This is a genomic window from Cloacibacillus sp., assembly GCA_036655895.1.
Lineage (GTDB): Bacteria > Synergistota > Synergistia > Synergistales > Synergistaceae > JAVVPF01.
The window spans coordinates 1-55887 of the sequence record JAVVPF010000021.1 but is presented as its reverse complement, the minus strand read 5'-3'; the positions used below and the strand labels follow the sequence as shown (position 1 = coordinate 55887).

Sequence of the window (55887 nt, the reverse complement as noted above, 5' to 3'; positions counted from 1 at the left end):
TAAAAGGTTCCAACGAGGGGGGCTTGCTTATATATGGAGGATAGGCGGTGGGTATTAGAAAAATATCAAAGCTCTTTTATTCACTTTGACGCGGCGCTTTCTTTTTTTGATGGAGATTTGATGGAAAAGTAGGAAAATAAGAAATGTACAACAGTTTGCATCTTTTGTTTTATAATGTAAGCGATTTCTAAGATTCGTCATAGGTTTTGCCGGGGGGCTTAATCAATGAAGGGAGAAATAACGATGAATATTGTACTGAACGGTAAGGATCTGACGCTTGACACTCTTATAGAGATAACGAGAAAGGGCGCTTCTGTTTCTGCATGCGCCGCCGCTATGGAGGATGTCAAAAAATCACGCGCTCTGGTGGAGAAGCTTGTCGCGGGCGGACGTCCGATGTACGGCATCAACACCGGCTTTGGAAAATTCTCTGACGTGGCTATCGCCGAAGATGAGATAAACCTTCTTCAGATAAAGCTCATTCTGGCCGACGCAGCCGGCGTGGGCGATCCTCTGCCGACCGACGTCGTGCGCGGGATGCTCGTCATGCGCGCCAACTCGCTGCTGAACGGTTTCTCGGGAGTGCGCCCCGTCGTCATAGAGACGATGCTTGCTATGCTCAACGAAGGCGTGCATCCAGTCATCCCCGAAAAAGGCTCCGTCGGTTCAAGCGGCGACCTCTGCCCGCTCTCCCACATGGTGCTCCCGATGCTCGGCCTCGGCGAGGCCGAATATAAAGGAGAGGTGCTTGAAGGCGCGGAAGCGATGAAGCGCGCTGGCATCCCAGTCATTGAACTGCGCGCGAAAGAGGGCCTCGCGCTCATTAACGGCACGCAGTGCATGACCTCAGTCGCGGCGCACGCGCTCTATGACGCGCAGGTGCTGAAAAAATCGGCGGACATCATTGGCGCTCTCACGGCGGAATCGCTGCGCGGCATCATCAACGCCTACGACCACCGCATTCAGGCCGTCCGCAAACATTCCGGACAGAGCGACGTTGCTGAAAATATGCTGACGCTCCTCGATGGCAGCGAATATATGACACAACAGGGCGAGCTTCGTATGCAGGACTCCTATTCGGTGCGCTGCATTCCGCAGATACACGGCGCGAGCCGCCTTGCGATAGATTACGTCGCCTCCGTGGTCGACAACGAGATAAACGCCGTTACGGACAACCCCATCGTCCTCGTGGACACAGGCGACGTCTTCTCCGGCGGAAACTTCCACGGGCAGCCGATGGCGATAGCCGCGGACACGCTCGGCATCGCGATATCGGAGCTGGGAAATATCTCCGAACGCCGCGTCGCCAAACTGATAGACCCTGCGCTCAACCACGGACTGCCGGCCTTCCTCGTGAAGCACGGCGGGATAAACTGCGGCTTCATGATCCCGCAGTATGTGGCGGCGGCGCTCGTTTCCGAAAACAAGGTGCTTGCTCATCCGTCAAGCGTCGACTCCATCCCGACGTCGGCCGGTCAGGAAGACCACGTCAGCATGGGAACTATCGGCGCGCGCAAGGCGGCCCAGATACTTGGGAACGTGCGCATGGTGCTTGCGATAGAGCTTATGTGCGCGGCGCAGGCGCTCGACCTTCAGGAAAAGAGAAAGCTCGGCAAGGGCACAGCGGCGGCCTACAAAGTCATCCGCGACGCGGTAGACTTCATGGAAGAGGACAGAGTCTTCTACAAGGATCAGAAAAAAGCGGCTCAGCTCATCGCCGACGAAACGCTGCTTAGCGCGGTGGAAGCGGCGACTGGCGCGCTCAAATAATAAAAAACTAAAGCGGCGCAAGTCGTTTCGCGCGGGCGGCCCGCTAAAGGGCCGCCCGCTTTTGTTGTTGTTAGAGTATTTTCTAAATGGCATATATCGTTTAAAATATAAGTCAGGCAATAATGTAATTTAAAGCGAAGCATAGAAGCATGTCTTTGAAATAAGGTCTAATAATTGTATTAAACTGTATAAGAGGGTGGAAAAATGGATCTTAAAATCAAAGTGATAGGAGCTCCATCAATAGAGATAGACGGACAACAGCTTCACCTCCCTCTTAAAAAAGCTGAGGCCATCGTTTACTATCTCGCGGTGGAGGGGAAGGCGGGAAGAGAAAAGCTTGCCTCCATATTCTGGGGGGCGAAGGACGAAAACTCCGCCTACAACAACTTCCGCAACGCCCTCTACCTCTTAAAGCAGTATTTCCCACAGGACTGCATAAGTTCCGACAGAAGAAACGTCTCCATGACCGGCGCCGCCTGCGACATGGACGTCATAGACAAGATAGCCGACGTGAACGAGGAGTTGCCGTGCGGCGTAGCGGACGAGCTTCTGCGCGGCTTCGACATACCGGAATGTCCAGACTTCGGCAACTGGCTGCTTTACGCGAAATCAATGTATAAGCGGCGTCTGTGCGAAAAATTAAAGGCGCGCATAACCGCCTGTTATGACGCGCAGAACGAAGACGATCTCGAAAGCTCGCTTGAGCTGCTTGTGACGGTCGATCCGTACGACGAAGACTCTACTCTTGAACTGATGGAGCTTTATTTCACGCGCCGGGGCGCGGCCAAGGCAAGCACGCTCTTTCGCGAATACAAAAGAAAACTCGCGGAGGAGCTGGCACTTGCCCCCTCGTCCCGCGCCGAGGACTATTATAAAAGAATGTTTCTGCTGAACGCCTCATCGGAGGCTGGAACCGCGGAAGATTCGCCGGATACCTTCTTTGTCGGCAGAAAAGATGAACAGCGCCTCATCCTCGAAAACCTCGAAAAAGAGGGCGGCAGGACGCAGGTCTTTTTCATAGACGGCGAGGCTGGGATAGGCAAAAGCTCGCTGCTGAACAAAATGACCTCATGCCTTGACCAGCGCACGCACATCACGCTCGCCACAAAATCCTACGAGGCCGGCCTCAACTATCCGTACTCCTCATGGAGCAGCCTCGTATCCCAGACGGCGCTTTTCTGCTCCGATGCGTCAATGGAGGAAAGCGGCGTCAACTTGGCTCTCATGGCCGGAGTCTTCCCAAACTTTCTCGCAAACCGCAGGGTCGTCTACAACGCCGATTCGGTGATACTCTCAGAACGCACCCCGATAATAGTCGGGCGCGCGGTGAGCCGACTCGTCTGCCACGCGGCCGGCGCGCGGCGCCCCGTCGTCGTAATGGAGGACCTGCACTGGTTTGACACAAAATCAGCGGAGATGCTCGAAGTCTTTATAAGCGCCCTCTCAAAGCCGTCCACCATCTTTATCACAAGCCGCCCCGAAAGCAGCGCCTACGCGCTTCGGATACTTACACGGCTGAAGGACGCGGGCGCCATAGATTTTCTGCACATTCCGCTGTCTCCGCTCAACAAAGAAGAAACGCGGTCATTTTGCAGCCGCTTCCTTGATAAAAAACTTCTGGCCTCCAAATCCGAAGATTTTTTCTTCAAAGAATCCGAAGGCATCCCTCTTATGATCGTCGAGATGGTCAAAACGCTGAAGGCCAACTCCGCCGCGGAGCTGTCCGGCGCGGGGCTGGGCGGCGTCATGCTCGCGCGTTTTGGCGAGATCACGGAAAAGCCGCGCGAGTTTTTGCGGATACTTTCCGTATTTAGCGCCGGCGCCTCCATCGCCTCCATCGCGAAAATGATGAACGAGCCCATCTCCGAGATATACGCCGCCGCGGAGGAGCTGCTTGACAAAAAACTTATAAAAGAGATACAGAGCATAGAAACCGGAGCCTGCGTCACATTCAGCCACGCTAAAGTGCGCGAATGCGTTTACGGAGCCATTCCCGGCTTCAAACTCTGCGAATACCATAAAAAAGCTGCGGAACTGCTCAACCGGCAGTACTCCCCGCGCAAATGGGACCCGGCGCTCAGCTCCATGCTCTCATACCACTACACAAAGGCCGGGATGCCCGAAATGGTGCTTGCGCAGCATCTGCGCGAAATGATATTCGATATCACGCTCAATCACGACCTATTCCCGCTCGTCCAGGACGACGTGCTCTACTCCTGCTCGCACCCGTATCACGACAGGCGCGACACAGAAAAAAAGATGGAAGAGATGAACGGCCTGCTCTCTGAGATACGCTCCTCGATAAACGCCTACAACAAAGAAGAAGTCTTGAAAATGGAGACGGCCTACCTAGAGCTTTGCGGCGGCTATCTCATCTGCTGGGGAGAATATGAAAAGGCGCGGATATTCTTAAACCGCGCGCAGAAGATGGCCAAAGAACATTCTTTCAGCAGCATCTACATACACGTCCTCTCGCACATGGGGCACTTCTTCCTTCAAACGGACAACGCCGAGATGCTGATGCGCAACGCCCGTGAAATGCTGCGCGCGGCAAAAGACGACGAACGCGAAAAATACATGGGCATAGCTCTTCGGTACATAGGCGTCGCCTTTCAAATCAAAGGCGATTATGAAAAATCTGAAAAAGTGCTTCGCCGTTCAATGGAGATATTTGAAGAACAGGCGATATTGGGCAAGCGCTACACGCTGAGCATCCTGGCCGCGGAATGCTACATCGGCGAGAACTATCAATGGCAGGGCAATTTCAAAGAGGCCGTCAAACATTTTGACCGCTGTATCAAAACATGCGAAGAAAGCGGGCTCTTCTGGGGATGCAGCCACTTCCACGCGCACCTCGCCGACGTGGCGCTCGATCTTGGCGACATGGAGATGTTCTATAAAAATATCTACAGAGGCGCTGAGATATTTGAAAAATGTCAGGGAGGCCGCTGCGGCTCGATACTCTACAGCCTAAAATCAATAGCGGATGGCCTGCAAGGGCGCTATGAAGAGGCCTACCGTTCGCTTGAGATAGGCGAGCTGCTCTCAGAGCCGATAAGAAAACATTCGTGGATAGCGGCGCACGCGATGGCAAAAGCCTGCCTCGCCAAAATGTTTGAAGAAGGCGCGCTTCCCCCGGAGTTTTGCAATATATTAAAGCGCACGGCAAAAGAATACGCGAGAGAGGCCGTCGCCATTTACACCAAGATGTCCGTCCCGCACCGCGTGAATACGCTTTGCGAAAAATTCGGGCTTACGGAAGACAAAACGGAATAGTTTTTTAGACAGACGCTATCATACAGCCATCAGGCGGCGGCTTTTCGTCATTTTTCGTGACGCGAAAGCCGCCGCCTTCATACCATTAAATTATCATCAAAAACAGCGCCTCTTTCATCAAATGGCCGCCTCCGCCGTCTTTTAACGGTGACGATTCTTTGACAGGGGCCGTTTATTATATAAACATCAACTTACAAATACGTGTTACGGCACTTAATAACAAAAAGGAGATGTTTTTTATGGCAGGCAACGCAGAAATTCTTTATGAGGTAAAGGCGCAGCGCGGAAACACATTGAGGTGCAAAGGGTGGCGTCAGGAGACGATCCTCCGTATGCTCGAAAACAACATGGAGAACGCGGAGCATCCTGAAAAGCTGATCATCTACGGCGGAAACGGCAAATGCGCGCGTAACTGGGAATCCTATCACGCAATCGTAAAGAGCCTCAAAGAACTCGAAGACGACGAGACGCTTGTCGTACAGTCCGGTATGCCCGTCGCCGTATTCAAAACGCACAAATACGCTCCCGTCGTTGTAATGGCTACGACAAACTTCATGCGTCCCTCATGGGAGACATTCTATGACCTCGAAGCGAAGAACCTCACAATATTCGCCCAGTACACAGCGGCTCCGTGGGAATACATCGGCACCCAGGGCGTTATCGAAGGAACATTTGAAACACTGGCCGCAGTAGGCATCAAGCACTACAACGGCAGCATGGAAAACCGCATCCTCCTCACGGCGGGCGCGGGCGGCATGGGCGGCAACCAGACATGGGGAATGAAGATGCACGGCGGAGTCGCGATCGTAGTCGATGCTGACATCGAGACCCTCGAGCGCCGCGTTGAAAAAGATTACCTCGACGAAATAGTCGGCTCGCTTGACGAAGCCATCGAAAAAGCGAAGGCGCATGTAGCCTCCAAGACACCGCGCTCATTCGGCGTAGTCGGCAACGCTGCGGACTGCTTCGAGCACGCCTATGAGATCGGATTCATGCCCGACGTCCTCACCGAGATGTGCCCCTGCCACGACCCCGTGTCCTACATCCCGTCAGGCTACACCCCCGACCAGGCGCGCGAACTCCGCAACGCCGACATGGACAAATACCTTGTTCTCGCCCGCGAGACAATGAAGCGCCAGCTCGCCGTAATGCTCAAGTACCTTGACAAGGGCGTGCCCGTGTTTGAATACGGCACCAGCATCCGCAAGGAATGCCGCGACGCCGGATTCCCCGAGGCGGAAGCGATGAGACTGCCCGCGTTCGTAGCCGACTACATCCGCCCGCTCTTCTGCGAAGGCCGCGGACCCTTCCGCTGGACCTGCATCTCCGGCGAAGCGTCAGACCTTAAGAGGACGGACGAACTTGCAATGGAACTCTTCGGAGACGACCCCGTGGTCGGCCGCTGGATCCCGCTCGCAAGCAAACATCTTCCCATCGAAGCGCTCCCCGCTCGTATCTGCTACATGGGCTTCGGTCAGAGAAAGAAGTTTGCGCTTGCGGTCAACGACCTGATCAAGAAGGGCGAGATAAAGGGCCCCGTGGCCTTCTCACGCGACAACCTTGACTCCGGCTCGATCGTCAACCCCACATTTGAATCAGAAAGAATGCCCGACGGCGGCGACCTCATCTCCGACTGGCCGATGCTCAACGGTCTTCTCAACGCCTGCGGCATGTGCGACCTTATCGCGATACAGGCCAACTACTCAATGGGTGAAGCGGTACACACAGGGGTGACCCAGATAGCGGACGGCACAGCGGACGCCGACGTGCGCCTCGAAGTAGCCATGACGGTCGACTCAGGGATCGGCGTAATCCGCCACGCTCAGGCCGGATACACGTCAGCGAAAGACGTAGCGAATGGCAAAGGCAAGCTCACCCCTGAAGGCATCAAAGTTCCTCTCTGGTGGGAGCCCGCCGAGAAAGTGACCTTCGGCCCCGACGGAAGCGACAAGCTGTAAGCTGAAAAAATTTCACGCGACCGACAGTTTCCATAAGCGAAAACTTGCGAAAGCCGAGGCTTAAGGAAAATATATAAGACAGACCTCAAAGCGTGGGAGCCATATTTACCGGCCCCACGCTTTGCGTCAATTTCGGAAGGCGATAACATGGAAAAAGCAACGCTGATAATAGAAAACGCGGCGCAGCTCCTCACCTGCGCAAAAGACGCGCCCGACTCCATAGGGCTCGTAGCGGGCGGCGCGGTCGCCGTCTGCGGTGAAAAAATACTTGCCGCGGGCACAAAAGAAGAGGTCATGAAATACGCGGCCCCTGAGACGAAGAAAATAGACGCCTCAGGCCGCGTCGTGATGCCCGGCTTCGTAGACTGCCACACCCACGCCGTGTTCGGAGGAACGCGCGTTGAAGAATATTGCGCCCGCATAGAGACGGACGACCTCGAAGAGCTGGCGCGCCGCGGCGTCCCGATGGGGATAATGGTGACGCTCTCAGCAACACGCGGGCTGCCGACGGAGGTGCTCTACGAACAGTCCGCAAGCCGCGTGCGCCGCATGATACTAGCCGGCACGACGACGCTTGAAAGCAAGAGCGGCTACAGCCTGAACGTCGAAGGCGAGCTTCGCCAGCTCAAAATAAATAAAATGCTGGCCGAAACGCTGCCGATAGACATCTCCTCCACCTTCCTGGGCGCTCACGGCTGGGCCCCCGACATGACGAAACAGTCGTACATGGAGATGCTCATCGGCGAAATGATCCCCGAAGCTGGCAAAAGCGGGCTTGCCGAGGCGTGCGACATCTGGTGCGACGAAGGCCATTATGAGCGTGACGACTGCGAAAAAATACTTGCCGCGGGACGCGCCGCCGGAATGGAGCCAAAAATACACGCCGGCGCCTACTCCTACGTAGGCGGAGAAGACCTTGCCGCCGATATGAAAATGTGGTCGGCCGACCATCTCAACTACACGCCGAAGGCGGCGCTTGAAAAACTGGCCCGCGCCGGAGTGACTGGTGTAGTGCTTCCCGGCATAGACTTTGCCGTCAACCACACGTTGTTCTTTGACCCGCGCCCCATGTACGAGGCCGGCCTTGAACTTGGGATGGCTACAAACTGCTGCCCCGGCTGCTGGTGCACCTCGATGCCCTTCATCATAAGCCTCGCCTGCCGCCAACACCACATGACGCCCGCACGAGCGCTGCGCGCCGCCACCTACGGAAGCGCCTGCGCCTTAAAACGCGACGAAAAAATCGGCTCGCTTGAAGCGGGCAAACAGGCCGACATAATAATCCTCGACCTGCCCACATACGAAGACGTCGCCTACCGCCTTGGAGAAAATCCGGTGTCGGCCGTCATAAGACACGGCAAAATCAGCGTCGAAAACGGCGTCATCGCCGAATAACTATTTGGAGGTAAAGATATGTTTTACGAAGTGCTTGAAAAAATAATGGACAGCAGGGATTTCACAGTTGGCGGCGGTTCCGCCTCAGCCGTGGCGGGAGCTATGGCCTCCGGCCTCATAGGAATGGTGGCGCGCCTCTCAACTGGCAAAGAATACGGCCTCACCGACGAGAGATACCTTGAAATAGCGGATACCCTGGACAAGTACGTCGTGGAATTTAAAGAAGGCGCGGTGGCGGACACGCAGTCATTCCTCGGGATAAAGGCGGCTTTCGCGCTGCCCAAATCAACGGACGAGGAAAAGGCCGCGCGCCGCGCCGCCGTCGAAAAGGCCGCGATACAGGCCGCGAGAGTCCCGCTTGAAAACGGACGCAGAGCGCTCAAAGTCTTTGAGATAGCCAAAGAGATGGAAGGCCGCTGCAACGGCGCCGCCGCCTCGGACATGGACGCCGGCGTCATGCTTGCGAAAATGGCCGTTGCCGACACGGCGCTCAACGTCGAGGCGAACCTTTCTCTCATAAAGACGCCCGAAATCAACGCGGAACTTGCGGAAGCCGCGCGTCAGCTCAAAGCGTCCGTCAACTAAGTCGATCAAACAATCAGAAAGGAAGATAAAAAAATGGCAAAGATACTGCTGTGTGAACTGAACGTAAGCGAAGGAAGAGACGAAGCGAAGATACAGAGGATAACAGAGGCGCTCACCTCGACGCCGAACATCACGGTAATGGACATTGACTCCGACGCGGACCACAACCGCTCCGTCTATACGTGGATAGGCGAGCCGGAGGACGTGCTCGCTGGCGCCATGAACATCACAAAACAGGCCGTAGCCGAGGTAGACATGAGCCAGCATCATGGAAGCCACCCGCGTCAGGGCGCTGTCGACGTCGTGCCGTTCGTGCCCGTCCGCAACGTAGAAAAAGAAGAAGCGCTTGAGATAGCGCGCCGCTACGGAAAATTCCTGGGCGGCCTGGGCGTTCCCGTCTACTACTATGAAGACGCTGCGACAAAGCCGTCGCGCCAGAACCTTGTCGACATCAGAAAAGGCCAGTACGAGGCGCTTAGTGAAAAAATGCAGAACGAAGAGTGGCGTCCCGACGAAGGCCCCTTCGCCTTCGTGCCGAAATCAGGCGTCACCGTCACAGGCGTTCGCTTCCCGCTTGTCGCATACAACGTCAACCTGCGCACCGACGACCTGGAGATAGCGAAGGCGATAGCGAAACGTATGCGTTTTTCCACGGGCGGGCTGCGTTACTGCCGCGCCATCGGACTTGCGCTTGAAGAGCGCGGCATGGTGCAGGTCTCGATGAACCTTACAAACTTTGAAAAAACGCCCATCCCAGTGGTCTACGACCTCATCAAATCCCTCGCCGACAGTTACGGCGTGGGCATCGCCGACGCGGAGCTTGTAGGCCCCCTGCCGCTCGCCGCGCTCGAAGAGGTCATCCGCCACTCTCTGCGCGTCCGCAAATTCGACATGAACCAGATAATAGAGACGCACCTGCTGGGATAACTCCTATTCCCCGCGGCGTCAAACTACCGTCGAAACGGACGGCCCTGATAGCCCTATACAATATTTAGAATATTGCTATCGGGCGCTCCAATGGTATAAAATACAAGAATATCAACAGGTGGCTGTGGGTTTGAACCCACAGTCACCAGTCATAAAAAATAAAATAACAGGAGTTGGTTTAAATGGCTTTTCTGAGTGATATTGAAATCGCGCAGCAGGCGCAGATGCAGCCCATTGTCGAGGTCGCCAAAAAACTGGACGTCTCGGAAGATGATCTTGAACTTTACGGAAAATATAAAGCGAAGGTATCCTTTGGCCTCTGGGACAAAGTAAAGGATAACGAAGACGGCAAGCTGATACTTGTCACCGCAATCACCCCGACTCCTGCGGGGGAAGGCAAGACGACGACCTCCGTCGGACTTGCGCAGGCGCTTGCGAAACTTGGCAAAAAATCATGCGTAGCCCTTCGTGAACCCTCGCTCGGTCCCGTATTCGGAGTAAAAGGCGGAGCCGCCGGCGGCGGATACAGCCAGGTAGTGCCGATGGAAGACATCAACATCCACTTCACGGGCGACTTCCACGCCATCACCTCCGCGCACAACCTTCTCGCGGCGATGCTCGACAACTCCGTGCAGCAGGGCAACCCCCTCAACATAGACACACGCAAGATAGCGTTAAAGCGCGTCCTTGACATGAACGACCGCACACTGCGCGACATCGTCATCGGACTTGGGGGCAAGCCAAACGGCGTGCCCCGCGAAGACGGCTTCGACATCACAGTCGCCTCCGAAGTAATGGCGATACTCTGCCTCTCAAAGGACATCACAGACCTCAAAGAGCGCCTCGCCAACATAATCGTCGCCTACACCTACGACGACAAACCCGTCACAGCGCGCGAACTCGAAGCGCACGGCGCAATGGCGATGCTCCTTAAAGACGCCATCAAGCCGAACCTCGTGCAGACCCTCGAACACGTCCCCGCCTTCATCCACGGCGGCCCCTTCGCGAACATCGCGCACGGATGCAACAGCATCATGGCGACAAAATACGGTCTGAAACTTGCGGATTACTTCGTCACGGAGGCTGGATTCGCCGCCGACCTCGGCGCTGAAAAATTCCTCGACATCAAGTGCCGTCTCGGAGGCCTCAAGCCGAACGCGGTCGTCATAGTAGCCACCATCCGCGCTCTTAAGATGCACGGCGGCGTCGCGAAAGAAGACCTCGGCAAGCTTAACATGGCGGCGCTCGAAGCCGGCATCCCGAACCTCGAAAAGCACGTCGAAAACATGCTCTCCTTCGGTCTGCCCGTAGTTGTCGCGCTCAACGCCTTCCCGACCGACACGGCCGAAGAGCTGAAATTCATCCAGGACAAATGCGCGAAGCTCGGCGTTCCCGTCGTGGAATCCGACATCTGGGCCAAAGGCGGCGAAGGCGGTCTTGAAATGGCGCAGGAAGTCATCAAAGCCTGCGATAAGCCGAACACCTTCCACTATCTCTACGACGAAAACCTCTCCCCGAAAGAAAAAATAGAGACCATCGCCACAAAGATATACGGAGCAGACGGAGTTGCCTTCACAGACAAAGCCGTGAAAGACCTTAAGAAAATCCACGACCTTGGCAAAGACGGCTTGCTCATCTGCATGGCCAAGACGCAGTCCTCCATCTCGGACGACCCGAACAAAAAGGGTCGCCCCACAAACTTCACGCTGACAGTGCGCGAAGTGCGTCTTTCCGCCGGCGCTGGATTCATCATCCCGATAACCGGTTCCATAATGACGATGCCCGGACTGCCGAAACGCCCCGCCGCCTGCAACATAGACGTAGACGCCAGCGGAAAGGTCTCCGGCCTCTTCTAAACCGAAGCGGCGCACAATCAGACAATTAAACAACAAATCAAACGATCAGCAAAAGGCCCGGGAGAAAACTCTCGGGCCTTTTGCCTGCGCCGCTTTCTGCTATGATATAGGCGGCGTTTAAATCAAAATATTAAAGAGGCGAACTCTATGAAATATCGGGAACTTGGCCGCACCGGCCTTATGGTGAGTGAAATAGGGCTGGGCTGCGAAGGCTTTGTCGAAAACGACGGAAAACATCTTAAAGCGTTGGTGGACTGCGCCTTTGAAAATGGAGTCAACTGCCTCGATCTGTACATGCCGCACCCGAAGTACCGCTCGATGCTCGGCGAGGCTCTTTCCGGCAGACGCGATAAATTTATAATACAGGCGCACCTCTGCTCCGTTTGGAAAAACGGTCAGTACGAGCGGACGCGCGAGATAGGCGAAGTGCGCTCCGGCTTCGAAGACCTTCTTGAGCGGCTTGCGCTGGAGAGCGTGGAGATAGGCATGATACATTACGTCGATTCCGTCTCAGACTGGCGCGAGGTGGAAAACGGCCCTGTCATGGAGTACGCAAAAGGGCTAAAGGCGCGGGGGAAGATAAAACATATAGGCGTCAGCAGCCACAACCCCGCCGCCGCGCTTGCGGCGGTAAAGAGCGGGCATATCGAGGTGCTGATGTTCTCCGTCAACCCTTGCTACGACCTTCAGCCGTCAAACGAAAACTGCGAGGCTCTGTGGGCCGACGAAAGTTACGAGCGCCCCCTTGTGAACATGGACAAAGAGCGCGAGGAACTTTATGAATATTGCAGCGCGGCGGGCGTCGGCATCACAGTGATGAAAGCCTTCGGCGGCGGAGACCTGCTTGACGCGGAGCTTTCGCCCGCGGGCGTAGCGCTTTCGCCGCTGCAATGCCTCCACTACGCGCTGACGCGTCCAGCCGTCGCCACCGTAATGTCCGGCGCGCGCAGCGCGGGGCAGCTTATGGAAAGCGTCGCCTACGAAAGCGCCGCCGACGAAGAAAAGGATTACGCCGCAGCCTTTGCCGCGATGCCGAAAATAAGCTGGCGCGGCCACTGCATGTACTGCGGTCACTGCGCGCCGTGCCCCGTTGGCATCGACGTAGCCTCAGTCACGAAGTTCCTGAATCTGGCGAAGGCGCAGAAAGCCGTGCCGGAAACTGTGCGCGAACATTACGCAATCCTCGCGCACAAGGCGGGTGAATGTGTGGAATGCGGCGCCTGCGAAATCCGCTGCCCATTCGCCGTATCCGTCGTGAAAAACATGCGCGCCGCAAAAAGCATCTTCGGAAAGTAAAACACTTAAACATACAGACGGGGGAAATATCTGTGAAAAAACTTGGTTTTGGACTTATGCGCCTTCCGCTCACCGATCCAAACGACGCGGAAAGCATCGACATCGAACAGCTGTGCCGCATGGCCGACACCTTTTTGGAACGCGGCTTCACCTATTTCGACACGGCGTGGATGTACTGCGGATACAAGAGCGAAACGGCGTTGCGCGAGGCCGTCGTCAAACGCCACCCGCGAGATTCTTTTACCGTGGCGACAAAGATGCCGATGTCGATGATAACTACAGAAGAAGAGCAGCGGCGGATATTCGACGAACAGTTAGAAAAATGCGGCGTTGATCATTTCGATTACTACCTGCTCCACAATCTTGGCGTGGAGCGCTTTGAGCTTGCCAAAAAACTGCACAGCTTTGAATTTGTCCTGCAGAAGAAAAAAGAGGGAAAGATAGGCAGCATAGGTTTTTCCTATCATGACGGCGCGAAATTGCTTGACCGGATACTCACCGAGCACCCCGAAATAGAATTCGTGCAGCTCCAGCTCAACTATTTGGACTGGGAAAACGAAAGCATACAGTCGCGGGAATGTTACGAAACGGCGCTAAAGCACAACAAACCTGTGATAGTGATGGAGCCGGTAAAGGGAGGCACGCTCGCCTCAGTTCCAGAGGCCGCGGATAAACTTTTCAAAGAGCGCCGCCCGGATATGTCCGCCTCATCGTGGGCGGTGCGCTACGCCGCAAGCTTTGACAACGTAATGGTGGTGTTGAGCGGCATGTCCGATATGGAGCAGCTCCTTGACAACACCGGCTATATGCGCGACTTTGAGCCGCTTTCGCCGGACGAGCAAAACATCGTGGCGCGCGCCGCCGACATTATCAACGAAGCGGTCGCCGTGCCCTGCACCGCCTGCGGCTACTGCGTCGAAGGCTGCCCGAAAAATATACCTATCCCGCTCTACTTTTCGCTCTATAACGCGGACAAGCGCGCGCTCAACAAGGGCTTCTCCACGCACGGCGTCTACTACGCGAACGAAATTCGTTCAAACGCGAAGGCCTCCGCCTGCATAGAATGCCGCAAATGCGAAAGTATCTGCCCGCAGCACATAGCAATAGCCGACGAATTAAAAAAGGTGGCAAAAGCCTTCGAATAACAAGCGCCTCTCTTCAGCGTCGCGCGATAAGGCGCGAGGCCCGGGAAATGTTCCGGGCCTCGTGTTTTTTATAAAAATTTGTCGGTGCTTCTTACAAGGTGGAAGGCGTATTTTTCCGCAAGGCCGCTGTAGAGCGCGGCGGCCTCCTCCGGGGACTGGATGCTGCTTGTGCAGTCCTCTAGTATGAATATCTCCGGTTTCTGCGGTTCGTTTTCAAGCTCTTCAAATATCTGACGCACAGTTTCGTAGACGCAGTAGTCCTTCGCCTCGCCCGCGATGACGACCCTGCGGCAGCTTTTTATGACGTCAAGCAGCGCGTCGTTGGTGTAGAGTCCGTTTGGGGAGTATTCGGGGCGCACTGCGCCGTAAAATTCCGTCGCTGGCAGCGTGCCCTTGATGATTTTCTTGACGGAGACGCCCTTTACGATTGAAAAAAAGTGCGCCATGTTGGAGAACTGGTTTTCAAGCGCCGCGCCGGTGGTGCCGGCGATGCAGTGATAGGGCCAGATACAGAGGCGCTTTTTGCCGGCGGCGCCCAAAAAACAAGGTAGGCGGCGCTTTCTTTTGGTTCAAAGAGCGGCGTCCAGCGCCCGAGGTCGAGGTCGTCTTTTGTGATGACGGTAAACGGAGCCGGTGCCGCGCCGTCTTCGCCCCGCCACCAGCAGGGATGGAATATCTGCTGCGGTGCGTGCGTGTCCATCGTGACGGCTATCTCGGTTATATTTTCCATGTTGTCATACATGAAGCGCGTCAGCCGCCGCACATCGTCAAGCGCGCCGTTTACTCCGAGCACGCCGCCGTCCATAAAGTCACGCTGCACGTCGACCGCAAGCAGCAGCGTCCGCGCCCCGTTCTCTGGGGCGAGCGCCGTCCTTTCCGCCTCCGCGAGAGAAAACAGCTCTCCAATGCCGACGCTGTTGTCCGCGCGGCCTACGGCGTTTATATCTACGATTTTTTCAAAAGGTGTCTTCATTTAAATGTCCCGCCGATCCGTATTTTGATTTTTGCTATGGCTTTCGCCGTTTGCCCCATTTTATCACTCCGCCGCGCAAATTGCCGGAGGTGCGTGATTTTTTCGTATATCTATGTTTTCAATAGGAGGCCTTTGTGCTACTCTCATGCCCTGAAAGCAAGGTGCGAACGATAATTGATGAAGCATTACAAAAAACAGGGAAATAACAATAAATACTGGAAATATCAGCTGGGCGCGCTCCTCTGCGTTTTGTTGGCGGCACTCTGCTGCGCCGTTTTTTTATTTTTGCGCGAAGCGCCGACGCGGCCCGTGGAAAGTGCCGCGAAGCTGTCGCCCGAGGTGCATGAAAGCCTTTATTCCGAAAACGTCCCTCTGCCGGGCAGCGCCGCCTCTTTGGATATAGCGCCGCCGTCGCCGCCTTTTGCGGTCATGAGTCCGCGCGTCGTCTGCCTCACCTTTGACGACGGCCCCTCTGTGCACACGGCGCGGATACTCGACATACTTAAAAAATATGATGTGCCAGCCACCTTTTTTCTGGTGGGGCAGAATGTGGAGCGCCGCCCGGAGCTTGTGCGCCGCATGAAGGCGGAGGGGCACAAGCTTGCCGTCCACACCTATACGCACGACTACCGCAAGGTCTACGCAAGTGTCGGCAGTTACCTTGACGATTTTTATAAGACGCAGAAGGCCATCTACAGCGCGGCGGGGGAGCGGCCTGTAATTTTCCGGTTTCCCGGCGGCAGCGTCAACAACTGGAACAGAAGGGTGAGGGCGGCGCTTACGGCGAAAATGACAAGCCTGGGCTTTCGCTATTACGACTGGAACGTCTCCGGCGCGGATTCCGCGCCGCGCGTCACTTCGGGCGATATATACGCGAATATCTCAGGCGGCGTCATGAGGCACAAAATAAGCATAGTGCTGATGCACGACACTTCTGAAAAAACTATGGAGGCGCTTGATAGGGTCATCGTGACGCTAAAAGGGGAGGGCGTCGTCTTTAAAAGCATAGACGGCGTCCCTGCGATTTCGTTTCACAGCAGTCCGCGCCGGCATATAGATGCGGCGCGGACTGCTGTGGGAAATTTATAGAGGCGTCTTAGAGCGCCTTTATGATATTTGCGTAAAAACGCGCGGCCTCCGCTATCTTCGACGCCTCGCAGTTTTCGTCACGCATGTGCGCCAGCTTGTATTCGCCGGGGCCGAAGCCTATGGTGGCTATCCCCATTGAGACGGGCGTAACTGCGTTTGTGCCGAAGTCCCAGAAATCGTATTTCTCGGGAGCCGATCCAAAGGCCGCCTCGTATGCGGCGTTTGCCGCCTTAAAGAGCGGAGACTCCTCCGATATTTTCCACGGCATGTGCACAGGCTCGTAGACGAGCGCCGCTCCGCGCCAGCTTGTGTGGCGCAGCGTGCCAGGCTCCCACGTCGCGCGCTTGCCCCGTATCAGTTCTTCCATCTCAGCGCGCACCTTTTCTTCCGTCTCGCCCAGCACAAGGCGGCGGTCAAGATAGATGGAGGCTTCGCTTGGCACGGCGTTCAGCGACGCGCTGACGCAGCTTATGTCGGAGAGCACGATCGTTCCGTGAGGCGCGCCCTCCTCTGTCAGCCGTTTGTTGAGCGCCTCCACGCGGCTTATTATCTCCGCCATCTCATAGACGGCGTTGATGCCTTTTTCCGGCGCGGAGCCGTGAGCGGAGATGCCGTGCGTCGTGACGCGCGCCTGTATCTTCCCCTTGTGCCCCAGCGTTATCACATTGTCCGACGGCTCGCAGATGACGACGAAGTCAGGGCGCAGGTCAAGCTCGCGGTACATCATGCGCAGGTTTTCGCCGTCGCAGTACTCCTCGCAGACGGAGCCGCTGACGCAGACGCGTTTTCCGCGCGTCCAGCCGTTGTCGCGCGCCGCGGCCGCGCCGTAGATGGAGGCGGCAAGTCCGGACTTCATGTCTACTGAGCCGCGCCCGTAGATGCGGCCATCCTTCATTTCGGCGGCAAAGGGCGGAAGCTCCCATTCGTCCGCGTCGGCCGCCTCTACTGTGTCCATGTGGGAATCAAAATGTATGGTCTTTTCCTCCGTCGCCGATAAAGCCCGCGACGTTCCCAGCCGTGTCGATGAGAACTTCGTCATATCCAAGCCGCCGCATTCTCTCCTCAACGGCCCGCGCCACGTCGCCCTCATGGTCCGAATAGCTTTGGAGCTGCACAAGCTCCCGTGTAAACTCGATCACTTCATTGTCGAAATCAAAAGCCGCCGACATAGCATCTATCTCCCCGCAAAAAATTTTTACGTTGCTCTCTCCATTATATTCATAATGGAAAGTAAGGCAAATATTGGCGCCGCGAAAATTTACGGCAATAAAAAAGGCCTCTCAAAGAGCGAGAGGCCGGCGGATGGCGCGTGCCGCGTTATCCCATCCAGTGCAGCAGTCCAAGCGAGAATATAGGAAAGTAGGTAAAGAGCAGCAGGCAGGCCACCATTGCGAGGAAGGAGGGCAGTATGGCCTTTGAAATGTTTTCTATGCTCTCTCCCGAGATGGCGGAGGCTACGAAAAGGTTTATGCCGTAGGGCGGCGAGATGAAGCCGCAGGCGAGGTTGACGGTGATGATAAGCCCAAAATGTATCGGGTCTATGCCTATGCTTTTTACGACAGGCAGCAAGATGGGCGTCAATATGATGACCGCTGCGATGTTGTCCACAAAGCACCCTATGATGAGAAGGAATACGTTGATTATCATAAGCAGCATGAACGGGTTGTCGGCAAATCCCGTGAGCCACTGGGCGATGTGGTACGGTATCTGCGCCATCGTCAGGTAGCTCGCGAAGGCCATTGAGAGGCCTATCATGAACTCCGTAGCTCCGTTGATCAGCCCTGAGAGGCGAAGGCTCTCGTAGAGGGATTTATTGTCAAGTTCCTTGTATATGAACTTTCCGATGAAGACCGAGTAGACGACCGCTACGACCGCCGCCTCCGTCGGAGTGAAGATGCCACCGTAGATGCCGCCGAGAATTATGACCGGCACCATCAGCGCCCATATCGCTTCAGTGAAGGCCTTCCACACCGTTGAGAACTTGGGGCGCGAGGCGAGGCTGACGTAATGTCTTTTTTTAGCTGTGCAGAAACAGACAAACATCAGGGCGAAGCCGATGATGAGGCCGGGAACGATGCCCGCTATGAACATGTCGCCGATGGAGCACTGCGCGACGACGCAGTAAATGACGAACGGTATCGAGGGCGGGATTATTACTCCGATGGTGCCGGCGGCGGCGGTGATGGCCGCCGCGAAGCTCGCGTCATATTTGCGTTCCTTCATGGATGGGATCATGAAAGAGCCGATGGCCGATACGGTCGCCGGCCCGGAGCCTGAGATGGCGGCAAAGAACATGCAGGCAAGCACCGTAACCATCGCAAGGCCGCCCGTGATGAAACCTACGAGGCTTTCCGCCAGGTTCACAAGGCGGCGCGAGATGCCGCCGCTGCACATGAGCGCTCCCGCCAGAATGAAGAACGGAATGGCAAGCAGCGGAAAGGAGTCCAGTCCCGTCACGGATTTCTGAGCCAGCATCAGCATCGGGATGTCGGAGGTGAGCCACATGGCAAGTCCCGTAGCAAGGCCCAGCGTGATCCCAATGGGAATGCTGAGCGCTATCGTTACTATCAATATAGAGAATACGATTACCGCTTCCATCAGCAGATCTCCTCCACGTTGTCAGTTTTTGGTCCGAAGGGTTCGCCCTTCCACAGTTTGTACATCTCTATCAAAAGTCTGAAGCACATAAGCGCGCATCCTACAGGCACCGCGGCGTAGGCCCACGTCATCGGTATCTCCATAGCCGACGAATTTTGTCCGCTCTCCGCGAGGAAAAGAACGAGGTCTGTGCCGAGCCACGCCAGCACGAAGCTGAAAAGAAACCACACGATGAGCACGAAGGCTTCAAAGAAGCGGCGCGCGCTGCCCTTTATCATATTGGCGAACATCTCGACGCGGAAATGGCTGCGTTCCTTCACGGCGTAGCTTGCACCTATCCATGAGAGCCACAGAAAAATATATCTGGCAAGTTCTTCGCTCCACGACAGCGAATTGGAAAAGACGTAGCGCATCACAACCTGTATAAAGACCAGGATGGTCATGATGGCCATGGTCCACACACAGAAATATTCTTCAAAATTGTCGATGAACTTCCACATAGAAACGATTCCTCCCACAAAAGTCATTATTTCTTTCGTTTTCGGTATTCCTTATGTATACAGCTAAATCGTTTAAAGTCTCCTTTCTTCATACCGCTGTTGGATCATGCTTATCAAAAAACATGAAATTGTCAAAGAAGAACTAATTCGTGTCAGTTATTAAGATGCATAATATTCTGAGGTATATCAAAAGTCAAGGTTATAATATATGGGAATTATTGATAATTGCGTAAAATACTTAATAAATCGTTAATAATATGCGAAATAACGACAAGAGTGCGGCTCTTTGCGGCTTGAGGGGATAACGCGGCGAATATGCGGCAAACGGCCTGCTTGCATGAGAAGCAAAGAGGCCGTTTGCCGCAGAGGTATACAGATAAATTGTTTTACGAGATTTTGGCGCCGTCGGTGAGAGATTTTCTGAAGGCTACGAAGTAGAGGCACGCGACAAGCAGCGCGGCGCCCAGAATGTTTCCAAGTGTCACCGGTATGAGGTTGTTCAGGTAGCCGCAGAGATTTATTCCCGCAAGTTTGTCTGCGGGGTAGGAGAGTCTTTCAATGAGCGCGGTGTCGCCCTTCAGCATGATGCCGAGGCCGATGAAGTACATGTTTGCTATGCAGTGTTCAAAGCCCATCGCAACGAAGGCCGATATCGGTACAAGACAGGCGATATATTTTCCGGCCATGTCCGTCGCGCCGAAGGCAAGCCAGACGGCAAGCCCGACGAACCAGTTGCACAATATGCCGCGTACTATCATCTGAGCTATGGGAATCGAAACTTTCGCGGCCGCTATGTTGAGCGCGGTCTCGGCGGCCTTGTCGGAGATACCGCCGCTTTTGTATATGAGCAGCGCAAAAAAGAGGCCGCCCGCCATGTTTGTCAGATAGACTACGCTCCAGTTGCGCAGAAGCCCGCTCCACGAACACCTGTTTGAGAGCACGCCTATTGGCATGAGGCAGTTTCCGGTAAAGAGTTCGCCGCCTGCGCCCACCACGAGCAGCAGCCCAAGCGCGAAGACTATGCCGCCCGCGAGCTTCGAAAGCCCTACTCCCACAAAGGCCGAGGCGTCCTGTGTGACGATCGTCATAAAATAGCCGCCCATGGCTATATAGGCTCCGGCGAGAAATCCCATGACGGACATCACGGAGAGCGGAAGCCTGCTTTTGTTCACCGCGGCGTTGACCGCGCATTCGGCAATTTCTGCCGGCGTTTTGCAGCTCATAAAAAAAATCCCCCTGTTCACATTTATAATGTTAGATTTTAATGTGAAGGCGTCATATTGTCATCAAAAGAAACGCGCGCGGGAGCATATCCGAAGAATATTTCCCGCGCGCGCCTGTTATCGGATCAGGCTGAGCAGCCCCATTGAGAAAATGGGGAAGTAGGTGAAGAGCAGAAGACAGGCGACCATCGCGAAGAACGACGGAAGTATAGCCTTTGAGATAGTTTCGATGCTCTCTCCCGAGATGGCGGAGGCCACGAAGAGGTTTATGCCGTAGGGCGGCGAGATGAAGCCGCAGGCGAGGTTGACGGTGATGATAAGCCCGAAATGTATCGGGTCTATGCCTATGGCCTTCACGACGGGAAGCAGTATCGGCGTAAGGATGATGACGGCGGCAATATTGTCCACGAAGCAGCCTATGATGAGCAGGAAAATATTTATTACCATAAGCAGCATAAAGGGCGTATGCGCAAGGCTCGTCATCCACGATGCGATGTGCGCCGGTATCTGCGCCATTGCAAGGTAGCTTGCGAAGGCCATGGAAAGGCCTATCATGAACTCTGTCGCGCCGTTGATGAGGCCCGTTGTGCGCAGACATTCATAGAGCGTCTTGCCGTCAAGTTCTTTGTATATGAATTTTCCGATGAATACGGAATAGACGACCGCTACGACCGCCGCTTCCGTCGGCGTGAAGATGCCGCCGTAGATGCCGCCAAGGATGATGACGGGAACGAGCAGCGCCCAGAAGGCCTCTTTGAACGATCTCCACACGTCGGCAAGTTTGGGACGCTGCGCGACGCTGACGTAGTGGCGTTTTTTCGCGGTGCAGTAGCAGACGAGCATCAGCGCTATACCTATCATGACGCCGGGCACGATGCCCGCTATGAACATGTCGCCTATCGAGCACTGGGCTACGATGCAGTAGATGACGAATGGTATTGAAGGCGGGATTATTACGCCTATCGTGCCGGCGGCCGCCGTGATGGCCGCGGCAAAGCCTGCGTCGTACTTGCGTTCTTTCATCGAGGGCACCATGAAGGAGCCTATGGCCGATACTGTAGCGGGGCCTGAGCCAGAGATGGCGGCGAAGAACATGCAGGCAAGCACGGTGACCATCGCAAGGCCGCCGGTGATGTAACCTACGAGGCTCTCAGCGAGGTTTACGAGACGGCGCGAGATGCCGCCGTTGCACATGAGCGCTCCCGCCAATATGAAGAAGGGGATGGCGAGTAGCGGGAATGAATCCAGCCCCGTCACTGATTTCTGAGCCAGCATCAGCATCGGTATGTCCGAGGTGAGCCACATGGCGAGGCCGGTGGATATGCCAAGCGTTATGCCTATTGGGATGCTCATAGCGATGGTAACTATGAGCAGAGAGAATAGTATAATAGCTTCCATGCTATATCATCTCCTCTATTTCCTGTTCTTTTGTCTGTTTGGGGCCTAACGGCTCTCCCTTGTAAAGCTTGTACATTTCTACGACGAGCCTTATGCACATAAGCGCGCATCCGACCGGCACGGAGGCGTAGGGCCACGTCATGGGGATGTCCATAGCGGACGACGCCTGCCCCGTATCGTACAGAAAGACGACGAGTTCTGTGCCGAGCCACGTCAGTATAAAGCTGAAAACGAACCAGACTATGAGAACGAAGTATTCAAAATAAACGCGAGCTCTGCCCTTTACCATATTGGCGAACATCTCAACGCGAAAATGGCTGCGCTCTTTTACGGCGTAGCTTGCTCCTATCCACGAAAGCCAGAGAAATATAAAACGCGCCAGCTCCTCGCTCCATGAGAGCGAATTTGAAAATACATACCTCATTACGACCTGAAAAAAGACGAGAACCGTCATTATGGCCATGGTCCAAACGCAAAAATATTCTTCAAAGTTGTCCAAAAATTTTTTAACGGTCATGATGCAAACCTCCCTGTCCGCTTGCTTGTGTTAAAAATGCGCGCCCTCCTGTTGGGATGAGGGCGCGCATTGTCGTCAGAAAAGGTGCTATTTCTGAACCTTTCTTGCGATGTCCATGATTTCCTTGCCGAGATCGCCTTCAAACTGCTTGTAAACAGCCTTCGTCGCCTCTACAAACGGCTTCTTCTCAGCCGCTGTGAGGGAGTTCGCCTTCATGCCGGCCTTGACGACCTTGGCTTTGAAGTTGGCTTCTTCTTTTTCGAGGAGGCTGCGCTGCATCTTGATGGCCTTCACCGCGGACTCCGTCACGAGGTTGCGGAGGTCCTTCGGGAGTTTGTCCATGAACTTCTTGTTGGCGATGAGCACTTCATAGGAGAAGACGTGTCCGGTCTCCGAGACGAATTTCTGGACTTCGTAGAATTTGCCGTCGTCGATCATTGCGTAGGGGTTTTCCTGCGCGTCAACTGTGCCCTGCTGAAGAGCGGTGTAAAGCTCGCCCCAGCTCATGGGCGTGGGGTTTGCGCCGAGCGCCTTGAAGTAGGCTATGTGCATCGGGTTTTCCATTGTGCGGATCTTCAGTCCCTTAAGGTCTGCCGGGGTCTTGACGGGCCTCTTGCTGTTCGTTACGTGGCGGAAGCCGTTTTCCTGGTATCCAAGGATCGTGAAGCCTTTTTTATCGAGATAGGAGTTGAGTTTTTTGCCAAGTTCTCCGTCAACCGCGTCAAAAGCCGCTTTTCTTGTTGTGAAGAGGTACGGCAGGTCAAGTACCTGGACTCTCTTGTCAAAGCCGGCGAGAGCTGAAGTTGAGGGGATGGCCATCTGGATCGTGCCCATCTGCACCGCTTCGGTCAGTTCGCGGTCGCCGCCGAGCTGGGCGTTCGGGTAAAGTTCGACTTTGATCTTTCCCTTTGAGCCTTTGTCTACGTCCTTCGCGAAGACCTTCATCGCCTGCATCGTGGGATGCGTGTCAGAGCCGATGTAGCCTACCTTGATGGTGTACTCAGGCGCCGCGAAGGCCGCGGACGCTGTCATTATTGCCATGAACATAACTGCTGCCAGAAGTTTTTTCATTACAATGTTCCTCCCTGTTTATTAGTTTGATGAGTCAATAAAGCTGCCAACGGGTCTTATGCGCGCTTTCCTCCCTTCCATACGCGGACTTCCTGCGCGTCCGCGTCGACCTCTACATAGTCGCCGTCTTCGATGGCCTCAAAAGGGTCCGCCTCAAGACGGTCTACCATTGTCGAGCCGACTACGACCGCGGATGAAACTATTACCGGTTCTGCTTCTCTTACGATTATGGCCGCCGGAAGGTTGCCCTTTACCCAGAGCTGGTAGAAGCCGTCGACCTGTACGACGGAGCTTCCCTTGCCCGACTGCACCACAAGTATCTTGTGGGCGATGCTTTTGCCCTGGATGGCGTGGTTTCTTTCAATGACGACGCCGGTCTTTGGGTCTGTCAGATAGAAGCACATCGCGTCCTTTGATACGACGGCCTCGCCCGCGCCGCTTCCGCGCACTATCGAACGGCATTTATACGTTTTCATGTTATCCATTAGTCGAGCCTCCCTTTTACTGCTGCCTCTACACATTCCGAAAGCCTGCGGATGGCGAATGGCTGGCCGCGGCGTTCGCGGTAATAGGCGCACTTCGGAGAGTCGGTGACGCCAAGCGCCCCTTCGAACGATTTCCAGCAGGGCTCGTCTATGCAGGTGTCTCCGACCATGCGGACGCCCAGCAGTTCAAGGCGCTGACGCAGGTGTGAACGCTCCGCAAGCTCCACCGCGCCCGACTCGGCGAGTATCCAGAAGGCCGTGCCGTTGTCGCAGTGCCTTCCCGCAAAGAGCCGTTCCACTTCAAGAAGCTGGTCGTAGGTGTAGTGAGGGCATCCAAGCATGACGAGGTTGATCTTGCCGGTCGCCGGCGTCAGAGAATCCTCTTCGGCCTTGAGCTCTTTGTTTGTGATGACGTATTCGGCGGACGGGATCTTCCTGCCTCCGAAGGCGGCTTCGATGGTCGGCGCCTCAGGCGTCACTCCAACCATGTGGTACATAGCTACAGCTCCGCTCGTCGCGGCCTCGGCGCCGAAATAAAGGAAATCTTCGGGACGCGGACGCGGCTTTTCTTTGAATTTAAGGACGGGGTTGCGCGAGCCGGCTATCTTGCCGACGCAGTGGCCCAGTATGCCCCAGTCGTAGCTTTCGCGCAGATCGGCGTCCACTTCCACGAGGAAATCTCCGTGTCTGTTTTCGTCAAGATGGTAGCCGTAGTAGGGCGTCTTGCCGATGACAGCCGCGGCGAGCGCGCTCACCGATGATTCGCGGTTGCTGCGTGCGCCTATGGCGGAGTTGACGTACGGCGTCGCGCTGGACTCTGAGAAGGCGATGTGTTCGCCGAAGAACGGTACGTTTGAGCAGACGCCGGGCGCGCAGTGGTAGGTGAGTTTCGCGCCGATGCGGCGGTAGACGTCGCCTGTGCGCTCTGCGAGTTCAAGTTCTTCCTTCGTCACGTCGAAGAACTTCGTCAGGTAGCGGGTGTCCCAGTAGGGGTTCGTCGTCGGGGGCACCGCGCATACCGCGCCTCCGTTTACGAGCAGTTCGCACCAGTAGGTGTCGCCCTCCTGGCCGCTCAAAGCAACGTGAGCGCGTTTGACGGGGATGAGCTTTTCCGCGTCAAAGGTGAGGCCGAGCGCGTAAAGCAGCTCCATAGCCTTCTGTCTTCCAACGCCTTCGGCTCCGTCGAGTATCCGTTTTTCTTCATCAGTTAAAAACATGTGATACCGCCTTTCTATATTTTATCTCTTTATCACTATGGGCAATGAGATGCCGGCTTTTGGCAGGATGCCTATCGTAGCGCCGGGCCTTTCGGCAAGCGCTACGTCAAGCGCCTCTTGTATTGAATCTACGGGGATATAGTCCATCGCTTTTATTGCTTCGTTGGAAAGGCCGCCGCTCATCATGTAGACCGAAGCGCGTTTTAGCACGCGTCTGCTGCCGAGCGCCACCACCGCGGAGATGGTGTCCGTCTCCATATCGTAAGGGGAGGCCTCTTCTATCGCGGCTTTTATCTCCTCTTCGGAGCTTCCGAGCCAGTGAGCGTAGAGCGGATGATTATGTACAAGCCCCTCCGAACACGGAGCGGCCAGTATTATCACGCCGCCGGGCTTCACGGCGAAATAGGCCGCGGTAAGCCCCTTGATGCCCTGCCAGAAGTCGATGTCGTCAGGCGAGGAGCTTGCCACGACGATGTCGGCCTGTTCTTCTATCTTTACGCTGTAAGAATCCTTTGCCGCGGCCACTCCGGCGCGGTGCGCCTCAATGCAGTCGCCGCAGAAAAAGCCGGTCACTTCGTCGTTATAGTTTTTTACCACGTTGATGATAAAGGCAAGACGCGCCATTCTGCCTACGGCGTCTATTCCCATGCGGCACGGGTTGCCGCTTTCCATGCCAAGAGGAATGTCGGAGCAAAGCCCCGCGCCTCTGTGCGTCGCCTGTGTTGTGACGAAATCGCAGACGCCTGGCTGAACTATCTTCGCGCCTCCCGAAAAACCGGCGTCGCTGTGCGGCACGATGTTGCCGACGCCGACGAGAAGGTCGGCCTCAAGCGCCCTGCGGTTTATGTGGACCGGCAGTTTGTAGCCGGCGACCTCTATTTCGCCGAGATCCTCAATATCTTCGCTCTTCGTGGCGTCGTGCTGGTAGACGCGGAAGCGGCGCACTATCTCCGGGCCGAGCTTTTTTTCCACCTCTTCGTCCGTCATAACGCGGTGCGTTCCGGGTGCGGTCATAAAACTGACATTCGCGTCGGGCACGCCGTGCGCGTTCAAATAGTCGGCTATGATAGGAAGCATTAGGTCAAGGGGCGTGTCGCGCGTGTTGTCTTCTACAAGGAAAAGGATATTTTTTTTGCCGCGCGCAAGTTCCGCGAGCGGCAACGAGGCGATGGGCGCGGCAAGCGCGGCAAGAAGGTCGTTTTTAAAATCCGGCGTCGCAGGCAGGCAGGTCGTCTCTCCGTTAAAGAGGACGGTCCGGCCCTTCGTCTCAAATTCTACGGTCGTTTTTCCGTAGGGGATCGTATATTTCATTGCCCGCCACTCCAATCAAATATTGTTTTTTGCAGTACGCAATCTGTATACAAGACTAAAAACTTTAAATCCACACAACTGATTTTGTATATGCCGTCATGTTAAATCATCTGGATTTTTATAAAAAGATAATAATAGTGTGCACGATAATTGTCAAGACGTAAATCAAAGGGCACTTTCGTTGATTAAAGCGCCGTAAGTATGGACAAAAATCAAAAAATCATTATAGTAGATGTATACAGCATGTACTAAATATGGAGAGTGAATTGCTGCATGGCAAATAAAAACGACAAAGCAGTCTGGATAAAGGCCTATGATTGGATAAAGGACGGCGTGGACGCGGGGCGGCTTAAAATGGGCGAACCTCTGCCTGAAACATGGCTTGCAAATGAAGTTGGTGTGAGCCGCACGCCTGTACGCGAGGCGCTGCGCGTGCTCGAACAGGACGGCTACATAAAGATAGTCCCGCTAAAGGGCGCCTTTGTCTCAGAAATATCTTTGGAAGACGTGCGCGAGATATATGATATAAGAAAGCTGCTTGAGCCGTTCGCCGCTCTCACGGCGGCAAACCGCATACCGGATGCCGTGATCGGCGAGCTTGACGTTCAGTGGGCGGAGCTTTGCGAGCTTGAAAGAAAAGGCCTCCCGCTTGATATGTCGCGTGTGGCGGATCTCGATCTCGCGCTGCATTTCACCATTTCCAAGTACGCCACCAACAAGCGCATCGGCGTTATCTTGGACAATTATCATGTACAGATAAAACGCTTCCAGCGGCTTTCGGTGCAGTCGCTCGCCGATATCAAAAATTCTCTGGAGCAGCATGTGAAGATAATCAACTGTATAAAGGAACGAAATCCCAAGCTGCTCTATCAATGTCTTTACGACCATGTGGTAAACAGCGAAGGTTATATAATGAAGGATTATTTCCTTCGGTAGCGCGCTCTCTCTTTGCGCCGGCCGGATTTCAAGTCGATGCCCCAAGCATATAATAGAACGATAAAGATACAGGGAGGCAGATCATGATGACAACTAAAATGAAATTCCCGAACAAACGTATGGAATCTATCGCAATGGCCGGAGGCATACGCGAGATACTCGGCCGCGCGGACGAACTGGAGGCCGCCGGCAAGAGCATAATCCACATGGAGCTGGGGCGTCCCGACTTCGACTCGCCGCAGTGCGCCAAAGAGGCGGTCAAGCGCGCGCTTGACGCCGGCAACGTACATTACACTAATATGCAGGGCGCGGAGGATCTCCGTAAGGCCGTCGCCGCGAAATACCGCGCGGAAAACAACATGGAGGTAGACGCCGACAAGAACGTCGTCATTACAAACGGCGCGATGGAGGCGCTTACGGCCTCTTTGCTGACGCTGCTTGACCCGGGCGACGAGGTGCTGATCCCAGCGCCGTACTTCTCGGCCTACGCCGACGAGATTGCGCTTACGGGAGCTGTGCTTACGGCAATCCCGACTACGATGGAAAACGGTTTCAGGCTTCGCGCGGCGGATATCGCAGCCTTCGTCTCTCCGAAGACGAAGGTGCTGCTCATAAATTCTCCGAACAACCCAAGCGGCGCGGTGCTCTCACGCGCGGACCTGGAAGAGATAGCGGCGCTTGCCATAGAAAAGGACCTCTGGGTCATCTCCGACGAATGTTATGAAAAGTTCCTCTACGACGGCGAGCATGTGAGCATCGCAAGCCTTCCGGGAATGGCGGAGCGCACTGTGACGGTCTCCGCCGCGTCAAAGACATGGTCGATGACAGGCTGGCGCATCGGATGGATAATAGCGCCGAAGGCTATGTGCCCCTACGTCAATAAGTGCCACCAGAACCTCACCACCTGCGCCAACGCGTTCGCGCAGGCAGGCGTTGCGGTCGCCTTGACCGAGGCCGGCGAGGACGTCAAAAAGATGGTGGCGGAGTACAAGCGCCGCCGCGACATGGTGACGAAGTGGCTCAATAATATAGAGGGTTTTGAGGCTATCACGCCCACCGGCGCTTTTTACGCCTTCCCGCGGATAAGCGCGCTCGGAATGGACGGCTTTGCCTTCTGTTCATGGCTGCTCGAAGAGGCCGGAGTCTCCGCGGTGCCGGGCGAAGTTTTTGGAATGCCGGGCCATATACGTCTTGCCTACTGCCGCGAGTATGACTACATCGAAGAGGGTATGAAAAGAATCAAGGCGGCCGTCGAAGGCATGAAAAAATAGCGGACGTTTTTCGCAAAGCCAATAAAATAGCATAAGACGATGAGGCCGCGGGTGAGATTTCCACGCGGCCTTGTCGCTCGTTCCAAATAATGTTTTGAAATTTACAGAAACGGCGGTTTGATCTTTGTGTCAATGGAAAATAATAAAAAATATGAAATAGATATGTGCAGCGGTGCTATTTTGCCCAAGATGCTGCTTTTTGCGGTGCCGCTTATGTGTTCCAGCATTTTGCAGCTGCTTTTCAACGCGGCTGACATCATAGTCGTAGGACGCTTTGCCGGCGACAATTCTCTCGCCGCGGTCGGCTCGAACACCTCTTTGATAGGCCTTCTGACGAATCTCTTTATAGGGCTTTCCGTAGGAACGAACGTTCTCGCCGCGCGCTACTACGGCGCGAAGGAAGAGGAGGCTCTTGCTAAGACGGTGCACACCTCGATAATGCTGGGGGTGATAAGCGGCCTTCTGCTTACCGTCATAGGAGTGGCGGGCGCCCGCAGGATACTTATTGCGATGCGGACGCCGGACGAGGTGCTCGGGCTTGCCACGCTCTATCTGGTCATCTATTTTTTCGGCATGACCCCAGTTATGGTCTATAATTTCGGCAGCGCCGTGCTGCGCGCGGTCGGAGACACGAGGCGCCCGCTCTATTATCTTCTTTTTGCCGGCGTCATAAACGTGCTGCTCAATCTCTTTTTCGTGATAAATCTGCATCTTGACGTGGCCGGAGTTGCGATAGCGACGGTCATTTCACAGTGCGTCTCCGCGGCGCTCGTTGTGCGCTGCCTGCTGCGCGAAAGCGGCGGCATCCGCCTTGTTCCCTCCGAAATGCGCATAAGCGTTCCAAAGCTGGTCAAGATATTGAAAATAGGTCTGCCTGCCGGGATACAGGGAGTGCTCTTTGCTCTTTCAAACGTCGTCATCCAGTCCTCGATAAACTCGTTCGGCGCGGTCATAATGGCGGGAAGCTCAGCCGCCGCAAACATAGAGATGTTCGTCTACTTTGCGATGAACGCCTTTTATCAGGCGATAATATCCTTCACCAGTCAAAATATAGGCGCGGGGCATATAAAAAGGATATACAACATTTTAAAGACGGGGCAGATATGTATCGTAGCCGTAGGCTGCACGCTCGGCCTTGGTGCCGCCCTCTTCGGGCACGCGCTGCTTGGCGTATACTCTTCAAGCGAAGCGGTCATAAAGGCCGGCATGGACCGGCTTTGGATACTTTCTACGACATACGCCGTCTGCGGCATGATGGACGGCATGGTGGGCGCGCTGCGCGGAATGGGCTACTCCGTTATGCCGACGGTTGTCACGCTGCTTGGCGTCTGCGGCCTGCGTCTTTTGTGGATAGCCACGATATTTCAGATACCGTCGCTGCACACGATAACCGTGCTCTACCTCTCATATCCCGTCTCATGGATAATAACGTTCGCGGCTCATCTTGGCTGCTTTACGTGGGCGATGAAGACGATAAGAAGAAGACGCTAAAAACGCTGGGTCCCGGTTCTTAATGTGAAAGGATGTCCCAGAGAAGTTTCAGCATTATAAGGGTGATAACTGCCGCCATCATGGGACGGATGAATTTCGCGCCGCGAGTGAGCGCGCAGTGCGAGCCGAAATAGCTGCCAGCGATGTTGCAGAGCGCGGCTGGTATGGCCACGGAATAGATTATCGTTCCGGCCGCGGCGAATGTGATGAACGAGGCGTAGTTCGAGGCCAGGTTCAAAATTTTCGCGTTGCCGGAGGCGGTCTTCAAGTCATATTTCATAAGCATCGAAAAGGCGATGATGGCAAATGTCCCAGTGCCAGGGCCGAAGAGCCCGTCGTAGCCGCCGATGAGCAGGCCTATGACAGCGGCAAGGGCCGTCGCCTTCGCACGGCCGATCTCATGCGACCTGTCCGCCTCGCCCATGTTGCGCCGAAACATTATGATGACGGCCGCGCATGGCAGAATGACGAGCAGCATAGTCTTTATCGTCTGGTCGCTCAGCATCAGCGCCGCCTTTGTTCCGACGGCGGAGCCGATGAAGGAGCCGGCCGCCGCGATAAGCGCGGCGCGCATATCCACGGCGCCGCCCTTCCAGAATTTAAAGACGGCAAGCGTCGTGCCGGAGGCGCTTGAAAATTTATTGCAGCCAAGCGCGTAATGCGCAGGCATCCCCGTAAAAATATAGGCCGGGAGCGATATGATGCCGCCGCCGCCGGCCGAGGCGTCCACAAATCCCGCAAGAAAGACCATAAAGCATAAAATTATCATTGAAGAGGCTGATATTGTAAATTCGCTGCCCATAAACAAACTCCTTGTATTTACAGAAATAAATGATCTGCCGTTATTCTATTTCCTGGACGCGGCCTACCTGCCCGTCCTCAAGCATCACCTTTATGCCGTGCGGATGCGTCGCGCTTTTTGTGAGAAGGCGCGCAACGACGCCTTCTGTAAGCTTTCCGCTGCGCTGGTCCGCCTTAAGGACTATTTTTACCTTCGCGCCGACTCTGACGTCGGCTCTGTTTTTTCCGTTCATTTTATCCACTGCCTCTGTTTTATAAATTTCCCGCCAGCCATAAATGCTATTATAATATATCATTATTTTTAAAAATAAAGTTCGTCACGGAAACGGAGCGTTGTAATTTGGAATATGGATATGTAACGAAAGAGATAATAGAGCAGCTGGCGGACGCGGTCGGCGCAGCAAACGTCTGGACCTCGGAAGAAAAGCGCGAGGCCTGTTCGCGCGACGAGACGCTGACGCTCAGGGCCGAACAGCGGTACATGCCGGAGGTAGTCGTGGCTCCGTGCGACGCGGGCCAGGTCTCCGAAATATTAAAAATAGCAAACCGAAGCAAAGTCCCGGTCACTCCGCGCGGCGGCGGCACCGGACTTTCGGGAGGCGCGCTTCCGCTGCACGGCGGGATCGTAATTTCAGACGAACGCCTCTGCCATATAATCGAAATAGATGCGGAAAACCTTGTCGCAGTAACGGAACCAGGCGTAATCACAAGCGAGATAAACGCGGCCGCCGCGGAAAAGGGGCTGGCCTACACAGGATACCCGATGAGCGTGCTCTCCTGCCACATCGGCGGGAACGTCGCGGAAAACGCGGGCGGCGGAAACGCAGTCAAGTACGGCGTCACGATGCGTTATGTGGTAGGCCTTGAGGTGGTGCTCCCCACCGGCGAGATCATAACGCTTGGCGGCAAGCTGATGAAGGACGTCTCCGGCTACAGCCTGAAAGAACTTTTTGTGGGTTCGGAGGGGACTCTCGGATATGTGACGAAGATAATCCTGCGCCTTCAGCCGCTCTTGAACAGCCGCGCCGCGCTGCTAGCACTCTTTTCCGACACAGAGACCGCGATACGCGCCGTGCCGAAGATGATGACGGGAAGCGGCGTCGTGCCCTCTTCGATAGAATACATGGACGCCTACTGTTACACAAAGGCCTGCGGCTTCCTCAACGAAGAGCTGCCGATGGAGGGCGTGGAGGCGGCGCTGCTCGTTGAGGTGGACGGCGGAAATCAGGAGGCGCTCGACATGGACATAGAGCGCGCCGGCGAGATACTCTCAAAAGAGGGCGCGCTTGAGATCTACGTGGCCGACACGCGCTCTACGCGCGAACGCATCTGGGCGGTGCGCCGCAACATAGACGAGGCGCTGCGCGTCACGGACCCTGTCGAGGCGGACGAGGACATAGTAGTGCCGATATCAAAAATTCCTGAGATGGTGCGCGGCATCCAGGAGATAGAGTCGCGCCGCGGCGTAAGGATAGCGAACTTCGGGCATGCGGGCGACGGCAACCTTCATCCAACCATTTTGAAGCCCGCCGCGATGTCGATAGACGAGTGGGAGCGCGTGGAGGCTGAGATAGAATGGGAAATATTCAAACTCACCTACGAGCTGGGCGGCGTGATCAGCGGGGAGCACGGCATCGGCAGCAAACGCCGCGACTATTTCGCAAAGCTCTGCCCGCCGCAGAATATAGAGCTGATGAAGAAGATAAAGTCAGCGCTTGACCCAAACGGCATTATGAATCCGGGTAAAATTTTCGATTAAATTTTAATGTTGCCATATTATCAACATTGTATTATGATTACGCAATAAATTCGACCGGAAGGGTAGGTGCGTTTTTGGAAATAAAATAAACCAAAGGTAATTATTAATCTCTTTGAATTTACCGTTTTTATGGAAGGAAGTAATAACAATGCTGGAGAAACAACATTACACAACATCGCAGCTCATGCACTTCATCGTGCCGTCGTTTATAGGCGCGCTCGTATTTCTGCTGCCCATTCCGATGAATGGCAGCCTCAACACCATCCTTGGCATAGCCATCGACTGGGGAAAGGCGCTTTTAAAGCCGTGGCTTCCCGGAACGGCTATGGTCCTCGTCGTGCTCTCAGCTGTCGCCTCGCTCTGGGCCTCTATGGCGAAGCCTGAAAAGGTCGTCGCCAACCCGTTTTGGGGTGAGCTTCTTATTGTGAAGCCCTTCTGGCTCGCCTCGCGTCTTCTGGGCGCCGCGCTCTACATCGTCATTTTCTTCAAGATAGGCCCCGAAGTGATATGGAACATGGACAACGGAGGCACGCCCGCCATCATCCTTGCTCCCGCGCTTCTTATAATCTTCATCGTGCTTGCCGGAGTCGTGCCTCTTCTTACCGACTACGGACTTATGGAATATGTCGGCACCTACGCGCGTCCGGTTATGGGGCCGCTCTTTAAGCTGCCCGGACGTTCCGCTGTGGACTGCCTTGCCTCCTGGGTCGGAAGCTGCTCCGTCGCCGTCGTAATAACGACGAAGGTACACGACCAGGGCTACTATTCAGACCGCGAAGCTTCAATAATAACGACGGCCTTCTCCGTCATCAGCATCGCCTATATTTACGTAATGGCGGATTTCGTCGGACTTCCGAACATGTATTTCCAGATAATGGCGGCGGTATATGCCGTCACCTTCATACTGGCGCTCATCATGCCGCGTATATGGCCGCTCTCGTCAATGCCGGACACCTTCTCGGGCAAGGCGGGCAAGCAGCGCATCGGAGACGATATACCTGCCGGCTACACGCTCGGTGAATGGGGGCTGAAGCTTGCGATGGAGCGCTCCTCAAAACAGACCACGGCGATGACGGTGGACTCTGGCGTGAAGACCTTCGTTTCTCTTGTCGTCAGCACGATGCCGCTCGTTGTGGCGTGGGGCACGGTCGTGCTCATCATTGCGAACAACACGCCGGTCTTTCAGGTGCTTTCTATGCCCTTTGCGTGGTGCCTCAGCCTCATGCGCATCCCAGAGGCAAATCAGGTGGCGCCCGCCTTCCTGCTTGCCTACGCGGACCAGTTCCTGGCCGCTGTGGTGGGCTCTGGCCGCACGGCCGTCGCCGCGAAGTTCATGTGCGCCTGTATCTCTGGCACGGGGCTCATCTACATGACTGAGGTCGGCGTGCTTATCCTCCAGTCATCGATACCGCTTGGCTTCTGGAAGCTGACGGGGATATACTTCATCCGCGCGGTGCTTTCCATCTTCCTGCTTGCGCCGTTTGCGTGGTATTTCTGCTAAACACGTAAACACGGAACAAACATCAAAACAAAAAGAAGGTCTCTTTCGTCGCAAAATAGCGGCTCAAAAGAGGCCTTCTTTTATTTTTACGCAAGCACCGCAGCAAATCGCGTGAAGCGGGCGGCGCCTCTGTTTTATTTTACGTTTCTGCAGTGCGCCATCAAATAGGCGTCGACGTAGCGGCCGTCAGGCGTCATCATAAAATCTTTTGCCACGCCTTCGACCTTGAAGCCGGTCGATTTGCATAATTTGAGCGCGTTTACGTTGTCGGTCGGTATCTCCACCTCAACGCGTTCCATCATCAGTTCGTCGTCTGCGAGATGCAGAGCCGTCTCCATAAGCAGCTTGCCAAGCCCCTGTCCCTGCCATTTCGGGTCGACGATTATACGAAGCGTCGCCATGCGGCGAAGGAATATCTGCCTGTTTACGATAAGCAGCACAGCGGCGCATATCTCGCGCGGCTCCGTCTCCGTTTCAAGCACCATCATGTGATCCAGCGCCGTGAGATTTTCGATAAGGCTTTCCGCGTCCATAAAAAGAGAGTTTGTGATGTGTAAATTTTTATCCCCTTTGACGCTGTCGTTGATCTTGCAGATGCTTTCTGCGTCGCTTTGCGTTACGGGCCGTATTCTCATAGCTATTTGCCCTCCCCGCGCAGGCGTCCCATCGAATATTCGTTTACGAAGAGGCCGCGCACAACGGCGGCGTGCCATTTGGTGGCCTCTACCATGAAGCCGAACTTTTTATAGAGGCTGATAGCCCTCTCATTGTCCGTCAGCACGAGCAGTTCGAGCCTGTGCAGCTTAAGTTCGTCGTCCGCGCATTCCACGATGCGCCTCATTAGTTTGTGTCCTATGCCCATCTGCTGAAAATCTGGGTCCACCATTATCGCGATTGAGGCGGAGTGTTCCCTGTGAGGTTCCCTGTTCTTCACAATTACGGCGAAGGCCGCAGCCTCTCCGTTCTCCTCGGCGACAAAGGCTCTGTCACCGCTTGTGAGCGAGCTGATAAAATCTGTCGTAACGCTGATCCTGTCGCTGGAAAGAGCGAGCACGCCCTCTCTGACACCGTCCCGCCGTCTGATGGACGCTATTGCTTCCGCGTCTTTTAACATTACCGGTCTGATTTCCAAAAGCCGGACCCCCCGAACGTCAATTATGGTCTTACCTTATTGTACTCTAATTGCACCGCTATCGCAAAAATAAAAAAATAAAAACGCGGCAAGCCGGTAAAAATTTTACATTAACAACAAAACGAAAAAACAGGCATTTTTATCTTGACTTTACAGCTATCTGCGCTATGATATTTATAATGATTTTGAATTACATGGAAGATTTAAAAGCGGCATGTCAACATAATATTGAAAGGTGAGATTTTAGATGATAATCAGCGAAAAAATGCAGGCGGCACTTAACGGACAGATACAGGCGGAACTTGACTCGGCTTATCTGTATCTCTCAATGGCTACATGGTTTGACGCAAACGACCTTCCCGGCTGCGCCCACTGGATGAAGAAGCAGTTCGCGGAGGAGCAGGAGCACGCACAGAGGTTCTATAACTTCATCTCTGAGCGCGGCGGCCGCGTCATTCTTGAAGCCATTCCCGCTCCGCGCTGCGAATGGAAGTGCGCTACGGAGATTTTCGAGCAGGCATTGGGCCACGAGCAGAAGGTGACCTCGCTCATCTACGGCCTCGTAGATCTTTCAATGGAACTCAAAGATTACGCGACGCGCGAAATGCTGAACTGGTTCATCAAAGAGCAGGTCGAGGAAGAAGAGCAGTGCATGGAGATAGTGGCGAAGTTCAAGAGGCTCGGCGACATTCCCATCTCTCTCGTGATGCTGGACAAGGAACTCGGCGCAAGAGCATAATAAATCACGGGCCGGCTGGTAAATATCTTTAAAGCCGGCCCTCTTTAAAAGGCATATTTTATTTTCCGGGAGGCATATAGATGGCAGAGATAGATATGAAGGCGCTCTTTTCGCTCACCTACGGAATGTATATCGTAAGCACGGACTTAAAGGGCAGGCTCAACGGGCAGATAGCCAACACAGTCATGCAGATAACGGCGGAACCGATATGCGTCGCCACCTGTCTGAACAAGGCGAACCTCACGACCGGCATGATAATGGACAGCGGAGTTTTTTCCGTCTCCGTTCTTGAGCAGGATGTCCCGATGACCTTTATCGGGCAGTTCGGTTTTAAATCCGGGCGCGACATCGACAAATTTGCAAACGTAAAGTTCGAGCGCGGCGCAACTGGCGCTCCGCTCATCGAGGACTGGACCATCGCCGCCTTTGACGCGGAGGTGGAGAAGGTCGTTGAGATGCCGAGCCACATAATGTTCGTTGGCCGCGTCATAAGCGCCAAATATTTCAAGGAGGCGATCCCGCTCACCTATGCGGATTACCACAGCCTCAAGAAAGGCAAGTCCCCGAAGACGGCGCCCACCTTCGGCTTCAACGCAGTAAAATAAATTGAAGCCGCTTGAAGAACGCGCGGCGCGCATAGCAAGCCGCGATATATTTGAAAAAATCTACGACGACTACAACAAGCGGATCTACGTTTCTCCCGATCCGCTTCAATTTTTGTATGATTACGACGAAAGCGCGGACAGGGAGGCGGTCGGCCTCATAGCTTCAGGGCTGGCCTACGGCAAGGTGGCGCAGATATTAAAGAGCGTAAAGCGCGTGCTCGGCGTCCTTGGCCCCTCTCCTTCGGAGTACCTGAAAAACAGCGGCCTTGAAGACCATAAAAAGGCGCTTGGTTCGTTCGTCCACCGCTTCACGGACTGCATGGAGATGTCGCTGTTTCTTGACGCGGCAGGTTCCCTGCTTAGGCGGTACGGCTCTTTGGAGCGGCTTTTTGTCGCGGGCTACGACGGCGACATACAGCATGGCATGGAAAATTTTTCGGCCGCCTTCAACGACGCGATGAACAGGGAAAATATTTTCCTGCTGCCGCGTCCGTCGAAGGGAAGCGCCTGCAAACGCATGGCGCTCTACCTGCGCTGGATGGTGCGGCGCGACGACGTGGACCCGGGCGGCTGGAGCTGCCTTTCTCCCGCGGAGCTGCTCATCCCGCTTGACACGCACATGTTCAATATCTCCTCCACGCTCGGCCTCTGTTCCTCAAAGAGCGCAAACGGCAGGACGGCGGCGGAGATAACGGCGCGTTTTTCTGAAATATCGCCGGACGACCCCGTGAAATATGATTTCGCGCTCACCCGCTACGGCATCCGCGAGGAGATGTCCGTAGAGGAGCTATTTGCGAAGTGGGCGCAAAAATAAAATAATTTTACGCGGGAGCGCAGTAGATGCTATAATCTTTTGATTGCATAAAAAGGAGGCCGCGGCATGATAAATTCTATTCTTCCCTATTGGGATCAAAATATCGACATAGACATCGCGCAGTGGGTTCCTTACGGAAAAGATTATTCGCCTGTGACGGTCAACACGATGTTCAATCCGCTGCTTGGCAGCGTGGCGGGGCTTGCGCTTGAAATGAAGAGCGAGTTTCTCTGTCTGCGCAGCTTTCAGAGCGGCAACATCGGCACGATGGTGCGTCAGAACATAATAGACCCTGTGCGCAACTCGGGGCTGGAGCTGGGCTTCACCATGGTCTTTTCGTACTCCGAAAAGATCGAGCACACAGTCATTCCTCTGCTGCGCCTCTACCCGGGGCTTATGGCGGGGCTTACGCTCTGCGATATATGGAGCGGCGACGTCCTCGTCGACGAGTGCAAGGTGCTGATGCTGATCAACGAAGACCCGTTCTTCAACGAAGCGGATTTTCTTGAAAAGCTGAACCGCTGCTTTCAGGCCTCTTCCGGCAGAAAAAGCTCAAACCTCTCCTTCTTCGCGGAGAAATTCGGCTACAGACGCTTTTCAATAAGCTACGAGACGGACGACCTTACGCAGATGCGCATAACGCAGGCGCTCTTCGACATGGAGCTGGACGCGACGAAAGAGGTGCTGGGGCCGGTGCCCGAGCTTAAGATACCGTCTATCCCAAGCCTCTCGTAAGAGGCGGCGCAATGTAAAATACAAGGCCGGAACCTTCTTTGCTGAAGGTTCCGGCCTTTTGTTTTTTCTGTGTGCGCGGCCCTTTAGTGCGCCGCTAAAATTTTCATCAGTTTTTTTTCGTCTATGTTGCCGCCGGAGACTACTACGCCCGTCTTGCGCCCGTTTACGGGAGCTTTTCCGGTAAGAAGCGCCGCAATGCCTACGGCGCCCGCGCCCTCGACTACGAGGTGTTCTTCGCGGTGCATGAAGGCTATCGCCTCCGCCAGCTCTTTTTCGGTTATTTCAAGTATCCCCTTGACGCGTTTTTTCGCGAGGGTGAGAAGGCTTTGCGGTATGTAGCCCGCAAGTCCGTCGGCCAGCGTTTCGGAGTAGACGACCTCTTTTACGACGCCGTCGTCCCAGGATTTCACCCACGGGTCGGAGGCCTCGGACTGCACTCCCCATATTTCGACGTTTGGGGCAAGCGCCTTCGCCGCGATGGAGACGCCGTTCATAAGGCCGCCGCCGCCAGCGGGGATAAGCAGCAGTTCGATGTCAGGCTCGTCCATGAACATTTCAAAGCCCGCCGTTCCCTGTCCCGCTATGACGGTCGCGTCTTCAAACGAGGAGACGTAGGTTACGTCGTGCTCCGCGGCATACTTGTGCGAGGCCGCCTCCGCGAAGTCATAGTCGCCCTCCGTCACCACCAGCTCAACAAAGTCGCCGCCGCGCCACATGATGGAATTTTTCTTCGTCTCCGGGCAGTCGCGCGGAACAAATATTTTTACGGGGATCTTCAGCTCTTTTGCCGCTATCGCCACCCCCTGTCCGTGGTTGCCGCTTGAACAGGTGACTACGCCCTTTGCGCGCTCCTCCTGCGTCAGCGAATTCATTTTGTAGAGAGCGCCGCGAACTTTGAAAGAGCCGCAGAGCTGCTGGTTCTCCAACTTGAGGAATACCGGCGCGCCTGCGTGTTCTGAGAGCGCGTGGGAATAGGCGGTCGGCGTGCGCCGCACTCTCTCTTTTAAAAATTTATATGCCTTTACGACATCTGTGATGCAGGGATCGATTGGAAGTTCCGCCACAAAAATTCCCCCTCGAATATAATGGTATAATATTCTCTATATTAGCACACAGCATAGAAATTTAAATTTAAAGTTGTATAATATTTTCTCATATTGATAAAATGGAGAGTGCTTGAGATGGGAAGCGAAGAAATCAAAGGTGTAAAATATCCGCTCCTTCGCGTGCGGCTTGATAAAATAAGAGAAAACGCGGCGGCGCTCACGGCAGAGTGCGCGGCGCACGGGATAGCTCTGTGGGGCATCTCAAAGGGTATATCGGCCTTCCCGGAGGCGGCGCGCGCCTTTGTGGACGGCGGCATACGCGTCATCGGAGACAGCCGGCTCGACAACATCAGGAAGATGAAAGAGGCCGGCGTGAAAGCGGACTTTGCGCTCATCCGCATACCGATGCGCTCGGAGCTGGAAGAGCTTGCGGAGCTTTGCGACTACACGCTCATCTCTGACATCGGCACTATGGAGCTGCTTGCTTCGATATGCGAAAAAAAGAAAAAAACGGTAAAATGCGTCGTGATGATGGATATGGGCGACCTTCGCGAAGGCTTTTGGTTCAAAGAGGCGGAGCGCGCGGCATTTGAGATGCCGAAATTTGACGGCTATATGAAAATAGCGGGCGTCGGCGCGAACTTCTCCTGCGCAAGCGGCGTGCAGCCCACGATGGAAAACTTACAGACGCTTGCCGGCTGCGGCGAGGCGCTTGAAAAGGCGCTTGGTGTTTCGCTTGAAATATATTCAGGCGGCGGCACCTGTTCATTCCTTCAGATGAGACGCGGACAGATGCCATCTGGGATAAACAACCTGAGGATAGGCGAGGCGATGCTCCTTGGCCGAGACACCGCCTTCGGCGTGACGCTGGACGGGCTGAATCAGGATACGATGCAGCTAGAGGCGGAGCTTGTCGAGGTGCGCACGAAGCCGACGCTTCCGGTTGGGGAGATAGGGCACGACGCCTTTGGAAACATTCCCGTCTTTGAGGACAGGGGAGACCGCAGACGCGGGATACTGGCCGTGGGCAAACAGGATGTGAATATCGCGGGACTTGCGCCGCTTGACGCCGGCGTGCATATAATAACCGCCTCAAGCGACCACCTGCTGGTTGACATAGAGGAGCGCCCAGAGCTGAAAGTGGGCGACGTTCTGCGCTTCAGGCCGGATTACACGGCGATGCTTTCGTCGTCGACCTCGCCGTATGTCGCTAAAATATTTGAATAGGCATAAATCTCAAAAATAATATGTTTTAGCAGATGATAAAGCAGTCCGGTTGGTGTAAAATCATAAAACCGTAAGGTGCTTTATCATTTTTTTACGTAGCTATTTTAACTATTTAAAGGAGAGATTTTTACGATGTCTGCTGAGAGCAAACGAGATGGTTTCAGTTCAACTTTAGCGGCTCTGATGGTTGCGCTGGGTTCCGCTGTCGGACTAGGGAATATATGGAAATTCCCGTATATGACCGGCACCGGAGGCGGCGGCGCGTTTTTGGTGATTTATCTGTTCTTCGTCTTCTGCGTGGCGGTGCCTATCATGATAAGCGAATTCGTCATTGGACGCCGTTCGCGCATGAACGCCGTAGGCGCCTTTAAAAAGCTCACAGGAAACGCGCGCACTCCGTGGGCCGGTATCGGCTTTATGGGCGCGCTCTCCGCATATCTCATCATGTTCTTCTACAGCTGCGTCGCGGGCTGGGTCTACTGCTACACCTTCAAGGCGGCTACTGGCGCTTTCACGAACATCACAAAGGAGGGCGCGGGCGCTCTCTTCGCGCAGACTATCGGCGTAGGCGGAGCGAGTCAGTCCTTCTTCTCATGGACGGTGCTCGCCCCGATATTCTGGCAGGTCATAGTGCTTGTGGTTGTCGGGACGATAATTTCAATGGGCGTCTCCAGAGGCATTGAACGCGCGATAAAGGTCATGATGCCGGCGCTATTTTTGCTGCTCATCATCTGCGTCATACGTGCGCTGACGCTTCCGGGCGCGGGCGAAGGCCTCCGCTTCCTCTTCCACGTCGATTTCGCGCAGGTGACGCCGGCCGTCGTGCTAGGCGCTATGGGGCTTGCCTTCTTTAAGCTTTCGCTCGGAATGGGCACGATGATCACCTACGGCTCATACTTCACCTCAGACGCCGACCTTTCGATATCGCCGCTTAAGATAGCGATCGCGGACATCTGCGTCTCAATGCTCGCAGGCCTCGCCATTTTCCCGACGGTCTTTTCCTTCGGCGTAGAGCCTGGCGCCGGCCCCGGTCTGCTTTTCATCACCATCCCGCTCGTCTTCTCGCAGATGCCTTTCGGACAGGTGCTGCTTTTCGCCTTCTTCCTGCTGACGGCCTTTGCCGCAAACGGAGCGATGCTCTCTCTCGTCGAGGTGCCGACCATGTGGATGGCCGAAGAATTTAACATGCCGCGCAAAAAGGCCGCCATCATCAACTGCGTGCTTATAGGCGCGGTCGGCGTGCTTGCCGCGGGTTCGGCCGACGGCAGCGGTTATTTCGGCGGGCTCACCTTCTTTGGCAAGGGCTTCTTCGACCTCTTTGACTATATCTCGTCAAACCTCACGATGCCCATCGGCGGCATCCTTATCGCTATCTTCACCGGCTATATCCTGAAGCCGAAAGATTTCTTCGCGGAACTGACGAACAACGGGATGCTCCCCAACCAGAACAGGGTAAACTTCATCCGCGTGCTGCTTCGCTATGTGACGCCCGTGCTCGTTTTGATAATCTTCCTCAACGCGCTCGGCATCGTCAAGTTCTAAAAACCAACTGCTCATACAAAAAGAGGCGGCCCCGCAAAAACATGGGGCCGTCTCTTTTTGTATCTTCCGCGCTCTCTGCGGCGCGGCTAATCTTCTTTTTCTTTTTTTTCTGACAGGTCTCGGTCTATCTCTATGCTGTCGTCCATGAAGCCGGCGCATTTCGCGCGCACCCAGCGGACGACCGGAAGGCTGCTCCAGAGCTTTTTTTCTTCTTTTTCGTTGAAGTCGCGTATCTCTTCGGCGACAAGTTTTCCCGTCACCTTCTGGTGCGCTTTAAGGTCTTTCAAGATGATGCACATCTCTTCCACCTCGTCCTCCGAAAGCAGAGCGAAGCGCCGTATCTGCGTTTCTATCGCCTCTATATGCGGGTTTTTTGAGTTCATCCTGTCTGGCGCTTTTAGGATGCGCGAAGCAAGAATGCTCGTAAAGGCTGTGATGCAGGCAACTCCCGCCACCATTAGAAAGATGGCGACCATCCTGCCCCCGTCCGTATGCGGCACGATGTCGCCGTAGCCGGTGGTGCTCATCGTCACCAGAGAAAACCATATAGAATTGCCGTAGCTTATCTCTTCGCAGATGGAAAATAGCTGAGCCGCTACGACGAGCGAAACTATCGTTATGCCGCCCGCGTAGTGCAGCAGGTTTGTTTTGAAGAACCTGCTCTGCATTGAATAACAGCGCCCTAAGTAGGCGAGGAACTTGACGAGGAAGATGATTTCCATAAGGACGAAGGTGCTCGTCTGCCAGCGCGACAAATCAAGCAGATACAAAACGAAAATGAATGGAGACGACGGGACTATTGATATAAATTCCGACAGATGCGTAGCTATGAAGAGTTTAAAGCTTGTGGCAAAGCATATCCTTATACAGAAATCGACCGTGAAGACAAGCCATATCAGATGGTCGACGACATAGAGGACCACAGGCTGCTCTTCTGGGTGAAAATATTTCTCGCCGAGCGCTATTAGAGAAAGCATTGAAAAAATAGCCAGTATCGGCAGAATGACCTCGTAAATAAAGATGAGCCTCTTGCGCAGCTGCGGCCTCATTGTTACCCCTCCATCGAGTAAAGCTCCGCGGGACGAAGGCTCGGCCCGCGGAGGCCTGTTTTATTTTCAGCGGCTTTCTGTCATCGCGCGCGCCGCCCAGAGTCCGCTTGCGGAGGCCTGTATGACGCCGCGCGTGACTCCTGCGCCGTCTCCCGCGGCGTACAGCCCCGGTATCGTCGTCTGGAGGCCTTTGTCCAGCGCCACCTTAAGGCTGTAGAACTTTACCTCGACGCCGTAGAGCAGCGTATGGCTGCCGTTGATTCCAGGGATGATGTGGTCGAGCGCGGAAAGCATCTCCATGATGCCCACGAGATGCCGGTAGGGCAACACGCAGGCGAGGTCGCCCGGCTCCGCGCTGGTCAATGTGGGCGTCACGAGGCCGCGCGCTATGCGCTCGTGCGTCGAGCGCCGCCCCTTGCGGAGGTCGCCTAGGCGCTGCACAAGAATGCCGCCGCCCAGCATGTTCGCAAGGCGCGCGATGTGGCTGCCGTAGCCTATAGGGTCGCTGAACGGTTTTGTAAATTTGGTGGAGAGCAATATCGCGAAGTTTGTGTTTTGCGTCTTTTTGTCGTTTTCGCGGTTTGAATGGCCGTTTACTGTGAGGATGTTGTGATGGCTCTGAAACTCCGTCGTCACCTCTCCGTGCGGGCACATGCAGAAGGTGCGCACACGGTCGTCGAAGGTGGGCGTATCGAGTATCGCCTTTATCTCGTAGAACTGGTCGGTGATGTCCTCGGCCCACGCGGAGGGTATCTCAACTCGCACGCCGATGTCGACGGGCAGAGACTCTATCTCAAGCCCGAGCGCGCGCACCGTCTTTTCCATCCACGCCGCGCCCTCGCGTCCCGGCGCAAGAAGCACCTTAGGCGCGAGCAGTTCGTCGCCGTTTTCAAGGGCCACTCCAGCCGCGGAACCGTCCGCCGCAAGCAGCACGCGGTCTACCGCGGTGTTCGTGAAGACCTCGCAGTTGTCTTTCATCGTCTCGTACATGGCGCCTAAGATAAACTTCGAGCGGTCGGTGCCCATGTGGCGGATTGTGGCGGGGATTATGTCAAGGCCTGCCTGAAGCGCCTTTGCGATGACCTGTTTTGCCAGCTCGCCGCCAGGCTCAAAGAGCGTGGTGCTCGCTCCGTGGCGCAGATACATCTCGTCCGCCTCTTTTATAAGTTCGAGCAGCTTCGCGCGCCCGCAGTATTCCTCGAGGTTGCCGCCGAACTCCGGCGTCAGCGTCAGCTTTCCGTCGCTGAAAGCGCCCGCGCCGCCCCAGCCGCAGACGACGTTGCACGGCCGGCAGTGTACGCACTCCGAAGCTCCGGCCTTCATCGGGCATATCCGTTTATCTATAGGGCGTCCCTTGTCGGCGACTGCCACTTTAAGTCCTCTGCCGGCCAGCTCCATTGCGGCGAAAAGCCCGGCGGGGCCGGCACCCACTATTACCGCGTCGTAATTTTTTTTCATAATGATATAAGTCCTCCATTAAACGCTTTTCTTGCTCCGCTAAGTATAGCTGAAATAATTAAAATCAGATACCGGCAAAAGCGGCGGTGCGGGATGCTTTTTAATAGGGGATTTTTATGAAACAAAGCGCGGCGCTCCGCCGCCGCGGATGAAGGCGAGCTGAAAAGATAGCGTCTCATTATGCTTTACGAAGTAAAAATATGTGCAATAATAGACTACCTATGTTATCATTATAGTGAAGGTTAAATGAAAGTTAAGTTCAGGAGGAAATATAAATGTCAATTACAATACAGCCGGAAAATTTCAACGCAGAGACGCTGCCGATAATCGGCATAATCGTTGAAGAGGCCGAGCCGGAGCAGATCGCGCTTGATCCGCTTCGCGGCGAGATGCGCGATTTCTGCCGCAAGGTGATAGTCAATCACGGCTACAAAGGCGAGGCTGGCTCGTCGCTCGTCATTCCGCTGGCCGATAAAAATGTGAAGTACGTCATAGCGGCGGGCACAGGCTCCGACGCCTCTGAGACGGAAGAACGCATCCGCGAGGCCGCCTTTAAAATAGCCCGCGCCGCCGCAGAAAAAGGAATCAGCGCCTTTTCCGTGACGATGCCGAAGGCTTCGTGCCCAGCGCGCTCGCGCGCGGCCGCTGAGGGCGCGGCTCTTGCTTCCAGCCGTTTTGTCAAGTACAAGGCAAAGGATGAAAAGGATAAATTCACAGAGGCCTCTGATATAATTTTTATCGACGCGGACGCAGCGGCCTTGGAAGAGGGCCGCTCCATCGCCGGAGCGCAGCTCTTCGCGCGCGCTCTTGCAAACGAGCCGGGAAACGCCGTAAACCCTGTTACTCTTGCGGAGCGGGCTGCGGCGCTTGCGCAAAAGCACGGCATGAGCTGCGAGATATGGGACGAAGAACGCATACAGAAAGCAAAAATGGGCCTCTTCTACGCTGTGGGCCGAGGCTCAAAGAACCCGCCGCGCTTCGTCGTGCTTTCCTATGAACCGGAGGGCGCGGCCAAGGGACACGTGGCGCTCGTCGGCAAGGGCATAACCTTTGACAGCGGCGGCCTCGACATCAAGCCCGCCGATTTCATGACGACGATGAAGGGCGACAAGACCGGCGCCTGCGTCGTGCTGGGAGCTATCGGCGCCGTAGCGGAAATGAAGCTGCCGTGGAAGGTGACGGCCATCATAGCCGCCGCGGAGAACATGCCCGGAGGCGACGCCTACAGACCAGACGACATCCTGACCTCAAGAAACGGCAAGACGGTTGAGATAAACAACACCGACGCAGAAGGCCGCCTCACTCTGGCGGACGCTCTGGCCTACGCCACAGAGCTCGCGCCGGACATGATAGTCGATATAGCGACCCTTACAGGCGCGTGCGCCGTAGCGCTTGGCGCAACGACGGCCGGGCTTTTTACAAACAACGACGCCTTCGGCGACAAACTTCTTGCGGCCTCCGCCGCAAGCGGAGAACGTTTCTGGAAGATGCCGATGAATGACCCGAGCCTCAGAAAACAGCTGAAAAGCCCGTTTGCCGACCTTGTGAACTGCGGCAGCCGCTACGGCGGCGCGATAACGGCGGCTATGTTCCTTGAGGCTTTCGTCTCAAAAGACATTCCGTGGGCGCATCTTGACATCGCGGCGGCGGACTTCGTAAAGAAGCCGTACAGCTATTACGTCGACGGAGCCTCTGGGTTTGGCGCGAGGACTCTCGTCCGCCTCATCAAAGAACTTTAATCTTACAAAAACCACTGCCGCGCCGCAAGACGAGGCACATAGACCAATAAGACGGGACAGGGAACATTTTAAATATGAATGAAAGCATCAGGACAGATTCAATAGCGTTGATAAACGGCGTCATCTACCCGATGGCCTATCCGGGCCGCGCGCAGGCGCTCTTCGCGCGCGGAGGGATAATCAAAAAGCTCGGCTCGGACAAAGAGATACTTGAGTTATGCGATACGAAGACGGTCGTTTTGGATATGAAGGGGCGCTATATACTGCCCGGCTTTACAGATACGCACAATCATCTGCTGGCGGCGGGGCGCAGTATAGAGACTTTAGATTTGAGCGACGCTCGCTCAATAGACGAAATAATAGGCAAGGGGAGGCACTTTCTCTCCGGCAACCCTATCGCTGTGGACGGTTGGTTCTTCGCGCGCGGCTGGGATCAGAACAGAATGGCGGAAAACCGTTTCCCGAACCGTCACGACCTCGACCTCATCTCGACCGACATCCCGCTCTGCTTCGAGCGCTCGTGCGGACATATCACGGCTCTCAACAGCAAGGCGCTTCAGATATTAAAAATCTCAAGCGGCTTTAAGATCTCCGGCGGCATAATCCACACCGACGAAAAGGGCGAACCAAACGGCGTCGTGAGCGAGGCCGCCGTCAACTGGGTGCGCCTCAATATCCCGGAACATTCGACAGAGACGCTGAAACGCTGGTACCGGCTCGCCACGGAAAAAATGCTTGGGTACGGCATAACCTCCGTCCAAACGGACGATCTGGAGCTCATCGGCCGCACGGAGGGCGTTTTTGACCTCTATGAGGCGATGGAAAACGAAGGAAAAATGCCGCTGCGCGTCGCGCAGCAATGGCATCTGCGCGACGAGGAGGCTCTTTCTGCCTTCATAGAAAACGGATACAACAGACGCGGAGGGAATTATTTCCGCTCAGGTCCGCTCAAAATACACGTCGACGGCACGCTTGGCGCGCGCACGGCGGCGCTTCGCGAGGAATACTCGGACGACCCCGGCAACCGCGGCGTCTACGCACATTCTCAGGGCGAGCTGAACAGGCTCGTGCTCACCGCGCAGGAGGCAGGGATGCAGGCCGCCTTTTACGCTATCGGCGACGGCGCTATAGAGCGCTGCCTCAACGCCGTGGAATCCGCGAAGAGCGCGGCCAACAGCGGCATCGCGCACAGGATAGTGCATTGTCAGGTCGGCGCGGCCGACCTTTATTCGCGCATGGCGTCGCTTGGCGTCATGGCGGACATACAGCCGGCCTTCGTCACCTCCGACTGGCCCATCGTCATTTCGCGCCTCGACACAGACCGCGCCAGATGGAGCTACGCGTGGAAATCGCTTCTAAACGCCGGCATTCCCGTCGGCGCGGGATCTGACGCGCCTACGGAATCGCTGAACCCGTTTGTCGGCATACGCGCCGCGATTTTGAGGCAGGATACGAACAACGAACCGGAACACGGCTGGATGCCGCTGCAGTGCGTCGACAGAGTCGAGGCCTTCGCCCTCTACACAAGCGGAGGCGCGAACGTCTGCTGCGAGCTGCCGTGGCGCGGCACGCTGGAGCCGGGCAAGGCGGCTGACCTCACCGCCTTTATGCAGGATCCGTTCCAGGTTCCTGAAAACGAGCTTTTGAACATGAATACCGGCCTCACGGTCGTAGACGGGCATATCCGCTGCATCAAATAGGAGCCTCTGTTGACGGAGAACCTTAAAGAAAATCAATCCGCTTCGCCGGAGGGCATGGTAGAACTTGCCGGACAGGCGGAACGTATAACCTTTCACAACGCGGAGAACGGATATACCGTTCTCCGCCTTAGCGTGCGCGACCACGCCGACCTCATCACCGCGGTTGGACTTATGGCGGAACCGGCGCAGGGCGAGATGCTGACTCTCACGGGCCGGTGGGAGCGCAGCGCGAAATACGGCATGCAGTTTCACGTTTACAAATGCGAATCTACGATGCCCGCTACTGCGGCCGGTATAGAAAAATTTCTCGGCTCCGGCCTCATCCCGGGCCTCGGCCCCGCGATGGCGAAAAAAATCGTCGATAAATTCGGCGAGGATACGGTGCGGGTGCTCGACGAAGAACCGGACCGCCTTGCCTTGATAAAGGGCATAAGCGAAAAAAAGGCTGAGGCGATAGCCGACGGCTGGCAGGCGCAGCGCGAGATCCGCGAAGTAATGGTCTTTCTGCAGGGCTACGGCATCGGCACGGGCTACGCGATGCGTATCTTCCGGCAGTACGGCGCCGGCACTAAAGAGGTGCTCAAAGAGAACCCCTACCGTCTTGCGCTCGACATCCCCGGCATAGGTTTTGCGATAGCGGACAAGATCGCGCGCAAAGTTGGATTTTCCATAGATTCTCCGCTGCGCGTCCGCGCGGGCGTGCAGCATGTGCTAAACCAGCTTATAACGGACGGCCACGTCTACGCGCCAATAGGCATGCTCACCGACAACGCGGCAAAGACGCTCCAGGTCGAAAAAGAGATGGCAGCCGACGGCATAGAGGCGGCGCGTCTTGCAGAAGAGATAATAGTTGAGAAGTTCACCGACGGCGACGGGAAAGAGGAAGAGGCGGTATACCTTCCGGCCTTCTACTACGCAGAGACGACCTCCGCGAAAAACCTGCGCGCCATAATAGCCGCGCCGTATAACAGTCAGTGCGTCGACTGCGACAAGATGCTGCCCTGGCTTGAACGCGAGATGGGCATAACGCTTGCTCCGGCTCAGCGCGAGGCCGTAATACGCGCCGTAAATTCCAAAGTGATGGTGATAACGGGCGGCCCCGGAACGGGAAAGACTACGATAATCCGCGCGGCTCTTAGAATGCGCGAGGCTGGCGGTTTCCGCGTGCTGCTTGCCGCTCCCACGGGGCGCGCGGCGAAGCGCATGGCGGAGGCAACAGACCATGAGGCGAAGACCATCCATCGTCTGCTTGAATATGTAGGCGCTCCCGGCAGCGGCGGCTCCTTCATGCGCAACGAGACGAACCCGCTTGAGTGCGACCTGCTTATCGTAGACGAAGCTTCAATGATAGACCAGATACTCTTTCATCATCTTTTGAAGGCCATGCCTAAGAGCGCCTCCCTCATCTTCGTCGGCGACGTAAATCAGCTCCCATCAGTCTCGCCCGGCAACGTGCTGAAAGACCTGATAGATTCAGCCTCCGTTCCTGTCGTTATGCTCACCGAGATATTTCGTCAGGGCAAGGAGAGCCGGATAATCGTCAACGCGCACCGCGTCAACAACGGCGAGATGCCGATACTGCCGGAGGATCAGAGCCTTGAATTATCGGATTTTTATTTTATAGAGCCTAAGGTGAACGCGCCGGGGCTGCCTGAAGAGGACTGCCGGAAAATTTTTGAAGATATGGTGCTTAAGACCGTCGAACGGCTTGTCGCCGACAACATCCCAAAGCGTTTTAATTTCGACCCGATAAACGACATACAGGTGCTAGCGCCGATGCACAACGGGACGGTCGGCACGAAGAGGCTCAACGCAGAGCTCCAGAAGATATTGAACAAACGGGCCGGCGCCTCCGTGCAGCGTCTTGAACGCGTCTTCAAAGAGGGCGACAAAGTGATGCAGATAAAAAATAATTATGACAAAGATGTCTATAACGGGGATATCGGCATCATCACAAAGGTGGACGGCGAAGAATCGTCCATCACCGTCAGGATGGACACGGGCATCGTCACCTATGATTTCTCGGAGCTGGAAGAGCTGGTACACGCCTACGCCGTCTCGATACACAAGTCGCAGGGTTCCGAATATCCCGCCGTCATAATCCCGCTCTTGACCCAGCATTACGTGCTGCTGCAAAGAAACCTTCTATATACCGCGATAACGCGCGGAAAAAAACTTGTCGTCATAGTGGGACAGAAGAAGGCGATACGCATCGCCGTGGAGAACGACAAGACGCGCACTAGATACACGCGCCTCAAAGAGCGTCTGAGCCAAAAGGCAAACGACGGCCTGTTTATGGAATAAAAAAATAGCAGACCGGTAAATTTTCCGGCCTGCCATTTTTTATATGCGGATAAATATAGGGTTTAGATGTAGCGCGTACTGTTTCTGTAGATATTTTCCCTGTGCCCCTGCTTGCCGTCCTTTTCCACCGCGGCGAGGCGCTTTTCCGTGTGCCTTGCGAAGCGCACGAAGGGCAGCCCGAGCAGCAGATAGATGACGGCTACGATGATGCCGGGGCCGAAGTAGTCGTAGTAGGTGGCCGACACCTGGCCGTAGACCTTCGTCAGGTCCACCATCGTGATGATGGAGACGAGCGAGGAGTCCTTGAGCAGGGAGATGAAGTCGTTCGTGATAGGCGGAATGACTACGCGGACGGCCTGCGGCAGTATCACCTGCTGCATCGCCTGCCATCTCGTCATGCCCAGCGCAAGCGCCGATTCCCATTGAGTCCTTGGGATGGCAAACAGTCCCGTCCTGTATACTTCAGCCTCGTAGGCAGCGTAGTTGAGGCCAAGGCCTATAGCTCCAGCCCAGAAGGGAGAGAACTTTATTCCGATGGACGGAAGTCCGTAGAAGATGAAGAAGAGCTGTATCAAAACAGGAGTGCCGCGGACTATCTCGACGTACCATGTCGCTATCATCGCAAGCCAGCGCGGCGCAAATACGCGCGTGACGGCAAGCGCGAGGCCCAGGCATATCGCGATGACCATGGCGACTATTGAGACCTCCATCGTGACGAGCGCGCCGTGCGCGAACATCGGCATTACGTCCCAGTAGCGCTGGAGCCGTTTTTCTATCGTGAGGTTTGGACGGTGAGCCTCCGCCCACTCGTTGTAGAAGATAGGCTCGAACTTCGGCGGGTCGAAGTCGTTGAAGGTCGTCGCCATAACCGGCGTCCAAAGGTTCCATTTGTCATATATCGCGCGCAGCGTACCGTTGTCGCGGAGTTTGACGAGGGCTGCGTTTATCTCGCCCAGAAGCGCCTTGTCCTTCTTGCGGAGGGCGATGGCGTAGGTGATTTCTCCGATCGGCGGCCCCACGAACTTTATCTCGGGGTTGAAGCCGGCGGAGTAGAGTGCGATGGGCTGGTCGAAGAGAGCCGCGTCAAGGCGTCCGTTTGCCAAGTCCTCATAGGTGTTGGCCTCGACGATGTAGGTGCGGATGTTGATGCCGCTGACCTCTTCGAGGATCTGCTGCGCGTAGCTTTCTTTGAGCGTGCCCGCTACCTTTCCCTTAAGGTCCTTCAATGTCTTGACGGAGTTGTCCTTTTTGCGGACGGCGAGCTGCAGGTAAGTCTTGTAATAGGGGATTGAGAAGTTTACCGTCTCTTCGTGCTCCGGAGTCACTTCCAGCCCGTTGATGGCGATGTCGTAAAGGTTGCGTTCAAGGCCCGGGATAAGGTTGTCCCACGCGTTGTTGACGTATACCGGGCGGCGTCCCAGTTCCTTGGCTATGGCGTCTACTATGTCCACCTCAAAGCCGATGAGCTTCTTCGGGTCCTTCGGGTCGGAGAACATGTACGGGAATCCGCCTTCGGAGTCTCCGCCCCAGCGCAGCAGTTTTTCGCCCGCGGCGGGCGCGGCGGCGTCTGCCGCGTAGAGTGCGCCCGGCATTGCCAGCGCCATTATAAGCGCAATAAGCGCAATAAACTTTTTCATCAGCATGTCACCCCGGCGTTTACAAAATGACGAAGGAACGAGCGCGTGCGTTCGTTCTTCGGGTTCTCAAACAGGACGTCGCCGTCTTCGTACTCGACGATCTCGCCCTTGTCCATGAAAATGATATAGTCCGAAGCGTCTCTTGCGAACTTCATTTCGTGCGTAACGATTATCTGTGTCATGCCCTCGGCGTCAAGGTCCTTCATGACCTGCAAAACTTCGCCGACAAGCTCCGGGTCAAGCGCGGAGGTAGGCTCGTCGTAAAGCATGACGCGCGGGTTCATAGCAAGCGCTCGCGCAATCGCTGCGCGTTGGCTCTGTCCGCCGGAGAGAGTAGACGGATATTTATGCGCGAAGCCTTCAAGCCCGACCTTTTGCAGCATCTTCATGCTAAGTTCGTGGGCCTCGTCGCTCTTCATGCCCTTTACGACCATTGGCGCAAGCATGATGTTCTGCAGCAGGTTCTTGTTTGGGAAGAGGTTGTAGCTTTGAAAGACCATGCCTACCTCGGTGCGCAGCTCATGTACCGTCTGCAGCATCGCGTCGCTCGGCGTTTCGCCAGGTTTGCGGGACACGGTGACGCCGGCCACGGTGACAGAGCCTGAGTCCATAAGTTCAAGGCAGTTGATGCAGCGCAAAAACGTGGACTTTCCGCATCCGGAAGGTCCTATGATAGAGGCGAGGTCGCCCTCGCGTATGGTAAAGCTGATGTTTCTGAGGACTTCTCCATCCTCAAAACTTTTGTTTAAATTCTCAATGACTATCAACGGTTTGTTTGTAACGTTCATTGTATATGCCCCCTCAGATTTGTAGAATTGAAAAATCCAAGGAAGACGTCATATGCGCAGATACTCGCCATATAACATCAAAGCTGACATTTTTGCAGCTTTAGCCATTAAGCCGGAAGAAAGCGGGCAGGAAGATACTTTGCAGAAGTTTTGGAGTTTCCCTCCATGTCTGTCACACCAGACACCAGTGTTTTTTTTCAATTTTCGTCTCACGTCCCTTCCGTGTAATGACATCGGCGCAATAAGCAACAACAAGTGTAATGTTTTTTTTCATATAATGCAAGTATTTTGATGGCTTCGTTTGGGAAATCGCGCGGGTTTTTTTCGACTTTGCGGAAAATAAATTAGATATAGCCCTAAATGTTCGCACTTCAGGTATAATATAGATATTAAAAGTTTTCTGGGGTCACTTTGGGCACGTAGTCGTGATGGATTATTTTATGGGAAATAGCTGGAGGAAACGATGCAAATAGAAAAACCATATTGGAGTCCTGCGGTATGCGCGGGATTCCTTTTAGACTGGGACGGAGTGCTGGCGGAGACAAGGCTTGATTTCTCGGGCATCAGGGAGAAATATTACGGCGGGCGTCGCGCCATGCTTCTTGAAGAGGCTGAAACTTTACCGGAGGGGCTGCGCGCCGAATTTTTCGCGGAGCTCAAGGAACTTGAGATGGCGGGCGCTGAACAGGCGACGCCTGTGCCCGGCGCTTTTGAGCTGATAGAGTGGCTTGATTCGCACGATGTGCCGTACTGCATACTTTCACGCAACTGCATGGATGTAATAAGACGCGGCGCCGCGGCGATAGGTTTTGAGCTGCCCGAAAAAACGTGGGGGCGAGATAATTTTCCGTGGGTGAAGCCCGACCCGCGCGCGCTGAACGCGGCCGCGGCGGAGATGGGTGCGGCCCCAAGCAGCTGCATCTACATCGGGGATTTCCTCTACGACCTGCAGGGCGCCCGCAGAGCCGGGATGCGCGCGGCGCTTGTACAGAGAGATACCGCGGAGTGGGACGCCTGGGCAGACGTCACCTATCCAACACTTGAAGACCTAGTGGCAGAGCTGAAAGAGCCAAAGCCGCTCGTGCCGTGGGAATACCGCGAGATATTCGCCAAAAAGGGCGAGCGCTGGCTTGCCAACGCGGCGCAGCTCTGCTTCGCTCTGCCCGACGACACCTCGCCCAACGCGGACTGTTGGCTCATGCGCGCCGCGGCACTGGGCGTCGGCAGCTTCCGCATAGACCCAGAACGCAGAATGACGCCGGAAGAATGGAAAAAGAGCGCCTCTTTTGCGCCGGCTGAGATGGGCGAACTCTGGTTCGACGTCGTCAGCAGATTCCTGGCCAGCCGTTTTCCGATGGCGGAGATAGTTACGGAGGCGGAGGAAGTATGCGCCGCGCCGAAAAATTCCTTAGACCTGATGCGCTTCATTGAACGCAAAAAGATAAAATAATGGCGGAAAGCGGCCTTTTCGACTTTCAGGACGAAGGCGGGGAAGGATTCGAGATCCCATTAGCCGAACGGATGCGCCCGCGGACGCTTGACGAATACGCCGGGCAAAGCCACATTCTTGGAAAAGGAAAGGCGCTGCGCCTTCTGCTTGAAGGCGGACGCGCGCCAAGCTGCATCCTATACGGGCCGCCCGGCGTCGGAAAGACGACGCTTGTGCGCCTCATGGCTCGCGCTACAGGGCGCACGCTGCTTGAAATAAACGCCGTCAGCGCGAAGGTGGAGACGCTGCGCGACCTGGTGGAACGTGCGCGCGCGGAAAAAAGGAGCTCCGGACTCTCGGCCATAGCCTTTGTAGACGAAATATACCACTTCAACAGCAAACAACAGAACGTGCTTTTGCCCTCCGTGGAGACAGGGGACCTGATACTCGTCGGAACTACCACCGAAAATCCGTGGTTTGAAATAAACAAGACGCTGCTTTCACGAATGATAGTCTACACGCTGGAGCCTCTAAAGACGGAGGAGCTTGCGGCGCTGCTGACAAGGGCCATGACCGACGAAGACCGCGGCCTCGGACGCCTCGGCGTCACAGCGCAGGAGGGCATAATAGAAAAAATAGCGGCGCTTGCCGGAGGCGACGCGCGCCAGGCGCTTACTCGCCTTGAAACCGCCGTCACCGCCGCCGCGATGGGCGGCGGCTCGCTGCTTTCGGAAGAGATACTGCGCGAAAGCGTAGGCTCCGCCACCCAACGCTACGACAGAAACTCAAACGACCACTACGCGGTCATCTCCGCATTGATAAAAAGCATACGCGGCTCAGACCCGGACGCCGCGCTATACTGGCTGGCCCGGATGCTCGAAGGCGGAGACGACATACGCTTCATCACGCGCCGCCTCTGCATCTCTGCGGCGGAAGACATAGGGCTGGCAGACCCGATGGCGCTCGTCGTCGCGCAGAACGCCGCAGCCGCCGTAGACCGCGTTGGGATGCCGGAGGCAAACCTCATCCTCTCTGAAGCCGTCATATATCTTGCCGCCGCCCCCAAAAGCAACAGCGCCTACCTTGCGATAAAAGCCGCACAGCAAAACGTCCGTGACGGAAACATAATGGAGGTGCCAAGCCACCTGAGAAACGACGGAGAAGGCTACGTCTATCCCCACGACAGCCCCGGCCATTGGACGCCGCAGGCCTACCTCCCCGAAATGCGCCGCTTCTACTTCCCGGAGGAGCTGGGCGCCGAAATAAAAATAAAAGACCGCCTGAAACGCCTCTGGAAAAGGTTCTCAGCGGATAAAAACGAAACGGAAAAGTAAGAAAATAAATGCAAAGGGGAGTCTTGCCTCCCCTTTTTTATTTTTCTTCCTTTATACGCTATATATGTATGCGCGCCATGCTTAAACATAGCTTGCGCCGTCGCCTTTTGTCTTCTTACGCAGCCGATAGAGCCAGAGGCCGAGTGCGGCCGTTGCCAGTTCTGTTGCAGGCAGCGCACACCAGACGCCTGTCATTGCGGAGGTATATGAGAAGAGGAAGGCCGCGGGGACGATGATTACAAACCCGCGCAACAAAGAAA

Annotated in this window: 48 protein-coding genes; 26 read left to right on the top strand and 22 right to left on the bottom strand. The window is 55.2% G+C overall.

The window, feature by feature from the left end; all coding sequences use genetic code 11:
• Positions 1 to 225 precede the first annotated feature (225 nt).
• From hutH to RRY12_08090, 9 genes are all read left to right on the top strand, one after another.
• Positions 226 to 1770 (top strand): histidine ammonia-lyase, encoded by a 1545-nt coding sequence (hutH, locus tag RRY12_08130; GenBank protein ID MEG2184628.1) that lies wholly within the window; start codon positions 226 to 228, stop codon positions 1768 to 1770.
• A gap of 204 nt (positions 1771 to 1974) precedes the next feature.
• Positions 1975 to 5046: an AAA family ATPase gene (locus RRY12_08125; GenBank protein ID MEG2184627.1), complete on the top strand. Its 3072-nt coding sequence runs from the start codon at positions 1975 to 1977 to the stop codon at positions 5044 to 5046.
• A gap of 239 nt (positions 5047 to 5285) precedes the next feature.
• Complete coding sequence (locus RRY12_08120) at positions 5286 to 7004, top strand: urocanate hydratase (protein ID MEG2184626.1); 1719 nt, start codon at positions 5286 to 5288, stop codon at positions 7002 to 7004.
• Between the two features lie 147 nt (positions 7005 to 7151).
• Entirely contained in the window at positions 7152 to 8399 is a 1248-nt protein-coding gene (gene hutI, locus RRY12_08115) for an imidazolonepropionase (protein ID MEG2184625.1), read from the top strand.
• An 18-nt stretch (positions 8400 to 8417) separates the two neighbouring features.
• Positions 8418 to 8984, top strand: coding sequence for a cyclodeaminase/cyclohydrolase family protein (locus RRY12_08110; protein MEG2184624.1), 567 nt, complete (start codon positions 8418 to 8420; stop codon positions 8982 to 8984).
• 33 nt (positions 8985 to 9017) lie between these two features.
• On the top strand, positions 9018 to 9911 hold the full coding sequence (gene ftcD, locus RRY12_08105; GenBank protein ID MEG2184623.1) for a glutamate formimidoyltransferase: 894 nt from the start codon (positions 9018 to 9020) through the stop codon (positions 9909 to 9911).
• 182 nt (positions 9912 to 10093) lie between these two features.
• Positions 10094 to 11767 (top strand): formate--tetrahydrofolate ligase, encoded by a 1674-nt coding sequence (locus RRY12_08100; protein MEG2184622.1) that lies wholly within the window; start codon positions 10094 to 10096, stop codon positions 11765 to 11767.
• A 147-nt stretch (positions 11768 to 11914) separates the two neighbouring features.
• Positions 11915 to 13063 carry an aldo/keto reductase gene (locus RRY12_08095; protein ID MEG2184621.1) on the top strand — a complete coding sequence of 383 codons (1149 nt, stop codon included), beginning with the start codon at positions 11915 to 11917 and terminating at the stop codon, positions 13061 to 13063.
• Between the two features lie 32 nt (positions 13064 to 13095).
• Positions 13096 to 14208, top strand: coding sequence for an aldo/keto reductase (locus RRY12_08090; GenBank protein ID MEG2184620.1), 1113 nt, complete (start codon positions 13096 to 13098; stop codon positions 14206 to 14208).
• Positions 14209 to 14276: 68 nt separating this feature from the next.
• On the opposite strand, the gene RRY12_08085 is transcribed toward RRY12_08090, so the two are convergent.
• Positions 14277 to 14654 (bottom strand): hypothetical protein, encoded by a 378-nt coding sequence (locus tag RRY12_08085; GenBank protein ID MEG2184619.1) that lies wholly within the window; start codon positions 14652 to 14654, stop codon positions 14277 to 14279.
• Complete coding sequence (locus RRY12_08080; protein ID MEG2184618.1) at positions 14630 to 15181, bottom strand: hypothetical protein; 552 nt, start codon at positions 15179 to 15181, stop codon at positions 14630 to 14632. The genes RRY12_08085 and RRY12_08080 overlap by 25 nt, the downstream gene beginning before the upstream one ends.
• Before the next feature lie 177 nt (positions 15182 to 15358).
• Here RRY12_08080 and RRY12_08075 point away from each other — a divergent pair, with 177 nt between their 5' ends.
• Positions 15359 to 16270 carry a polysaccharide deacetylase family protein gene (locus RRY12_08075; GenBank protein ID MEG2184617.1) on the top strand — a complete coding sequence of 304 codons (912 nt, stop codon included), beginning with the start codon at positions 15359 to 15361 and terminating at the stop codon, positions 16268 to 16270.
• A 7-nt stretch (positions 16271 to 16277) separates the two neighbouring features.
• On the opposite strand, the gene RRY12_08070 is transcribed toward RRY12_08075, so the two are convergent.
• From RRY12_08070 to larA, 11 genes are all read right to left on the bottom strand, one after another.
• Positions 16278 to 17309 (bottom strand): M20/M25/M40 family metallo-hydrolase, encoded by a 1032-nt coding sequence (locus tag RRY12_08070; GenBank protein MEG2184616.1) that lies wholly within the window; start codon positions 17307 to 17309, stop codon positions 16278 to 16280.
• On the bottom strand, positions 17233 to 17439 hold the full coding sequence (locus RRY12_08065) for a hypothetical protein (GenBank protein MEG2184615.1): 207 nt from the start codon (positions 17437 to 17439) through the stop codon (positions 17233 to 17235). Before RRY12_08065 ends, RRY12_08070 begins: the two co-directional genes overlap by 77 nt.
• Before the next feature lie 148 nt (positions 17440 to 17587).
• Entirely contained in the window at positions 17588 to 18868 is a 1281-nt protein-coding gene (locus RRY12_08060) for a TRAP transporter large permease (GenBank protein ID MEG2184614.1), read from the bottom strand.
• A complete protein-coding gene (locus tag RRY12_08055) occupies positions 18868 to 19368 on the bottom strand; it encodes a TRAP transporter small permease (protein MEG2184613.1) in 501 nt (166 codons plus the stop codon). The genes RRY12_08060 and RRY12_08055 overlap by 1 nt, the downstream gene beginning before the upstream one ends.
• Positions 19369 to 19754: 386 nt before the next feature.
• On the bottom strand, positions 19755 to 20591 hold the full coding sequence (locus tag RRY12_08050; GenBank protein MEG2184612.1) for a formate/nitrite transporter family protein: 837 nt from the start codon (positions 20589 to 20591) through the stop codon (positions 19755 to 19757).
• A 117-nt stretch (positions 20592 to 20708) separates the two neighbouring features.
• The gene (locus RRY12_08045) at positions 20709 to 21989 is read right to left on the bottom strand and encodes a TRAP transporter large permease (protein MEG2184611.1); all 1281 of its coding nucleotides are present in this window, start codon (positions 21987 to 21989) and stop codon (positions 20709 to 20711) included.
• A gap of 1 nt (position 21990) precedes the next feature.
• Positions 21991 to 22506 (bottom strand): TRAP transporter small permease, encoded by a 516-nt coding sequence (locus tag RRY12_08040; GenBank protein ID MEG2184610.1) that lies wholly within the window; start codon positions 22504 to 22506, stop codon positions 21991 to 21993.
• Positions 22507 to 22593: 87 nt separating this feature from the next.
• Positions 22594 to 23577, bottom strand: a complete 984-nt coding sequence (locus RRY12_08035; GenBank protein MEG2184609.1) for a TRAP transporter substrate-binding protein — start codon at positions 23575 to 23577, stop codon at positions 22594 to 22596.
• A gap of 56 nt (positions 23578 to 23633) precedes the next feature.
• On the bottom strand, positions 23634 to 24062 hold the full coding sequence (locus RRY12_08030) for a DUF126 domain-containing protein (GenBank protein MEG2184608.1): 429 nt from the start codon (positions 24060 to 24062) through the stop codon (positions 23634 to 23636).
• A complete protein-coding gene (locus RRY12_08025) occupies positions 24062 to 25279 on the bottom strand; it encodes an aconitase X catalytic domain-containing protein (GenBank protein ID MEG2184607.1) in 1218 nt (405 codons plus the stop codon). Before RRY12_08025 ends, RRY12_08030 begins: the two co-directional genes overlap by 1 nt.
• 21 nt (positions 25280 to 25300) lie before the next feature.
• Positions 25301 to 26590, bottom strand: a complete 1290-nt coding sequence (gene larA, locus RRY12_08020) for a nickel-dependent lactate racemase (GenBank protein MEG2184606.1) — start codon at positions 26588 to 26590, stop codon at positions 25301 to 25303.
• A gap of 273 nt (positions 26591 to 26863) precedes the next feature.
• Between larA and RRY12_08015 the strand changes: the two genes are divergently transcribed.
• The 3 genes from RRY12_08015 to RRY12_08005 all read left to right on the top strand — a co-directional run bounded on the left by RRY12_08015 (position 26864) and on the right by RRY12_08005 (position 30288).
• Entirely contained in the window at positions 26864 to 27526 is a 663-nt protein-coding gene (locus RRY12_08015; protein MEG2184605.1) for a GntR family transcriptional regulator, read from the top strand.
• A gap of 83 nt (positions 27527 to 27609) precedes the next feature.
• Positions 27610 to 28797 (top strand): pyridoxal phosphate-dependent aminotransferase, encoded by a 1188-nt coding sequence (locus RRY12_08010; protein ID MEG2184604.1) that lies wholly within the window; start codon positions 27610 to 27612, stop codon positions 28795 to 28797.
• Between the two features lie 132 nt (positions 28798 to 28929).
• Complete coding sequence (locus RRY12_08005) at positions 28930 to 30288, top strand: MATE family efflux transporter (protein ID MEG2184603.1); 1359 nt, start codon at positions 28930 to 28932, stop codon at positions 30286 to 30288.
• 19 nt (positions 30289 to 30307) lie between these two features.
• Here the strand turns inward: RRY12_08005 and RRY12_08000 are convergent, their stop codons facing one another.
• Positions 30308 to 31090, bottom strand: a complete 783-nt coding sequence (locus RRY12_08000; protein ID MEG2184602.1) for a TSUP family transporter — start codon at positions 31088 to 31090, stop codon at positions 30308 to 30310.
• 40 nt (positions 31091 to 31130) lie between these two features.
• A complete protein-coding gene (locus RRY12_07995) occupies positions 31131 to 31322 on the bottom strand; it encodes a YwbE family protein (protein ID MEG2184601.1) in 192 nt (63 codons plus the stop codon).
• A gap of 107 nt (positions 31323 to 31429) precedes the next feature.
• Between RRY12_07995 and RRY12_07990 the strand changes: the two genes are divergently transcribed.
• Together RRY12_07990 and RRY12_07985 are read left to right on the top strand one after the other, a co-directional pair.
• On the top strand, positions 31430 to 32848 hold the full coding sequence (locus tag RRY12_07990) for an FAD-linked oxidase C-terminal domain-containing protein (protein ID MEG2184600.1): 1419 nt from the start codon (positions 31430 to 31432) through the stop codon (positions 32846 to 32848).
• A gap of 148 nt (positions 32849 to 32996) precedes the next feature.
• Entirely contained in the window at positions 32997 to 34349 is a 1353-nt protein-coding gene (locus RRY12_07985) for a YjiH family protein (protein ID MEG2184599.1), read from the top strand.
• A gap of 134 nt (positions 34350 to 34483) precedes the next feature.
• On the opposite strand, the gene RRY12_07980 is transcribed toward RRY12_07985, so the two are convergent.
• Both RRY12_07980 and RRY12_07975 read right to left on the bottom strand, forming a co-directional pair.
• Positions 34484 to 34984 (bottom strand): GNAT family N-acetyltransferase, encoded by a 501-nt coding sequence (locus RRY12_07980; GenBank protein ID MEG2184598.1) that lies wholly within the window; start codon positions 34982 to 34984, stop codon positions 34484 to 34486.
• 2 nt (positions 34985 to 34986) lie between these two features.
• On the bottom strand, positions 34987 to 35481 hold the full coding sequence (locus RRY12_07975) for a GNAT family N-acetyltransferase (protein ID MEG2184597.1): 495 nt from the start codon (positions 35479 to 35481) through the stop codon (positions 34987 to 34989).
• Positions 35482 to 35728: 247 nt separating this feature from the next.
• On the opposite strand from RRY12_07975, the gene RRY12_07970 reads away from it, so the two are divergent.
• The 4 genes from RRY12_07970 (at position 35729) to RRY12_07955 (ending at position 38374) form a co-directional block, all read left to right on the top strand.
• Positions 35729 to 36220 carry a ferritin gene (locus RRY12_07970; GenBank protein MEG2184596.1) on the top strand — a complete coding sequence of 164 codons (492 nt, stop codon included), beginning with the start codon at positions 35729 to 35731 and terminating at the stop codon, positions 36218 to 36220.
• Between the two features lie 80 nt (positions 36221 to 36300).
• On the top strand, positions 36301 to 36825 hold the full coding sequence (locus RRY12_07965) for a flavin reductase family protein (protein MEG2184595.1): 525 nt from the start codon (positions 36301 to 36303) through the stop codon (positions 36823 to 36825).
• A gap of 1 nt (position 36826) precedes the next feature.
• Positions 36827 to 37639 carry a TIGR02757 family protein gene (locus RRY12_07960; GenBank protein MEG2184594.1) on the top strand — a complete coding sequence of 271 codons (813 nt, stop codon included), beginning with the start codon at positions 36827 to 36829 and terminating at the stop codon, positions 37637 to 37639.
• Positions 37640 to 37705: 66 nt separating this feature from the next.
• Positions 37706 to 38374, top strand: a complete 669-nt coding sequence (locus tag RRY12_07955) for a hypothetical protein (protein ID MEG2184593.1) — start codon at positions 37706 to 37708, stop codon at positions 38372 to 38374.
• A gap of 83 nt (positions 38375 to 38457) precedes the next feature.
• Here the strand turns inward: RRY12_07955 and RRY12_07950 are convergent, their stop codons facing one another.
• Complete coding sequence (locus tag RRY12_07950; protein MEG2184592.1) at positions 38458 to 39438, bottom strand: threonine/serine dehydratase; 981 nt, start codon at positions 39436 to 39438, stop codon at positions 38458 to 38460.
• A gap of 117 nt (positions 39439 to 39555) precedes the next feature.
• Here RRY12_07950 and RRY12_07945 point away from each other — a divergent pair, with 117 nt between their 5' ends.
• Both RRY12_07945 and RRY12_07940 read left to right on the top strand, forming a co-directional pair.
• A complete protein-coding gene (locus tag RRY12_07945) occupies positions 39556 to 40647 on the top strand; it encodes an alanine/ornithine racemase family PLP-dependent enzyme (protein MEG2184591.1) in 1092 nt (363 codons plus the stop codon).
• A gap of 132 nt (positions 40648 to 40779) precedes the next feature.
• Positions 40780 to 42189: a sodium-dependent transporter gene (locus tag RRY12_07940; protein ID MEG2184590.1), complete on the top strand. Its 1410-nt coding sequence runs from the start codon at positions 40780 to 40782 to the stop codon at positions 42187 to 42189.
• An 86-nt stretch (positions 42190 to 42275) separates the two neighbouring features.
• On the opposite strand, the gene RRY12_07935 is transcribed toward RRY12_07940, so the two are convergent.
• Complete coding sequence (locus RRY12_07935; protein MEG2184589.1) at positions 42276 to 43238, bottom strand: potassium channel family protein; 963 nt, start codon at positions 43236 to 43238, stop codon at positions 42276 to 42278.
• 66 nt (positions 43239 to 43304) lie between these two features.
• Positions 43305 to 44696: an FAD-binding protein gene (locus RRY12_07930; GenBank protein MEG2184588.1), complete on the bottom strand. Its 1392-nt coding sequence runs from the start codon at positions 44694 to 44696 to the stop codon at positions 43305 to 43307.
• 275 nt (positions 44697 to 44971) lie between these two features.
• Here RRY12_07930 and RRY12_07925 point away from each other — a divergent pair, with 275 nt between their 5' ends.
• The 3 genes from RRY12_07925 to RRY12_07915 all read left to right on the top strand — a co-directional run bounded on the left by RRY12_07925 (position 44972) and on the right by RRY12_07915 (position 50439).
• The gene (locus tag RRY12_07925) at positions 44972 to 46435 is read left to right on the top strand and encodes a leucyl aminopeptidase (protein MEG2184587.1); all 1464 of its coding nucleotides are present in this window, start codon (positions 44972 to 44974) and stop codon (positions 46433 to 46435) included.
• Positions 46436 to 46509: 74 nt separating this feature from the next.
• Positions 46510 to 48135, top strand: coding sequence for an amidohydrolase (locus RRY12_07920; GenBank protein MEG2184586.1), 1626 nt, complete (start codon positions 46510 to 46512; stop codon positions 48133 to 48135).
• Positions 48136 to 48144: 9 nt separating this feature from the next.
• Positions 48145 to 50439, top strand: a complete 2295-nt coding sequence (locus RRY12_07915) for an ATP-dependent RecD-like DNA helicase (GenBank protein ID MEG2184585.1) — start codon at positions 48145 to 48147, stop codon at positions 50437 to 50439.
• A 62-nt stretch (positions 50440 to 50501) separates the two neighbouring features.
• Here RRY12_07915 and RRY12_07910 read toward each other — a convergent pair whose 3' ends face one another.
• The gene (locus tag RRY12_07910) at positions 50502 to 52076 is read right to left on the bottom strand and encodes an ABC transporter substrate-binding protein/permease (GenBank protein MEG2184584.1); all 1575 of its coding nucleotides are present in this window, start codon (positions 52074 to 52076) and stop codon (positions 50502 to 50504) included.
• Positions 52076 to 52864: an amino acid ABC transporter ATP-binding protein gene (locus RRY12_07905; GenBank protein ID MEG2184583.1), complete on the bottom strand. Its 789-nt coding sequence runs from the start codon at positions 52862 to 52864 to the stop codon at positions 52076 to 52078. Before RRY12_07905 ends, RRY12_07910 begins: the two co-directional genes overlap by 1 nt.
• A gap of 463 nt (positions 52865 to 53327) precedes the next feature.
• Between RRY12_07905 and RRY12_07900 the strand changes: the two genes are divergently transcribed.
• Positions 53328 to 54314 (top strand): HAD-IA family hydrolase, encoded by a 987-nt coding sequence (locus RRY12_07900; protein MEG2184582.1) that lies wholly within the window; start codon positions 53328 to 53330, stop codon positions 54312 to 54314.
• Entirely contained in the window at positions 54314 to 55627 is a 1314-nt protein-coding gene (locus RRY12_07895; protein ID MEG2184581.1) for a replication-associated recombination protein A, read from the top strand. Before RRY12_07900 ends, RRY12_07895 begins: the two co-directional genes overlap by 1 nt.
• Positions 55628 to 55887: the final 260 nt, after the last annotated feature.

Coding starts and splice junctions, on each gene's coding strand:
- RRY12_08080 (MEG2184618.1), bottom strand. CDS start 15,181: ATGAAGACACCTTTTGAAAAAATCGTAGATATAAACGCCGTAGGCCGC.
- RRY12_08085 (MEG2184619.1), bottom strand. CDS start 14,654: ATGGCGCACTTTTTTTCAATCGTAAAGGGCGTCTCCGTCAAGAAAATC.
- RRY12_08035 (MEG2184609.1), bottom strand. CDS start 23,577: ATGAAAAAACTTCTGGCAGCAGTTATGTTCATGGCAATAATGACAGCG.
- RRY12_07940 (MEG2184590.1), top strand. CDS start 40,780: ATGTCTGCTGAGAGCAAACGAGATGGTTTCAGTTCAACTTTAGCGGCT.
- RRY12_07970 (MEG2184596.1), top strand. CDS start 35,729: ATGATAATCAGCGAAAAAATGCAGGCGGCACTTAACGGACAGATACAG.
- RRY12_07925 (MEG2184587.1), top strand. CDS start 44,972: ATGTCAATTACAATACAGCCGGAAAATTTCAACGCAGAGACGCTGCCG.
- RRY12_07905 (MEG2184583.1), bottom strand. CDS start 52,864: ATGAACGTTACAAACAAACCGTTGATAGTCATTGAGAATTTAAACAAA.
- RRY12_08030 (MEG2184608.1), bottom strand. CDS start 24,062: ATGGATAACATGAAAACGTATAAATGCCGTTCGATAGTGCGCGGAAGC.
- RRY12_08015 (MEG2184605.1), top strand. CDS start 26,864: ATGGCAAATAAAAACGACAAAGCAGTCTGGATAAAGGCCTATGATTGG.
- RRY12_07930 (MEG2184588.1), bottom strand. CDS start 44,696: ATGAAAAAAAATTACGACGCGGTAATAGTGGGTGCCGGCCCCGCCGGG.
- RRY12_08060 (MEG2184614.1), bottom strand. CDS start 18,868: ATGGAAGCGGTAATCGTATTCTCTATATTGATAGTAACGATAGCGCTC.
- ftcD (MEG2184623.1), top strand. CDS start 9,018: ATGGCAAAGATACTGCTGTGTGAACTGAACGTAAGCGAAGGAAGAGAC.
- RRY12_07980 (MEG2184598.1), bottom strand. CDS start 34,984: ATGAGAATACGGCCCGTAACGCAAAGCGACGCAGAAAGCATCTGCAAG.
- RRY12_08110 (MEG2184624.1), top strand. CDS start 8,418: ATGTTTTACGAAGTGCTTGAAAAAATAATGGACAGCAGGGATTTCACA.
- RRY12_08055 (MEG2184613.1), bottom strand. CDS start 19,368: ATGTGGAAGTTCATCGACAATTTTGAAGAATATTTCTGTGTGTGGACC.
- RRY12_08075 (MEG2184617.1), top strand. CDS start 15,359: ATGAAGCATTACAAAAAACAGGGAAATAACAATAAATACTGGAAATAT.
- hutI (MEG2184625.1), top strand. CDS start 7,152: ATGGAAAAAGCAACGCTGATAATAGAAAACGCGGCGCAGCTCCTCACC.
- RRY12_08070 (MEG2184616.1), bottom strand. CDS start 17,309: ATGACGAAGTTCTCATCGACACGGCTGGGAACGTCGCGGGCTTTATCG.
- RRY12_08100 (MEG2184622.1), top strand. CDS start 10,094: ATGGCTTTTCTGAGTGATATTGAAATCGCGCAGCAGGCGCAGATGCAG.
- RRY12_07945 (MEG2184591.1), top strand. CDS start 39,556: ATGGGAAGCGAAGAAATCAAAGGTGTAAAATATCCGCTCCTTCGCGTG.
- RRY12_07900 (MEG2184582.1), top strand. CDS start 53,328: ATGCAAATAGAAAAACCATATTGGAGTCCTGCGGTATGCGCGGGATTC.
- RRY12_08125 (MEG2184627.1), top strand. CDS start 1,975: ATGGATCTTAAAATCAAAGTGATAGGAGCTCCATCAATAGAGATAGAC.
- RRY12_08065 (MEG2184615.1), bottom strand. CDS start 17,439: ATGTCGGCGGCTTTTGATTTCGACAATGAAGTGATCGAGTTTACACGG.
- RRY12_07895 (MEG2184581.1), top strand. CDS start 54,314: ATGGCGGAAAGCGGCCTTTTCGACTTTCAGGACGAAGGCGGGGAAGGA.
- RRY12_07995 (MEG2184601.1), bottom strand. CDS start 31,322: ATGAACGGAAAAAACAGAGCCGACGTCAGAGTCGGCGCGAAGGTAAAA.
- RRY12_08010 (MEG2184604.1), top strand. CDS start 27,610: ATGATGACAACTAAAATGAAATTCCCGAACAAACGTATGGAATCTATC.
- RRY12_08095 (MEG2184621.1), top strand. CDS start 11,915: ATGAAATATCGGGAACTTGGCCGCACCGGCCTTATGGTGAGTGAAATA.
- larA (MEG2184606.1), bottom strand. CDS start 26,590: ATGAAATATACGATCCCCTACGGAAAAACGACCGTAGAATTTGAGACG.
- RRY12_07910 (MEG2184584.1), bottom strand. CDS start 52,076: ATGAAAAAGTTTATTGCGCTTATTGCGCTTATAATGGCGCTGGCAATG.
- RRY12_07965 (MEG2184595.1), top strand. CDS start 36,301: ATGGCAGAGATAGATATGAAGGCGCTCTTTTCGCTCACCTACGGAATG.
- RRY12_07955 (MEG2184593.1), top strand. CDS start 37,706: ATGATAAATTCTATTCTTCCCTATTGGGATCAAAATATCGACATAGAC.
- RRY12_07985 (MEG2184599.1), top strand. CDS start 32,997: ATGCTGGAGAAACAACATTACACAACATCGCAGCTCATGCACTTCATC.
- RRY12_08000 (MEG2184602.1), bottom strand. CDS start 31,090: ATGGGCAGCGAATTTACAATATCAGCCTCTTCAATGATAATTTTATGC.
- RRY12_07920 (MEG2184586.1), top strand. CDS start 46,510: ATGAATGAAAGCATCAGGACAGATTCAATAGCGTTGATAAACGGCGTC.
- hutH (MEG2184628.1), top strand. CDS start 226: ATGAAGGGAGAAATAACGATGAATATTGTACTGAACGGTAAGGATCTG.
- RRY12_08040 (MEG2184610.1), bottom strand. CDS start 22,506: ATGACCGTTAAAAAATTTTTGGACAACTTTGAAGAATATTTTTGCGTT.
- RRY12_08050 (MEG2184612.1), bottom strand. CDS start 20,591: ATGAGCTGCAAAACGCCGGCAGAAATTGCCGAATGCGCGGTCAACGCC.
- RRY12_08120 (MEG2184626.1), top strand. CDS start 5,286: ATGGCAGGCAACGCAGAAATTCTTTATGAGGTAAAGGCGCAGCGCGGA.
- RRY12_08045 (MEG2184611.1), bottom strand. CDS start 21,989: ATGGAAGCTATTATACTATTCTCTCTGCTCATAGTTACCATCGCTATG.
- RRY12_07935 (MEG2184589.1), bottom strand. CDS start 43,238: ATGAGGCCGCAGCTGCGCAAGAGGCTCATCTTTATTTACGAGGTCATT.
- RRY12_08005 (MEG2184603.1), top strand. CDS start 28,930: ATGGAAAATAATAAAAAATATGAAATAGATATGTGCAGCGGTGCTATT.
- RRY12_08025 (MEG2184607.1), bottom strand. CDS start 25,279: ATGTTTTTAACTGATGAAGAAAAACGGATACTCGACGGAGCCGAAGGC.